The organism is Ensifer adhaerens (assembly GCF_020035535.1).
Classification (GTDB): domain Bacteria; phylum Pseudomonadota; class Alphaproteobacteria; order Rhizobiales; family Rhizobiaceae; genus Ensifer.
Genome location: NZ_CP083350.1, coordinates 632530 through 687500, shown reverse-complemented (window position 1 = coordinate 687500; position 54971 = coordinate 632530). Strand labels below are relative to the sequence as shown.

Annotated in this window: 52 protein-coding genes, 1 tRNA gene and 2 rRNA genes (2 of these 55 only partly in view); 33 read left to right on the top strand and 22 right to left on the bottom strand. The window is 61.3% G+C overall.

Annotated elements, in window-relative coordinates; translation table 11 throughout:
- From LAC81_RS23565 to LAC81_RS23520, 10 genes are all read left to right on the top strand, one after another.
- A 23S ribosomal RNA gene (locus LAC81_RS23565) occupies positions 1 to 935 on the top strand (it extends 1862 nt beyond the left edge of the window).
- Positions 936 to 1055: 120 nt separating this feature from the next.
- Positions 1056 to 1170: ribosomal RNA gene (gene rrf / locus LAC81_RS23560) — 5S ribosomal RNA — on the top strand.
- 270 nt (positions 1171 to 1440) lie between these two features.
- Positions 1441 to 1517 (top strand) — tRNA-Met (locus LAC81_RS23555).
- 494 nt (positions 1518 to 2011) lie between these two features.
- The gene (locus LAC81_RS23550; RefSeq protein ID WP_223729589.1) at positions 2012 to 2839 is read left to right on the top strand and encodes a phosphogluconate dehydrogenase C-terminal domain-containing protein; all 828 of its coding nucleotides are present in this window, start codon (positions 2012 to 2014) and stop codon (positions 2837 to 2839) included.
- A 122-nt stretch (positions 2840 to 2961) separates the two neighbouring features.
- A complete protein-coding gene (locus tag LAC81_RS23545; protein WP_113536981.1) occupies positions 2962 to 3903 on the top strand; it encodes a D-ribose ABC transporter substrate-binding protein in 942 nt (313 codons plus the stop codon).
- Positions 3904 to 3971: 68 nt separating this feature from the next.
- The gene (locus LAC81_RS23540; protein WP_223729588.1) at positions 3972 to 4616 is read left to right on the top strand and encodes a DUF2291 family protein; all 645 of its coding nucleotides are present in this window, start codon (positions 3972 to 3974) and stop codon (positions 4614 to 4616) included.
- Positions 4613 to 6154, top strand: a complete 1542-nt coding sequence (locus tag LAC81_RS23535; protein WP_223729587.1) for a sugar ABC transporter ATP-binding protein — start codon at positions 4613 to 4615, stop codon at positions 6152 to 6154. The genes LAC81_RS23540 and LAC81_RS23535 overlap by 4 nt, the downstream gene beginning before the upstream one ends.
- On the top strand, positions 6154 to 7218 hold the full coding sequence (locus LAC81_RS23530) for an ABC transporter permease (protein WP_223729586.1): 1065 nt from the start codon (positions 6154 to 6156) through the stop codon (positions 7216 to 7218). Before LAC81_RS23535 ends, LAC81_RS23530 begins: the two co-directional genes overlap by 1 nt.
- 2 nt (positions 7219 to 7220) lie before the next feature.
- Entirely contained in the window at positions 7221 to 8255 is a 1035-nt protein-coding gene (locus LAC81_RS23525; protein ID WP_223729585.1) for a Gfo/Idh/MocA family protein, read from the top strand.
- Positions 8252 to 10117: a hypothetical protein gene (locus LAC81_RS23520; RefSeq protein WP_223729584.1), complete on the top strand. Its 1866-nt coding sequence runs from the start codon at positions 8252 to 8254 to the stop codon at positions 10115 to 10117. Before LAC81_RS23525 ends, LAC81_RS23520 begins: the two co-directional genes overlap by 4 nt.
- A gap of 3 nt (positions 10118 to 10120) precedes the next feature.
- Here the strand turns inward: LAC81_RS23520 and LAC81_RS23515 are convergent, their stop codons facing one another.
- Entirely contained in the window at positions 10121 to 10837 is a 717-nt protein-coding gene (locus tag LAC81_RS23515) for a transcriptional regulator NanR (RefSeq protein ID WP_223729583.1), read from the bottom strand.
- A gap of 135 nt (positions 10838 to 10972) precedes the next feature.
- On the opposite strand from LAC81_RS23515, the gene oiaX reads away from it, so the two are divergent.
- From oiaX to LAC81_RS23500, 3 genes are all read left to right on the top strand, one after another.
- Complete coding sequence (gene oiaX, locus LAC81_RS23510) at positions 10973 to 12229, top strand: 3-oxo-isoapionate-4-phosphate decarboxylase OiaX (protein ID WP_223729582.1); 1257 nt, start codon at positions 10973 to 10975, stop codon at positions 12227 to 12229.
- A gap of 3 nt (positions 12230 to 12232) precedes the next feature.
- Positions 12233 to 13528: a four-carbon acid sugar kinase family protein gene (locus tag LAC81_RS23505; RefSeq protein ID WP_223729581.1), complete on the top strand. Its 1296-nt coding sequence runs from the start codon at positions 12233 to 12235 to the stop codon at positions 13526 to 13528.
- Positions 13529 to 13983: 455 nt separating this feature from the next.
- A complete protein-coding gene (locus tag LAC81_RS23500) occupies positions 13984 to 16341 on the top strand; it encodes an OmpA family protein (protein WP_223729580.1) in 2358 nt (785 codons plus the stop codon).
- Between the two features lie 122 nt (positions 16342 to 16463).
- Here the strand turns inward: LAC81_RS23500 and LAC81_RS23495 are convergent, their stop codons facing one another.
- Genes LAC81_RS23495 through LAC81_RS23485 form a run of 3 tightly spaced genes read right to left on the bottom strand, consistent with a single transcriptional unit; the run spans position 16464 to position 18479 of the window.
- A complete protein-coding gene (locus LAC81_RS23495; RefSeq protein WP_223729579.1) occupies positions 16464 to 17078 on the bottom strand; it encodes a YceI family protein in 615 nt (204 codons plus the stop codon).
- 35 nt (positions 17079 to 17113) lie between these two features.
- The gene (locus LAC81_RS23490; RefSeq protein WP_223729578.1) at positions 17114 to 17959 is read right to left on the bottom strand and encodes an arylamine N-acetyltransferase family protein; all 846 of its coding nucleotides are present in this window, start codon (positions 17957 to 17959) and stop codon (positions 17114 to 17116) included.
- A 58-nt stretch (positions 17960 to 18017) separates the two neighbouring features.
- Complete coding sequence (locus LAC81_RS23485; protein ID WP_223729577.1) at positions 18018 to 18479, bottom strand: cupin domain-containing protein; 462 nt, start codon at positions 18477 to 18479, stop codon at positions 18018 to 18020.
- Between the two features lie 281 nt (positions 18480 to 18760).
- Between LAC81_RS23485 and LAC81_RS23480 the strand changes: the two genes are divergently transcribed.
- Together LAC81_RS23480 and LAC81_RS23475 are read left to right on the top strand one after the other, a co-directional pair.
- Positions 18761 to 19234: a pyridoxamine 5'-phosphate oxidase family protein gene (locus tag LAC81_RS23480; protein WP_223729576.1), complete on the top strand. Its 474-nt coding sequence runs from the start codon at positions 18761 to 18763 to the stop codon at positions 19232 to 19234.
- Positions 19231 to 20583 (top strand): GAF domain-containing protein, encoded by a 1353-nt coding sequence (locus LAC81_RS23475; protein WP_223729575.1) that lies wholly within the window; start codon positions 19231 to 19233, stop codon positions 20581 to 20583. The genes LAC81_RS23480 and LAC81_RS23475 overlap by 4 nt, the downstream gene beginning before the upstream one ends.
- A gap of 68 nt (positions 20584 to 20651) precedes the next feature.
- Here the strand turns inward: LAC81_RS23475 and LAC81_RS23470 are convergent, their stop codons facing one another.
- The 5 genes from LAC81_RS23470 to LAC81_RS23450 form a co-directional block, all read right to left on the bottom strand.
- Positions 20652 to 20957 carry a hypothetical protein gene (locus tag LAC81_RS23470; protein WP_223729574.1) on the bottom strand — a complete coding sequence of 102 codons (306 nt, stop codon included), beginning with the start codon at positions 20955 to 20957 and terminating at the stop codon, positions 20652 to 20654.
- Between the two features lie 236 nt (positions 20958 to 21193).
- Complete coding sequence (locus tag LAC81_RS23465; protein ID WP_223729573.1) at positions 21194 to 21469, bottom strand: metal-sensing transcriptional repressor; 276 nt, start codon at positions 21467 to 21469, stop codon at positions 21194 to 21196.
- A 58-nt stretch (positions 21470 to 21527) separates the two neighbouring features.
- On the bottom strand, positions 21528 to 22541 hold the full coding sequence (locus LAC81_RS23460; RefSeq protein WP_223729572.1) for an amidohydrolase family protein: 1014 nt from the start codon (positions 22539 to 22541) through the stop codon (positions 21528 to 21530).
- Between the two features lie 29 nt (positions 22542 to 22570).
- The gene (locus LAC81_RS23455; RefSeq protein ID WP_223729571.1) at positions 22571 to 23263 is read right to left on the bottom strand and encodes a class II aldolase/adducin family protein; all 693 of its coding nucleotides are present in this window, start codon (positions 23261 to 23263) and stop codon (positions 22571 to 22573) included.
- A gap of 82 nt (positions 23264 to 23345) precedes the next feature.
- Positions 23346 to 24335: an ABC transporter substrate-binding protein gene (locus tag LAC81_RS23450; protein WP_223729570.1), complete on the bottom strand. Its 990-nt coding sequence runs from the start codon at positions 24333 to 24335 to the stop codon at positions 23346 to 23348.
- Positions 24336 to 24578: 243 nt separating this feature from the next.
- On the opposite strand from LAC81_RS23450, the gene LAC81_RS23445 reads away from it, so the two are divergent.
- On the top strand, positions 24579 to 26192 hold the full coding sequence (locus LAC81_RS23445) for an FAD-dependent monooxygenase (protein WP_223729569.1): 1614 nt from the start codon (positions 24579 to 24581) through the stop codon (positions 26190 to 26192).
- Between the two features lie 64 nt (positions 26193 to 26256).
- On the opposite strand, the gene LAC81_RS23440 is transcribed toward LAC81_RS23445, so the two are convergent.
- The 5 genes from LAC81_RS23440 to LAC81_RS23420 all read right to left on the bottom strand — a co-directional run bounded on the left by LAC81_RS23440 (position 26257) and on the right by LAC81_RS23420 (position 31323).
- Positions 26257 to 27771 carry an ethanolamine ammonia-lyase reactivating factor EutA gene (locus LAC81_RS23440; RefSeq protein WP_223729568.1) on the bottom strand — a complete coding sequence of 505 codons (1515 nt, stop codon included), beginning with the start codon at positions 27769 to 27771 and terminating at the stop codon, positions 26257 to 26259.
- Positions 27772 to 27774: 3 nt separating this feature from the next.
- Positions 27775 to 29013 carry a cupin domain-containing protein gene (locus LAC81_RS23435; RefSeq protein WP_223729567.1) on the bottom strand — a complete coding sequence of 413 codons (1239 nt, stop codon included), beginning with the start codon at positions 29011 to 29013 and terminating at the stop codon, positions 27775 to 27777.
- A 160-nt stretch (positions 29014 to 29173) separates the two neighbouring features.
- Entirely contained in the window at positions 29174 to 29905 is a 732-nt protein-coding gene (locus tag LAC81_RS23430) for an IclR family transcriptional regulator (protein ID WP_223729566.1), read from the bottom strand.
- 251 nt (positions 29906 to 30156) lie between these two features.
- Positions 30157 to 30930, bottom strand: a complete 774-nt coding sequence (locus LAC81_RS23425; RefSeq protein WP_223729565.1) for a class II aldolase/adducin family protein — start codon at positions 30928 to 30930, stop codon at positions 30157 to 30159.
- 75 nt (positions 30931 to 31005) lie between these two features.
- Positions 31006 to 31323, bottom strand: a complete 318-nt coding sequence (locus LAC81_RS23420; RefSeq protein ID WP_223729564.1) for a non-heme iron oxygenase ferredoxin subunit — start codon at positions 31321 to 31323, stop codon at positions 31006 to 31008.
- A gap of 226 nt (positions 31324 to 31549) precedes the next feature.
- On the opposite strand from LAC81_RS23420, the gene LAC81_RS23415 reads away from it, so the two are divergent.
- From LAC81_RS23415 to LAC81_RS23385, 7 genes are all read left to right on the top strand, one after another.
- Positions 31550 to 32836, top strand: coding sequence for an aromatic ring-hydroxylating dioxygenase subunit alpha (locus tag LAC81_RS23415; protein ID WP_223729563.1), 1287 nt, complete (start codon positions 31550 to 31552; stop codon positions 32834 to 32836).
- Positions 32837 to 32920: 84 nt separating this feature from the next.
- Complete coding sequence (locus LAC81_RS23410) at positions 32921 to 33442, top strand: hypothetical protein (protein WP_223729562.1); 522 nt, start codon at positions 32921 to 32923, stop codon at positions 33440 to 33442.
- Positions 33443 to 33522: 80 nt separating this feature from the next.
- A complete protein-coding gene (locus tag LAC81_RS23405; protein WP_223729561.1) occupies positions 33523 to 34353 on the top strand; it encodes an IclR family transcriptional regulator in 831 nt (276 codons plus the stop codon).
- 2 nt (positions 34354 to 34355) lie between these two features.
- Entirely contained in the window at positions 34356 to 35360 is a 1005-nt protein-coding gene (locus LAC81_RS23400; protein WP_223729560.1) for an FAD-binding oxidoreductase, read from the top strand.
- A gap of 29 nt (positions 35361 to 35389) precedes the next feature.
- Positions 35390 to 36340, top strand: coding sequence for a LysR family transcriptional regulator (locus LAC81_RS23395; protein WP_223729559.1), 951 nt, complete (start codon positions 35390 to 35392; stop codon positions 36338 to 36340).
- A 229-nt stretch (positions 36341 to 36569) separates the two neighbouring features.
- Positions 36570 to 37505: an ABC transporter substrate-binding protein gene (locus LAC81_RS23390; RefSeq protein WP_223729558.1), complete on the top strand. Its 936-nt coding sequence runs from the start codon at positions 36570 to 36572 to the stop codon at positions 37503 to 37505.
- A gap of 177 nt (positions 37506 to 37682) precedes the next feature.
- Positions 37683 to 37883, top strand: a complete 201-nt coding sequence (locus LAC81_RS23385; protein ID WP_113537012.1) for a hypothetical protein — start codon at positions 37683 to 37685, stop codon at positions 37881 to 37883.
- 154 nt (positions 37884 to 38037) lie between these two features.
- On the opposite strand, the gene LAC81_RS23380 is transcribed toward LAC81_RS23385, so the two are convergent.
- A complete protein-coding gene (locus LAC81_RS23380) occupies positions 38038 to 38634 on the bottom strand; it encodes a HupE/UreJ family protein (protein ID WP_223729557.1) in 597 nt (198 codons plus the stop codon).
- Between the two features lie 167 nt (positions 38635 to 38801).
- Here LAC81_RS23380 and LAC81_RS23375 point away from each other — a divergent pair, with 167 nt between their 5' ends.
- On the top strand, positions 38802 to 39737 hold the full coding sequence (locus LAC81_RS23375; protein WP_223729556.1) for a LysR family transcriptional regulator: 936 nt from the start codon (positions 38802 to 38804) through the stop codon (positions 39735 to 39737).
- A 24-nt stretch (positions 39738 to 39761) separates the two neighbouring features.
- Here the strand turns inward: LAC81_RS23375 and LAC81_RS23370 are convergent, their stop codons facing one another.
- The 3 genes from LAC81_RS23370 to LAC81_RS23360 all read right to left on the bottom strand — a co-directional run bounded on the left by LAC81_RS23370 (position 39762) and on the right by LAC81_RS23360 (position 42547).
- Positions 39762 to 40622, bottom strand: a complete 861-nt coding sequence (locus tag LAC81_RS23370) for an alpha/beta fold hydrolase (RefSeq protein WP_223729555.1) — start codon at positions 40620 to 40622, stop codon at positions 39762 to 39764.
- A gap of 114 nt (positions 40623 to 40736) precedes the next feature.
- Positions 40737 to 41414, bottom strand: coding sequence for an RraA family protein (locus LAC81_RS23365; RefSeq protein WP_223729554.1), 678 nt, complete (start codon positions 41412 to 41414; stop codon positions 40737 to 40739).
- Positions 41415 to 41437: 23 nt separating this feature from the next.
- Positions 41438 to 42547, bottom strand: coding sequence for a zinc-dependent alcohol dehydrogenase (locus LAC81_RS23360; RefSeq protein ID WP_113537016.1), 1110 nt, complete (start codon positions 42545 to 42547; stop codon positions 41438 to 41440).
- 157 nt (positions 42548 to 42704) lie between these two features.
- Between LAC81_RS23360 and LAC81_RS23355 the strand changes: the two genes are divergently transcribed.
- On the top strand, positions 42705 to 42998 hold the full coding sequence (locus LAC81_RS23355) for a hypothetical protein (RefSeq protein ID WP_113537017.1): 294 nt from the start codon (positions 42705 to 42707) through the stop codon (positions 42996 to 42998).
- Positions 42999 to 43021: 23 nt separating this feature from the next.
- Here LAC81_RS23355 and LAC81_RS23350 read toward each other — a convergent pair whose 3' ends face one another.
- From LAC81_RS23350 to LAC81_RS23335, 4 genes are all read right to left on the bottom strand, one after another.
- Positions 43022 to 44065, bottom strand: a complete 1044-nt coding sequence (locus LAC81_RS23350; RefSeq protein WP_223729553.1) for an amidohydrolase family protein — start codon at positions 44063 to 44065, stop codon at positions 43022 to 43024.
- Between the two features lie 44 nt (positions 44066 to 44109).
- The gene (locus tag LAC81_RS23345; RefSeq protein WP_223729552.1) at positions 44110 to 44976 is read right to left on the bottom strand and encodes a phosphate ABC transporter substrate-binding protein; all 867 of its coding nucleotides are present in this window, start codon (positions 44974 to 44976) and stop codon (positions 44110 to 44112) included.
- Between the two features lie 156 nt (positions 44977 to 45132).
- Positions 45133 to 45672 (bottom strand): chromate transporter, encoded by a 540-nt coding sequence (locus LAC81_RS23340; RefSeq protein WP_223729551.1) that lies wholly within the window; start codon positions 45670 to 45672, stop codon positions 45133 to 45135.
- Positions 45665 to 46309: a chromate transporter gene (locus tag LAC81_RS23335; protein WP_223729550.1), complete on the bottom strand. Its 645-nt coding sequence runs from the start codon at positions 46307 to 46309 to the stop codon at positions 45665 to 45667. The genes LAC81_RS23340 and LAC81_RS23335 overlap by 8 nt, the downstream gene beginning before the upstream one ends.
- Positions 46310 to 46815: 506 nt before the next feature.
- Here LAC81_RS23335 and LAC81_RS23330 point away from each other — a divergent pair.
- The 8 genes from LAC81_RS23330 to LAC81_RS23295 form a co-directional block, all read left to right on the top strand.
- Positions 46816 to 48327 carry a tripartite tricarboxylate transporter permease gene (locus LAC81_RS23330; RefSeq protein ID WP_223729549.1) on the top strand — a complete coding sequence of 504 codons (1512 nt, stop codon included), beginning with the start codon at positions 46816 to 46818 and terminating at the stop codon, positions 48325 to 48327.
- Positions 48324 to 48851, top strand: coding sequence for a tripartite tricarboxylate transporter TctB family protein (locus LAC81_RS23325; protein WP_113537022.1), 528 nt, complete (start codon positions 48324 to 48326; stop codon positions 48849 to 48851). The genes LAC81_RS23330 and LAC81_RS23325 overlap by 4 nt, the downstream gene beginning before the upstream one ends.
- A 157-nt stretch (positions 48852 to 49008) precedes the next feature.
- A complete protein-coding gene (locus tag LAC81_RS23320) occupies positions 49009 to 50013 on the top strand; it encodes a Bug family tripartite tricarboxylate transporter substrate binding protein (RefSeq protein WP_113537023.1) in 1005 nt (334 codons plus the stop codon).
- 40 nt (positions 50014 to 50053) lie between these two features.
- On the top strand, positions 50054 to 51058 hold the full coding sequence (locus tag LAC81_RS23315; protein WP_223729548.1) for a Bug family tripartite tricarboxylate transporter substrate binding protein: 1005 nt from the start codon (positions 50054 to 50056) through the stop codon (positions 51056 to 51058).
- 117 nt (positions 51059 to 51175) lie between these two features.
- On the top strand, positions 51176 to 52030 hold the full coding sequence (locus LAC81_RS23310; protein ID WP_223729547.1) for an NAD(P)-dependent oxidoreductase: 855 nt from the start codon (positions 51176 to 51178) through the stop codon (positions 52028 to 52030).
- A 118-nt stretch (positions 52031 to 52148) separates the two neighbouring features.
- On the top strand, positions 52149 to 53372 hold the full coding sequence (locus tag LAC81_RS23305; protein ID WP_223729546.1) for a hypothetical protein: 1224 nt from the start codon (positions 52149 to 52151) through the stop codon (positions 53370 to 53372).
- Positions 53373 to 53411: 39 nt separating this feature from the next.
- A complete protein-coding gene (locus LAC81_RS23300; RefSeq protein ID WP_223729545.1) occupies positions 53412 to 54917 on the top strand; it encodes an ethanolamine ammonia-lyase reactivating factor EutA in 1506 nt (501 codons plus the stop codon).
- 37 nt (positions 54918 to 54954) lie between these two features.
- Positions 54955 to 54971: the beginning of a LysR family transcriptional regulator gene (locus LAC81_RS23295; RefSeq protein WP_223729544.1), read on the top strand. The gene runs 937 nt beyond the window's last position; only the first 17 of its 954 coding nucleotides appear in the window; its start codon is at positions 54955 to 54957; its stop codon lies off the right edge, out of view.

Sequence of the window (54971 nt, the reverse complement as noted above, 5' to 3'; positions counted from 1 at the left end):
AGTTCCGACCTGCACGAATGGCGTAACGACTTCCCCGCTGTCTCCAGCATAGACTCAGTGAAATTGAATTCCCCGTGAAGATGCGGGGTTCCTGCGGTCAGACGGAAAGACCCCGTGCACCTTTACTATAGCTTTACACTGGCATTCGTGTCGGCATGTGTAGGATAGGTGGTAGGCTTTGAAGCAGGGACGCCAGTTCTTGTGGAGCCATCCTTGAAATACCACCCTTATCGTCATGGATGTCTAACCGCGGTCCGTCATCCGGATCCGGGACAGTGTATGGTGGGTAGTTTGACTGGGGCGGTCGCCTCCGAAAGAGTAACGGAGGCGCGCGATGGTGGGCTCAGACCGGTCGGAAATCGGTCGTCGAGTGCAATGGCATAAGCCCGCCTGACTGCGAGACTGACAAGTCGAGCAGAGACGAAAGTCGGTCATAGTGATCCGGTGGTCCCGCGTGGAAGGGCCATCGCTCAACGGATAAAAGGTACGCCGGGGATAACAGGCTGATGACCCCCAAGAGTCCATATCGACGGGGTTGTTTGGCACCTCGATGTCGGCTCATCGCATCCTGGGGCTGGAGCAGGTCCCAAGGGTTTGGCTGTTCGCCAATTAAAGCGGTACGTGAGCTGGGTTCAGAACGTCGTGAGACAGTTCGGTCCCTATCTGCCGTGGGTGTAGGAATATTGACAGGATCTGTCCCTAGTACGAGAGGACCGGGATGGACATATCTCTGGTGGACCTGTTGTCCTGCCAAGGGCATAGCAGGGTAGCTATATATGGAATGGATAACCGCTGAAGGCATCTAAGCGGGAAACCAACCTGAAAACGAGTATTCCCTTGAGAACCGTGGAAGACGACCACGTTGATAGGCTGGGTGTGGAAGTGCGGCAACGCATGAAGCTTACCAGTACTAATCGTTCGATTGGCTTGATCGTTCCCATTGCTTGTGTTCATCGATAGATGAAATGACGTGTTCAAAACAAAACGAAGCATCTCGCTTCACCAGCTTCTCAATCCGGTTTGAGCCCGCAAGCTCAAATCTTGCGCTTTGCCGACCTGGTGGTTCTGGCGGGGTGGCTGCACCCGTTCCCATTCCGAACACGGCCGTGAAACGCCCCAGCGCCGATGGTACTTCGTCTTAAGACGCGGGAGAGTAGGTCGCTGCCAGGTCTGCAAAACGCAAGATAAAACCCGGAAAACATCTTCTCGACACAAAACTCGGCCCAGCCGAAACACGGGCCGCCTCCAAGCGGCCCTTTTGTTTTGCTAGACCGAAAACACAAAGTGCGTCCCTTACTCGAGACAAATCCTCACGGATTTGCTCGGACGGCAGGGACAAACAACGGGATTTTGCCTCCGGCAAAACCCGGACCGGTTAAAAGCATAAACCGCAAAGCGGTTTACGCAGTCGCGACAAATCCTGAACGGATTTGCGCTGGACGCGGGGTGGAGCAGCCCGGTAGCTCGTCAGGCTCATAACCTGAAGGCCGCAGGTTCAAATCCTGCCCCCGCAACCAAAATTTACGAGACTTATCAAAGGGCTCCGAGGAAACTCGGAGCCCTTTTTGCGTTCAAAAGCTCCAACCGTTCCGTGAATTGCCGACTACCGCTCGTGAGCGGCGGATTTCCCCTCTTCCAAAAGCAACAAGCTTTTTGGTTCTCAGCGGGTTGTCAGTCCGAGCCCGCGATGAGTGACCGAGCCTAGCGCGCTCGCGCCCCAATCGTGACTGGGCGACGCCCGCGATGAGACGAATGCCCAGAAAGATCAATCCCAATCACGCCAGTTGGCGCAGGCCCCGGTCGCGGTCGCTCGCAAGCGCCATTTCTGGGCATTTACGCCTCCCGGCGCGTCGCGTCACCTCCAATGACCACTTACGGCAACATATTCTCAAGGGTAGTTATTGACATGTTATACCAGTTGAGAAATATATCTCCCTGCGCCGGATGAATGGCGCTGTGAAGTTTGCACCTGACCGAGGTGGTGAGGTGTGCGGCATTTAGGGAGGTCTCGATGACATCGATCGCGCTGTTTGGTGCCGGTGGTAAAATGGGCTATCGGCTCGCCAAGAACCTCAAGGGTTCGCGCTTCGATGTCCGGCATGTCGAAGTCAGTGAGGCCGGAAAAGCGCGGCTTGCGAATGAGCTCGGCATCGCCTGCGTTACCGCTGATGAAGGTCTGAAGGGCGCCGACGTCGTCATTCTTGCCGTTCCCGATACGGTGATCGGCAAGGTCGCGTCTGCAATCGCAGACAAGCTGCAGCCGGGTACCATGGTCGTTGCGCTCGATGCTGCAGCACCCTTTGCAGGCCATTTGCCGGCGCGCACCGACCTGACCTATTTCGTCACGCACCCCTGCCACCCGCCCATCTTCAATGATGAGACCGATCCGGCCGCCAAGCGCGACTTCTTCGGCGGCATCGCGGCAAAGCAGCATATCGTGTCCGCACTGATGCAGGGCCCAGAAAGCGCCTATGCCCTTGGAGAGGAGATTGCCAAGGTCATATGGGCGCCGGTCATGCGCTCGCACCGCGTCACGGTCGAACAGATGGCGCTGCTCGAGCCGGGCCTTTCCGAAACGGTCTGCGCTTCATTGCTCGTCGTGATTCGCGAAGCCATGGACGAATGCGTTCGCCGCGGTGTTCCGAAGGAGGCGGCCCGCGATTTCCTGCTCGGCCACATGAATGTGCTTGGCGCGGTCATCTTCGAGGAAACGCCCGGAGTGTTCTCCGACGCCTGCAACAAGGCAATCGAATTCGGCAAGCCGGTGCTCATGAAGGACGACTGGAGGCGGGTCTTCGAGCCGGAAGAAATTGCCGCGAGCATCCATCGCATCACCTGACGAAACGGCAAATTGCTTGCCGTTCGAGGGCGCGCTTTCGCCCGAAACAAGCAATCGCACGGGAGGGCCACTTTCAATGGAGAGGTGGCCGAGGAAGTCTTGTGCCTAACTGGGAGGAGAATATGAAAGTTACCCGCAGACTGATCACCGTCGGCTTCGCTGCCGTCCTGGCTGCAAGCGCCGCGATGCCGGCATTCGCGGCAGACCTCATCGCCATCATTACGCCGAGCCATGACAACCCTTTCTTCAAGGCGGAAGCGGTTGGTGCCGAGGCCAAGGCGAAAGAACTCGGCTATGAAACGCTGGTGCTGGTGCATGACGACGACGCGAACAAGCAGTCGCAGCTGATCGATACCGCAATCGGCCGCGGCGCGAAGGCGATCATTCTCGACAATGCCGGATCCGAGGCGTCAATTGCCGCGGTGAAAAAGGCGAAGGATGCAGGCGTTCCCTCCTTCCTCATAGACCGCGAGATCAACGCGACCGGCATTGCCGTCTCGCAGATCGTCTCGAACAACTACCAGGGTGCCCAGCTCGGCGCGGAAGAGTTTGTCCGCCTGATGGGTGAGAAGGGCAACTATGTCGAGTTGCTCGGCCGCGAAGCCGATCTTAACGCCGGCATCCGCTCCAAGGGCTACCACGACGTCATCGACGAGTTTCCGGAGATGAAGATGGTTGCCCAGCAGTCGGCCAACTGGAGCCAGACCGAGGGCTACTCCAAGATGGAGACGATCCTTCAGGCCAATCCCGACATCCAGGGCGTGATCGCCGGCAACGACACGATGGCCATGGGGGCGATCGCAGCGCTCCAGGCGGCCGGGCGCAAGGACGTCATCGTCGTCGGCTTCGATGGTTCGAACGACGTGCGCGACTCGATCAACACCGGCGGCATCAAGGCAACCGTCATGCAGCCGGCCTACGCGCAGGCCCAGCTTGCTGTGCAGCAGGCGCACGACTTCATCACCACCGGCAAGGCTCCGGCGGAAGAGAAGCAGCTGATGGACTGCGTGCTCATCACCGCTGACAATGCCGACAAGCTCGAGACCTTCGCGCTCTCCCAGTAATCTTCCCGCGACTGCGCAAGGCGGGCCGATCCCCGCCTTGCGTTCACTGTTCATGACGGAGAATGGGAATGCCCAGGTTTCAGGCTGCATGCGCACTCATGCTTGCCGGCGCGCTCGCGCTTGGCGGCTGCAAGCTCGTCAAAACGGAGGACGAGCAAAGGCAGACGGCGGCAGAGGCGTTCAATCCCGACAAGCTGGTTGCCGATGCCTGGGACACGAAGGTCGTGCCCTATCTCGAGCAACGCGCCGGTGTCTTCCAGGAGGTCTCGGCGCTTGCCGCACGTGACCTCAACGCTGCGGCGGAGAAGTATGGGCATAAGGAGAAGCAGGGCAACGCGCCCTGGACCTTTGCGGCAAAAATAGACGGTGTGATCGTCGGGGAAGAAACGAAATCGCGAGCAGCCTATGTCGACGTGGATGTCGATAGTGACGGCAAGGCGGATGTCCGCGTTTCAATCGGTCCCGCCATTCGCGGCACGGCGCTGCGCGACAGCCTCACATTCGTGAACTTCAACGAGTTCAAGAACCAGATCGAATGGGCGCAATACGGCAAATCGTTCAACACCCACGTGAACGGCATGCTGCTCGAAAAGCTGCCGCGTGACGGTCTGACAGGCAAGACGATCAAGGCGACCGGGGCCTATCCGCTGCCGGCCAAGGGCCAATTGCCACAATTCGTGCCGGCCACGATCACCGTCGGGGGTGGGGCATGAGCGATACGAATGAGGATGTCATTCTCGAACTCAAGGATGTCACCAAGGCCTATTCCGGCATCGTGGCCCTGAAGAAGGCCAATCTGAAGCTCCGTCGTGGAGCCGTTAACGTCCTCGTTGGCGAAAATGGCGCCGGCAAGTCCACGATGATGCGCATCATCGCCGGCGTGGAACGGCCGACACTCGGCGAAATCTGGCTGGACGGCGAACTCATTCATCTCAACAGCCCCGCCGATGCGGTCAAGCACGGCATCGGTATCGTCTTTCAGGAGTTGAACCTCTTCGGCAACCTTTCCGTTGCCGAGAATATCTTTGCGACCCGCGAGATCACCCGCGGTATCCGTGGCATCGATCACCGCGGCCAGGTCAAGAAAGCCAATGCGTTCCTCGACCGCCTGGAGGCAGGGATCTCCGCCGAGACGCTGGCGGAAGATCTGCCGATCGGCCAGCAGCAGCTCGTCGAGATTGCGCGAGCAGTATCGCTCGACACGCGCATCCTGATCATGGATGAGCCTACCTCGGCGCTCAGTGCGGCTGAGGTCGATGTCCTGTTCCGCGTGATCGCCGATCTGAAGGCGCGTGGTGTGGCGATCGTCTACATTTCGCATCGGCTGGAAGAGTTGATGCGTATCGGCGACTACATCACGGTGCTCAAGGATGGCCAGATCACCGGCCATGCCATGGTCAAGGATATCGATACGCGCTGGATCGTCCGCTCGATGATCGGCTCGGACGCCAAGGACTTTGCGAAGAAGGTCGATCACAAGCCAGGCGAAGAGATCTTCCGTACCGAGAACATCTGCCTGCCGAGGGCGCAGGGCGGCTTTGCCGTCGATCACGTCTCGATCGGTGTGCGCAAAGGAGAGATCCTCGGCATCTACGGGTTGATGGGGGCCGGCCGTTCGGAACTCTTCGAATGCGTCATGGGGCGGCACGAACACTATACCGGCAAGATCTACGTCGAAGGCAAGGAACTCAAGGGCGGGGATACCACCCGGCGCATCCGTGAGGGGCTGGCGCTCATCCCCGAGGACCGGCAGCGCGAGGGGCTGGTTCAGTCCATGTCGATCGCCGGCAACCTGACGATGGCGAGCCTGGGACAGTTCCTGAAGGCAGGTTTTCACATCGACCTTGCGCGTGAAGCAAAGGCGATCGCCGATGCCATCCGCAACCTCTCGATCAAGGCGAAGAACCCGGAATTCGACGTGACGTCGATGTCAGGTGGAAATCAGCAGAAGGTCGTGATCGGCAAGGCGCTCATGACCGGACCGAAAATCCTTCTCATGGATGAGCCGAGCCGGGGCATTGATGTCGGCGCAAAGGCCGATGTCTTCCTCACTATGCGCCGCCTGGCGGGCGAGGGGCTGGCAATCCTCTTTTCCACCTCCGATCTCGAAGAGGTGATGGCGCTTTCCGATCGCATTGCGGTGATGAGCAATGGCCGGCTGGTCACGGTTGTCGACCGCAAGGACGCGACCGAAGAAATGATCGTTTCGGCCTCCGCAGAGGGACATAAAACCAAAAGGATGCATGCGTGATGACGACAGCAACGCAAACTGCCGCCGCCGACAGCTTCTCCAGCGGCTCGGCGCTCCTCACGCTGATGAAGCTGAGGACATTCATTGCGCTCTTCGCGGTGATTATCTTCTTCTCGATAGCTGCGCCGAACTTCCTTTCGACCGCGAACATGATCCTGATGACGAAGCATGCGACGCAAAACGCGTTTCTCGCGATCGGCATGACCTTCGTCATCATCACCGGCGGCATCGACCTGTCCGTCGGTTCGATCGTCGGTCTCTGCGGCATGATCGCGGGCGGCCTGATCATGTACGGCGTGGCGCTGCCACTCGGCTACACGATGTATTTCAACGTCGTCGAGGTTGCCGTCATCGTTGCGGTCGTCGGTATCCTGATCGGCGCGGTCAACGGCCTGCTGATCACCCGATTGAATGTAGCGCCTTTCATTGCGACGCTCGGCACTCTGTATGTCGCGCGCGGCATGGCGCTGCTCTATTCCGACGGCCAGACCCTGCCCAATCTCACGGGGCGCGAGGACCTCGGCAATCAGGGCTTCAGCTATCTCGGCTCCGGCACGATCCTGGGATTGCCCGTGTCGGTCTGGATCCTGATCGCCGTGGCTGCGGGGGCTGCCTATTTCGCCCGCTTCGTGCCGCTCGGCCGGCATATCTTCGCTGTCGGCGGAAACGAGCGTGCCTCCCGCATGTCGGGCATCCGGGTCAATCGGGTCAAGATGTTCGTCTACATGTTCTCCGGCTTCTGCGCGGCGATCGTCGGACTGGTGATTTCGTCGGAACTCATGGCCTCGCATCCGGCGACCGGCACCAATCTCGAACTAAACGCCATTGCAGCCGCCGTTCTCGGTGGTACATCGATGTCCGGCGGTCGCGGCACGATCGGCGGCACGATCATCGGCGCATTCGTGATCGGCATTCTCTCGGACGGACTGGTGATGATGGGTGTGAGTTCATTCTGGCAGATGGTGATCAAGGGGCTGGTGATTATCGTGGCCGTCGTGGTGGACCAGGCTCAGCGCCGGCTGCAGCAGCGTGTCGCGCTCATGCAAATGGCAAAGGCGGGCTGAAAATGGCGAGGATCAAGGGCGCGCTGATCGGTTGCGGCTTCTTCGCCATCAACCAAATGCATGCTTGGCGCGAGCTGCCGGACGTCGAGATTGTGGCGATCTGCGATCGCGATCCCGAGCGGCTCAAGATCGTCGGCGACCAATTCGACGTCGCTCGCCGCTACGCGTCGGCGGATGAGATGTTCGCAGAAGGTGGGTTCGACTTCGTCGACATTGCCACGACCGTTGGCAGTCATCGTGCTCTCGTCGAACTCGCCGCGCGCCACAAAGTGCCGGCGATCTGCCAGAAGCCCTTCGCCCCGACGCTCGACGATGCCAAGGCGATGGTGGCAGTGGCGGAAGAGGCGGGGATCGCGTTGATGATCCACGAAAACTTCCGCTGGCAGACGCCCATCCTGGCCGTCAAGGAAGTCATCGACAGTGGCGAGATCGGTACCCCCTTCTGGGGGCGCGTGTCGTTCCGCTCCGGCTTCGACGTGTTTTCCGGCCAGCCCTATCTTGCGAAGGGCAAGCGCTTCATCATCGAAGATCTCGGCATCCATTCCCTCGACATCGCCCGCTTTCTGTTCGGCGACGCACTAACCCTGTCTGCCCGCTCGCGCCGGATCAATCCGGATATCGCCGGCGAGGATGTGGCGACGATGATGCTTGGCCACGACAACGGTGTCACCTCGATCGTCGACGTCAGCTATGCGACGAAACTTGCCGAGGAGCCGTTCCCGCAAACCTTGATCGAGGTCGACGGAACCAAGGGTACGCTGCGCCTTGGGCTCGGCTACAAGCTCGCCGTCCACGGTCCGGCCGGAACGGTCGAACGCGACGTCGCGCCGAACCTGCTGCCCTGGGCCTCGAATCCGTGGCACAACATTCAGGAAAGCGTTGCTCTCATCCAGAGACACTGGATCGAGCGACTAGTTTCCCGCCGCGCGCCTGATACGTCCGGGCGCGACAACCTGAAGACCTTCGCATTGGTGGAGGCTGCCTATCTCAGCGCCGAGCGCGAAGAGACCATCGTCGTCGGAGACCTGTTGCGATGAAGGATGAGCTGTTTCGGCTCTATGGCACCGCCGAACGCGCGCCGGAAAGCCGCACGCTGGTCGCCGGCAATCTGAGCATGTCTTTTCAGGACGGCAACCTGCGCAGCTTGCGGTTCGGCGGCCATGAGGTGCTGCGTGCAATCTCCTTCCTCGTGCGCGACAAGGATTGGGGCACCTGCAGGGCTCGGCTGCGCGACCTGAGGATCACGGAAGACGAACGAGGCTTCGCACTCACCCATGCCGCCCGCTTTACAGCCCCTTCCGGTGCCAATCTCGACTGCGATGTCGCGATCTCCGGCACGGCGACGAGCGTGCATTTCTCGGCTGATTGTGTGAGCGATGCGGATTTCGAAACCGCACGCGCCGGCTTCGTAGTCCTGCATCCGGCCATCGGTGTTGCCGGAGAACCAGTTGCAATTACGCACGATGACGGCTCGGTGGAAGAGGCACGCTGGCCCGATACGATCGAACCGTGGCAACCGTTCAAGAACATTGCTCAGATCACCCACCGTGTGGCGCCCGGTATCATGGTGACAACGAAGTTCATTGGCGATGTCTTCGAGATGGAGGATCAACGCAACTGGACCGATGCCTCCTACAAGACCTACGTGCGGCCCTTGGCTTTGCCCTGGCCCTATCTCGTGCCGAAGGGTGAGCGCTTCAGTCAGCGGATCTCCGTAGAGGTCCTTGCCGAGAGGAATGCGGAGCTTGCAGCCGACCGTTCGGATGCGATATCCGTTAGGCTCATCCCGACGAATGTCAGACTTCCCGCGATTGGCGTAGGGCTGCGACCCGAGTGTCTCCGGGAAGAGTTGGCTTCGCTCGATATCCTGAAGGCCATCGGCGCGGAACATCTGATCGCCCATTTCGATCCCGCTGCAGGGCATGGCATCGAGGCACTGAAGGGCTACGCGGCGATTGCGGCCAGGTCCGGCCTCAAGGTGACGCTGGAGCTTGCGGTGCCTTGCCTAAGGCCTCTCGACGAAGAGATGGCGCAATTTGCAGCGATGGTCGACCAGGCCAAGCTCCAGCTCGATACGCTTTTTGTCTGTCCGTCGGTCGATCGACAGTCGACACCGCCGGGGAGCAAGTGGCCGGAATGTCCCGCCCTTGGCGAGGTCTACGCTGCTGCGCGCGTCGCCTTTCCCGGTCTTCGGCTGGGTGGCGGAATGATGAGCTACTTCACCGAGCTCAATCGCAAGCGCGTGCCGCCGGATCAGATCGACTATATCAGCCACGCGACGAACCCGATCGTGCATGCTGCCGATGATCTTTCGGTCATGCAGACCTTCGAGGCGCTGCGTCATGTCGTCTACTCCACCCGCGCTATCTACGGCAACAAGCCGTATCGCATTGGTCCCTCGACGATCGCGATGCGTCAAAATCCTTACGGCAGCGCCACGAAGGACAATCCGACGTGGTCGCGTATCCCCATGGCGAATGTCGACCCCCGGCACAATGGCCAGTTTGGTGCTGCCTGGACGCTCGCCTATGCGGCAACGGTTGCGCCGGCGGCGCTGGACGTTCTCACCCTTTCGACCCTTGTCGGCCCCTTCGGGCTTTTGGCCGGCGAGGGGGAAGCCACGGTCAGCGGCGAGTTGCGACCGCTGGCGCATGTCCTCGCGCGACTTGCGTCCTTGTCCCACGAGCTCCTGTTTGCCGTCGAGACGTCCCGGCCAGATGCCGTCTTGGGACTGGCCTCGCAGAAGCGGCTTCTCCTGGCGAATATCACCTGCGATGAGCAGACGGTCATCTTGCCGGCAAGTCCAGGGAAGGTTTCAACGATCGCGGATGGTGGCGAGCTCGTAGTGCAGCAGCAGCTTACGCTGGCGCCTTACGCCTGTGTCGATGTCGCTCTTTGAGCGTTATCCCGGGCTCTTGAGAGCGTAGAGCGCGCGTGAGCGTTCGAGGTGCTTGACCATCGCCTGCTCGGCCAGATCGGCATCGCGGCTCTCGATGGCGCGGATGATTTCCTCGTGTTCGGACAGCGTGAAATTCTCGCGACCCGTCCAGATGAGCATTTCGGTATGGTAGGACTTCAGCCACCCCAGCATCGCACCGCTGACCGCAACAAAGATCGGGTTGCCGGAAATCCTGGCGATGCACTGATGAAACGCCATGTCCGCCTCGATGAAGGCATCCGCGTCGCCGAGGCTCTGTTTTTGCTTGTCCAGAAGGGCGCGAAGTTCGGCGATATGCGTCGAGGTCGCCTTGGCCGCCGCCTCGCGGATCATGCCGCGCTCGAAGAAGATGCGCGCGTTCTTCAGATGCTCCAGCGTGTCTGCGGAACCGGAGAGCATCAGTTTTGCCGGCAGGTCGACCTGCTTGATGATGGATTCGGCGGTAATGCGCAGCACCTTGGCGCGCTCGCCTTGCGAGATTTCGACGAGTCCCTTTCCGGCGAGCGCCTGCATCGCTTCGCGAATGGCCGGACGACCGACACCGTAGCGTTCCATGAGTTCGCGTTCGGACGGCATGTCGTCGCCCGCCTTGAGTTCGCCGGCTTCGATCATCTGCTTCAGCCGAGCGAAGACCTCGTCGGACAGTTTCTTGCGCACAATCGGTTCGGAAACGACGTTCATGAGTCACCTGATTTCGACAGGTTTGAATATGCATCAAGTTCCATCGCCGCAATAGCCCGTCAGCGGATGGCTTGCAATAACATAAATACTCATTATACCAGTTAGCAAGCTTTAACTTGGGCCTGAGAGAAAACCATGATCCGCCTGACCTATCGCATAGAGACGCCCGGCTCGGTGGAAGCGCTGGCGGCCAAGATTGCCAGCGACCAATCGACGGGAACCTTCGTCGCATTGCCGGGCGAGACAGAGGAATTGAAGGCGCGGGTGGCCGCCCGGGTGGTCGGCATCCACCCTCTGCCTTCGTCGGATCGCGCCTCCTTTCCCGACGAGGCCCACGGCGCCACGCATTTCAACCGGGCGGACGTCGACATTGATTTCCCTCTGGATGCCATCGGCACCGATCTGTCGGCATTGATGACGATCGCGATCGGCGGCGTCTTCTCAATCAAGGGCATGACCGGCATTCGCGTGGTCGGCATGCAGCTGCCAGAGGCGTTCGCTGCGGCGCATCCTGGTCCGCAATTCGGCGCGCGCGGCAGTTTCGCGCTGACGGGGGTGAGCGGGCGCCCGATCATCGGAACCATCGTCAAGCCCGCGCTGGGATTGCGGCCGAGCGAGACCGCCGAGATGGTCGGCGAGCTGATCGACGCGGGCGTCGATTTTATCAAGGACGACGAAAAGCTGATGAGCCCGGCCTATTCGCCGCTTAGGGAGCGCGTGGCCGAAATCATGCCGCGCATTCTCGATCACGAGCAGAAGACCGGCAAGAAGGTCATGTATGCCTTCGGCATCAGCCATGCCGATCCGGACGAGATGATGCGCAATCATGACATGGTGCTTCAAGCCGGCGGAAATTGTGCCGTGGTCAATATCAATTCGATCGGGTTCGGCGGTCTCGCCTTCCTGCGTAAACGCTCGGGCCTCGTGTTGCATGCCCATCGCAACGGTTGGGATATCCTCACGCGCCATGCCGGCCTTGGCTTCGAGTTTTCCGTCTGGCAGCAGTTCTGGCGCCTGCTGGGTGTGGACCAATTCCAGATCAACGGCATTCGCGTGAAATACTGGGAGCCGGACGAGAGTTTCGTACGCTCCTACAGGGCTGTCAGTACGCCATTGTTTTCTGAAAGGGACGTGGTGCTGCCTGTAATCGGCTCGGGCCAATGGGGTGGACAGGCACCGGATACGATTGCGGCCACGGGAGGCTCGACCGAGCTTCTCTATCTTTGTGGCGGTGGTATCGTCAGTCATCCCGGTGGACCGGGCGCCGGTGTCAAAGCGGTCAAGCAGGCATGGGAAGCCGCCGTCGCCGGAGTTCCACTGGAAACCTATGCGAAGGACCACCCGGAGCTTGCGCAATCCATTGAGAAGTTCTCAGATGGCAGGGCGGCCTGAGACATGACGCGACCGCTGATCAGTTACTACGGCGATGATTTTACCGGATCGACGGACGTCATGGAGGCGTTGTCCTCCAACGGTGTGGAGACCGTGCTGTTCCTGAAGGTGCCGGACGCGGCGCTATCGTCGCGTTTCCCGGGGGCGCGCGCGTTCGGTCTTGCCGGGACGGGCCGCAGCGAGACGCCGGAATGGATGGACGTGCATCTGCGCGACGCCTTCGAATGGCTGAGAACGCTCGACGCGGAGCTTTGCCATTACAAGGTTTGCTCGACCTTCGATTCCGCTCCGCATGTCGGCAATATTGGCCGCGCGATCGAGGTCGGCCGCAACGTCCTCGGCGCTGGTACCGTGCCGCTCATCGTGGGCGCTCCGCAGATACGCCGCTATACGGCGTTCGGTGAACTGTTTGCCGCATACCAGGGCGTGAACTATCGCATTGACCGTCACCCCGTGATGTCGTTCCATCCGGTCACGCCGATGGATGAGGCCAATCTGCTGCGGCATCTCTCCCGTCAGACGAAGCTGTCATCGGCACTCGTCGACGTCGTTTCGCTTTTCACAGACGCCCGGCCGGAGAAGGCCGATATCATGCTTCTCGACGTCCTCGATGAGGCAACCCAAACCGCCGCCGGTTCGCTGCTCTGGACCCAGCGCCGGGAGAACGGTCGCTTCGTTTGCGGCTCCTCGGGCGTCGAGTACGCGCTGCTTCCGGCCTGGCGAAGCGAAGGGATCGTTGGTGCCAAGCCCGTCTTTGCCGCAGCCGGCCCGGTCGACCGACTTGCTGTCGTCTCCGGCAGCGTTTCGCCGACGACCGAGCGGCAGATCCGGCACGCGATTGCAAACGGCTTCGAGGGCATCATGCTCGATCCCATTGAATTGTCGCGCGAAACGGAGGGGCCGGAGATTGCGATCGCAGTGGAGGCTGCACTCAAGGTGTTGAGGGAAGGAAGCAGCGTCATTCTGTACACGGCGCTCGGGCCGGCAGCCGACAGGGGGGGCGATCTGTCGAACAGTGCGCGCCATCGCCTCGGCCGGGCGCTCGGCCGCATTCAGGCGGCACTTGTTTCGCGCGCGGGGTTGTCGCGGGCCGTTGTCGCCGGCGGTGACACGTCGAGCCATGCCCTCGGCGAGATGGGAATTTCCGCCTTGACCCTGAAGATGCCCCTCCCGCAGACACCCGGATCGCCACTCTGCATCGCTCACGGCGGTCCCTCGGACGGCCTGGAGATAGCGCTCAAGGGCGGTCAGGTCGGCGGCGACGACTATTTCTCCATGATCCGCGCCGGTCGCGTCTAACGCACCTTGCGCGGTGCCTGAGCTTGCGCGGGAGCGCGCGCAACGACGAACTTAATGATCAGTTCGGCAATCGACCCTTCGCCTGTTCGTTTCAGTTCCTTCGTAATTTCGAGCCCTTCGAGCGTACCGAACGGAGCCGTCGATACGCGGTTTCGAAGCGGTCTAGACATGGACCGGAGCGAGCCGTTCGTGCGCCCGCCCGCGGACTCCGCATTTTCGCCTTTCGGATCGATACAAATGGCGCGCGACCTGCGGTCGGCAGTTTCTGAATAGGCCTGCAAGCGGAACCGATCGGTAGCTGCGGCGTTTGGACTAGCCTTTGACTGACACAAAAAAGTCGGAGCCGCGGGTCATGGCCCCCTTGTGGCGCGCGTGAAGGCGCACCGCTCGGCCGGCATGATGCCGGTGACAAGCGCAACTGGCGCGGGGGCCTCCCAATAAGAGGAATATAGAACATGTCGATACCTTCCAAACTTTTCGCAACGGTGGCCCTGCCAGTCTTTGCCGTATCATTCGTGGTTCAGCCGGCGCTGGCCGAGAGCCTGATGGCACCGTTCCAGGTCGCGCAGGAAGGGTCCGACCAGCAGTCGCCCGAGGATTTGCTGCTGCTCAAGAAGCACAAGAAGCAGAAGGCCGCCGAGGAAGGCCAGACAGAACAACAGCAACCGCAGGCCGAGGCGCCGCAGCGCCAGGCAGAAGAGCCGTCGCGCAAGAAGCGCAAGCAACAGGCTGAAGAGCAGCAGCCCGGTTCCGAGGAAAGCGCACCGCGGCAGGCTGAAGAACAACAGGCGCCCGAGCGTAAGAAGCGCAAGCAGCAGGCCGAACAACAGCAGCCTGGTGCAGAGGAGGGCGCGCCGCGACAGGCCGAAGAGCAACAGGCGCCTCAGCGCAAGAAGCACAAGCAGCAGGCTGAGGAACAGCAGCCCGCGGTAGATGAGGGGGCTCCGCGGCAGGCTGAGGAACAGCAGGCGCCCGAGCGCAAGAAGCGCAAGCAGCAGGCTGAGGAACAGCAGCCCGCGGTAGATGAGGCGGCTCCGCGGCAGGCTGAGGAACAACAGGCGCCCGAGCGCAAGAAGCGCAAGCAGCAAGCTCAGGAACAACAGCCCGCCGTAGAGGGAGAGACCCCGCAGCAGGCTGAGGGACAGCAGGCGCCCGCGTCCAAGAAGCGCAAGCAGCAGGCAGAAGGGCAGCAACCCACTCCGGAGGACAGCACCCCGCAGCAGACCGAGGAACAGCAGGTGACCACGCCCAAGAAGCGTAAACAGCAGGCGGAGGGTCAGCAGCCCGCCACAGAGGAGGGCACGCCGCAGAACGCCGAGCAGCAGCAGGTACCGGTACCCAAGAAGCGCAAGCAGCAAGCCGAGGGACAGCAGGAAGAGCAGAAAGCCCTGGAAAAGAATGCCGTACCGTCCGCCGAGCAGCCGACGCCACAGACAGGTGAGGGTGAGCAGCAGCCGGTTCCAGGCTCCGAACAGCCCGCAACGGCCGAGCAGCGCCAGGGTGAGGAACCTCAGGCCAAGCCTGCTCCGGTCGTCGTCGACAAGCGAACGAAGGAAGAAAAGCGCAAGATCGCCCAGGATCCGGCCGCGACCGACGAAACCGTCGTGCTTCCGGTCGATAACGGCGCGGCTGTGCTCGACAGTGACAAGGACGCCGACAAGTCCGGTGGCGACCAGGGGCGCGAGGCTCGGCGCAAGCAGCGCGAAGAATTGCGCGTCCAGGAAAAGAACGTGGCGCCGCCGACGGATGACGCCGCGGCCCAGGCCGAAATACCGGCCGACGTGCGGCAGGCGGTTCCGCAGAGGATCGAGGCCGGGATCAAGGAGGAAGGCCGACGCGTCGACGCGGCGCCAGCCTTCGCGGTTCCGGACACGACAAACATCGTCAACAACACCGTCATCAACAACACGGTGATCAACAACACGACGGTCAACAACACCACGAACAATGATGTGACCGACGTGCACGTGGTCGAGCGGCTCGACGATCGCGTCGTCCTTGGCGTCGGCGACCAGATCTTCGTGCGTGGCGATGATCGTCCGCGCCTGCGCCACGACGCGCAGGAGGCGTACTACGACGAGCTTCCGCGCGGTCGCGTTCGTGAGACGATCGTGCGTCCGGGCGGTTACCGGATCGTCACCGTCTATGACCGGTACGGCGACGTGTTGCAGCGTTCACGCGTCGACGGCGACGGCAACGAATATGTGCTGATGTACGCACCGGACTATCAAGACGAAAGGCGCCCGGCGATCGTCGACGTCGGCTATGACCTGCCGCCGATGCGCCTGACGATCCCGGTCGATGACTACATCGTCGACTACTCGCAGGAGCCGGATCGGGATTACTACGAGTTCCTGTCCGAACCGCCGGTCGAGCGCGTGGAGCGTGTCTATACCATCGATGAGGTCCGCAATTCGGCCCGTCTCCGTGACAAGGTTCGGCGCATCGATCTCGACACGATCCATTTCGAGACCGGCAGTGCCGAAGTGTCGATGTCGCAGGCAAAGACATTGCGGACGGTGGCCGACGCCATGCAGAAGGTACTCGGCAAGGATCCCGGTGAAACCTTCTTCATCGAGGGGCACACGGACGCTGTCGGTTCCGACCGCTCGAACCTGGTCCTCTCCGACGAGCGTGCCGAGTCCGTCGCGGTCCTCCTGACGGAAGTCTACGGCATTCCGGCGGAAAACCTGGTGACGCAAGGCTATGGCGAGCGCTTCCTGAAGATCAGCACGCAGGAGCCCGAAGAGGAGAACCGCCGCGTGACCATCCGCCGTGTGACGCCCCTGGTGCGCCCTGTCGCGCAGCGATAACGGAAATCTGCACCGCCATGCGTCGTTTCAGATGGATGGCGGTGCAGCGTGCTGGGTACTTCTTTCGTAAGGCGGACATGACTGCGGCCCATCGCGGTCAATGCGAACCTGCCGCACATTTTTCACCGGAACGAATAATCGGCCGGAACCATCTGGGTTTCGATGGCGAAGGTGACCTCGTCGCCGAGTTCGGGGATCGCGAAATCCAGCCCCCATTCACTGCGGCGGATACTGCCGGTTGCCGAGAAGCCGATCTTCGGGACACCCATCATCGGATGCTCGGCCATCGAGCCGTTGAAGGTGACGTCGAGTGTTGCCGGGTGCGTCTCGCCGCGGAAGGTGAGAAGACCTTCGACGGTGCCGGTCTTTTTGCCCGTGATACGGACCGCCCTGGAGACGAAGGTTATCGGCCGGGCGGCGAGGAACGTGTCCTCACCGCCGATCTCGGCATCGAAGTCCACTTTTTCCGGCCAGGGATAGTCGGTGCGGACCGATAGCGGATCGATCGTGACGGAGAGGGTGGAGGTATCCGGCCGGTCCGGCTTCCAGTCGAGCCGCGCGTCGACCCTGGTGAAGCGTGCAGTGTAGTGGGAAAGGCCGGAATGGCTGAACGACCAGTTGAAACTCGAATGCGAAGGGTCGGTCTTGTAGGCGCCGGCGGGCGCCGGGTCGCTGGCGGCGGCAAGAGCGACGGTGCCGGTGGCAAGAGCGAACGAGAAAGCAATAATGCGAAGCATGGATGTTTCCTTGATTGCGGAATGATGGCGCGGGCTCAAGCGGCCCTGTCGCGGCCGATCGCCTGGACACGCTCCCAGACGCGTCCGGGCCGGGGGACGTCGAGGTCGAACACGCGGTTGAATATGTCGGCGAGTTGGTCTGCGTTGGTGATGCGCTGTTCGCTGAGGCCTTCCGCCGACACGCGGCGCAGGCGGTCATTCTGCAGGGCGACATAGCCGTCCGCCGTGTGCCGCAGGACCGCAAGTGCATTGGTGAACGGCGAGCCCGGATCCTGCATCAGCCAGCCTTGCGTTGCGGCCATGGCCGCCTCGTCGCTATGGTCGGGCCGGAAATCGAAGCTCTTGGCGATGCCGTGTGCGTGGTTGTTGAAGCGCAGCCAACCACCATCCGCCGGTATGATCGAAAAATCGAAGCCGCGCTGGCTGAACGGCCCGAGGGCAAGCGGCACCGGCTCGACGATGGCGTCCGCCACGCCGACCTCAGCAAGACAGGGACGGTCGAGATCGACGCGCAGGGTGAGATGATTGCCGATGGCGATGTCGCCGAGCTTTTCCCGCTCGACGCCGCCGCAAAGGCGGGTCACGCGGAAGCCGAGGGCGGCCAGGGCCGCACCGAAGAGGCCATTCATCTCGTAGCACCAGCCGCCGCGCCGGCCCTCGACCATCTTGGCGAAAGCCGCGGTCGGGCTGATGGCGGAGGGCCATCCCATGAAGGCATCCAGTGCCTCCCAGGTGAAATTCATGAGATGGGCGCGATGCAGTTGCGACAGGCTGCGAATATCGAGGCAATCCGGATGCTCCACTCCGATCCGGACGAGGTAGGCCTCGAGCTGTGCTGCGGTCAGTGTCATTTCGTCTTCATTCGAAGGCACGTGTGTCATCCTTCGGTCTCCTTTCGATGGACCGTTGCTGCGTTTGCGGTGCGTGTTTCGGGTTGGTTCAGGCGACCTGACGGTCGTCGTCAGGCAGAAAGGTCAGGCCGAAACCCTTGGCGACAGAGGCGATCTGCTCCGGTGTTTCGGGCCTGGAGAGTTCGACGATGGAAAAGAAGTCTTCAAACCCGCCTGGCGTGACCACGACCATCAGGTGGCCTTCTGCTTTCCCGATATTGCGGAAGCGGTGTGGCACGCCACGCGGCAACGCGATGCAGCCGCCGTCGGTGAGTTCGACATAGTCGCCGGCGCACCAGAAGCCGAAGCGGCCGGCAAGGACGCGGATCAACTCGTCCTCCCGCTCGTGCACATGAAGCGGCGGGCCTTCGCCGGCTGGAACATGGGCCTCGAACATGCCGAGCGAACCGCCCGTATTGGTTGCCGTCATGCGGACGACGTGTTTGCCGAACGCCAGCGCCGGCGTCCCATGTCCCGGCGGAGTGACCGCCGCATAGGTGAACTTCTTCATTTCTCTCTCCAGGTTCGGATGCATCCTCGATGCTTTCGCTCATGCCGAAGGACGCAGAAATCCCGTCTCCGCCGCGACGTTCGGGGCGAAGTCGATATGTTTCGCCCGGATGGCGCAGGGGCCGTCCAAGAGCGCTGATTGGTGGATTTCCAGGCCGTCCAGCCGGTACGACCCCTCTATAGCGCACCGCAAAAACCGGCGTTCCTAAATGAATATGCAAGGCGTCCCTAATATCCTAAAAGTTTGCTAAGAAGGCCAAGGACACGCTACGGGGAACGACAGTGAAGCTCGACGACAGGCTCCTCGACTTTTTCAATCGGCCGCTGATGTGCATCATTGCTGTCGCCGACGAGACGGGCCGCCCCTCCGCGGGACGCGGCGTGGGCTTCCAGCTCCTCGAAGACCGCGAGACGATCGACGTCTTTTTTTCCGACTGGCAGTGGCCGCGTCTCGAGCCCTGCATCCGGCAGACCGGGCGCATCGCCGCCACCTTCGTCAGCCCCTCGGATTACGTGAGCTTCCAATTGAAGGGGGTGGCCTCGATGCGAGAAACGGAAACGGCCGACCTCGATCGCGCCAACCGTTTCATGACGGCAGCGACAGACGAACTCGAGTCTCTTGGTGTGCCCCGGGACCTCATCGCGCCGTGGTTGACGGCGCGCGAAACGAGGGTCGCCCGGCTGGCGATCAGCGAAATCTATGTCCAGACGCCTGGTCCGCTCGCCGGCATGCTGGCCGGGGCGAGGTCGCAATGAACCTGCGGCTTTCCGATCTTTGCGCCTGTTTCGAGGGCGTCATCCCATCCATCATCGCCACGGCTTCGGCCGATGGGATGCCGAACATCTCCTATCTCTCCCATGTGGTTCAGGTCGATGAGGAGCATGTCGCTCTCTCCAACCAGTTCTTCGCCAAGACGGCGGCCAATGTGCGTGCCAATCCAAAGGTCACGTTGATCCTCGTCGACGGCTTCACCGGAGACCAGTTCCTGCTCGACATCGGCTTCGTGCGATCCGTCGATGCCGGCGCACTGTTCGACAAAATCGCCCGCCAGCTGAAGGCGAGCAGCGCGCAAGTCGGCATGTCGGATGTCATGCGGCTCAGGAGTGCTGACGTCTTTCGCGTTCATGCGATTGAAAAGGTTCGCTCGCCGGTGGAGGCCGGGTCGACCATGGCAGGTCGCGCGCCGGTCAGCCTTCCCGCCCTTTCGGAGGCGATCAACGCCATCGAGCGGCAGGCGGAAGCCGACGAAATCATCGACAGCCTGCTCGGCGAGGTCCAGCGTGTTCTCGGATACGGCAACGCGCTCGTGCTCATCCACGACCACCATCGCGGTTGCCTGATCACCACCGGCAGCATCGGCTATGAGCGCTCGGGGCTCGGATCGGAAGTCGCCGGCGGCGAAGGATTGATCGGGGCTGCGGCAACGAGCGGACAGACGGTCAAGGTCAGCGACATGAGCCGCGTACGTCGCTTCGGCGAGGCGATGGGCCTGGAAACGGAAGGCGCCGAAGACGCCACACGCACGGTCGGCTTCCCGCAGTTGCCGAGGGCCATGAGCCAGATCGCCGTCCCCATGACCACCCGCGGCACCGTCGCGGGCGTGCTCTATGTTGAAAGCACGGAACGGCTGGCCTTCCGTCAGGAAGACGAGGCGGCTCTCGAAATCCTGGCGAAACAGGCCGCCAGTGCCCTGAGAGCCAGCGAGAGGGAGGCAGCTGCAGCGGAGCCGCGACAGGCCGTACCCGCACCTGAGCCCGCGGCCAACGCGCGAGCAATCCGGGTGGCCCATCACCGCTTTGATGACAGCGTATTCGTCGACGGCACCTACATCGTGAAGGGCGTTGCCGGAACGTTGTTGCGGCTGATGCTCGACTGGCATCTGAGTGACGGGCGAAGCGAATTCACGAACAGGGAAATGCGGCTTGCGGCCGGCGCCCGCATGCCGGAGATCAAGGACAATCTGGAAACCCGGCTCCTGCTGCTCCGTCGCCGGCTCGAAGAAAAGCACGCGCCCATTCGCCTCGTTCGCGTCGGCAGAGGCCGCGTCCGATTGGAGGCTGAGGGGTCACTTGTGCTCGAAGCGACCACGGGTGACGGGCCGTGATCCGGCATAGCAGCACCTTTCGTCCCGGAATATGATGGACCGGATCCCTTCGGTGGAGGCGTGAGCTGTTAAATCCCTGACCCGTCGAGCTCTTCTTCATCGTCGCCTTCCCACGGGGTGGGCATCGACATGCGAGTGAGATTGGCCGATGGCATCGGCATCCAGCACTTCAATTCCGGCTCGGCGTATTCGATGATGCGCCCTGGGGAGGAATCAGAAGCCCGCCAGCCTTCTGCACCGAACTGATCGCCATTCGACCAAAACGCGAGGTCGACTTCCGCCGCTCCCTGTTCGGACGGTCGGATCGTGACGAGGATCCGACTGCCGTTTTTCGGCGCACTTGCCATGTGGCGCCAGTTGTCTGGCTCGGCCATCATTTTTCCTCCTGCCTCGCTACAGGTTGCAAGTGTCGCCGCGCGATCGAAAACGGTCAACTCAAACTTTGCGCAACCCATTGTCCAGCGATTGCCGGTGGCGGTCTGCCGCCCCGCTATCTATCAGCTGCGGGTCGGTTCTCGGATTCTCAAGGGCTTGGACACGCCAGTCATACGCGGCGACGAACTCCGATCGTTACAAATTCGACGGCGCCGTTCCCCGATGCAACGGCCCCCTAAAGGTACTTGGCGATAGCCTTGAGTCCATCGAGCGCCAGGCGCTGGTCCCGGTCGATACCGCCGATCGTGTCTTCCAGGCAATGGTCGAGATGATCCTGAATCAGGGTGCGCTTGGCGTTGGTGATGGCCTTCTCAACGGCATGGAGTTGTTGCGTGATATCGAGGCACGGGCGACCGTCCTCGATCATGGCGATCACGCTTCTCAGATGGCCTTCGGCGCGTTTCAGCCGCTTCACGATCTCCGGGTGGGTCTCGTGTTTGTGTTCGTTCATGAAGGCTTCCTGTCCGTTGAAGCGTGATCCGTTTTTGCGGAGAACCGTGACTTGGCGCTTACGCTTTAAGCCCAAATAGGTTCTCTGCGTTGCGGAAACAGATCTTTTCCATGTCGGCGGCGGGGAGATCGAGCCCCTCCAGGATCTTGATCGTGTCGCGGATGTAGCCGGGACCCTTCTCCGGATCGAATGGAGAATCCGAAGCGAAGAGGATGCGGTCGCTGCCATAGAACTCCAGGCCGCAGAGCGTCGCAGCGCGGGAGCCGAATACGGCGGTGTCGGCATAGAAATCCTTGAAGTAGTCGAGCGGCCTCTTCTTCAGCCGTTGAAGCACCAAAGAGAGGTCTTCATCCGATGTCCGCTTGCCGAGCTGATCCCAGCCCGGGCCGACGCGGCCTTCGAAATAGGGCACCATCGCACCCATATGGTGGGCGAGGACCTTGAGATCGGGCAGGCGATCCATGAACCCGGAAAACACCAGGCGCGCCATGGCCGCGCTCGTTTCATAGGGCCACCCGAACGTCCACCAGATCTCGTACTTCGATTTGTCCTCGGTCGCATAGTCGGGCATGGACGCGGTGCGTGAGGGGTGCAATAGCACAGGCTTTCCATGCCGCGCAGCCGTCTCGAATATCGGGAAGAAACGTTCTTCGTCGAGCGGCGCGCCGTTGACGTTCGTGTGGATCTGCAGGCCGTTGGCGCCGAGGTCGGTAAAGGCGCGTTCGGCCTCTCTGGCGGCCGCTTCCGGTGCATTCATCGGCAGGGCGGCAACGAAACCGGCGAAGCGATCGGGGTGCGCGCTCACTAGGGCAGCCAAGCCGTCATTGCCGATGCGGGCCAGTTCTGTCGCCTGTTCCGGGCCACCCATCGCCTCCAGCGGCGGCATGCCAAGAGAGAGGATCTGCGTGTAATCCCGAAACTGGTCCATCACCCGGAACCGCGTTTCAAGATCATGGATACAGGGAACGCCCTGCATGCGCCGACCAATATCCTTGCCCGCGCCTTCCAGCTGCTGGATGCGGTCCCAGAGGGCTTTCGGAAAGAAATGGTTGAATGCGTCGATGTAATGCATGAGTTCCTCCGGACGACCGATGAAGCCGGTCAACTGCGTTTCAGGCGGCGCACGAGATAGGCGAACGTTGCCTTGAACATCTCGTCGCGAAACATGTGCTTGCGCTTGGCTTGGACGTCCTCCGGCTTGCCAAGCGCCTTTGCACCGCCGGCAGCTTCCACCCAGAGCTGCATCATGCAGGCGTTCTCCAGCGATAAGGCGAGGTAGACGGCTTGCTCAATGGTCGGTGCAGCGGTGACGAGGCCGTGGTTCTGCAGCAACATCGCGCCGTGGGTCCCCAGTGTCGTCGCTACCGCACGGCCACGATCTGCCGTCGTGATCAGTTCGGTCGTTTCGGAAAAGACGGGAAGTCCTTCCGCGAAGATCGCACCGGGATGGCCTATGGCCTGGAGCGGCTTGCCAAGTGCAGAAAAACTGACGGCATGCGGCGCGTGGGTATGAACAACGGCGTTAACGTCGGGGCGTGCGCGCAACACTTCGGAGTGGATGTAGACCTCGTTGTGTCGGCCATGTTCGCCCTCGATCTTTTCGCCATCGAGGCCGACGGTAATGATGTTGTCGAAGGCGATTTCCTCAAGGCCGATCTTGGACGCCTTCATGTAGAAGCGGTCCGGCGCGTCGGGGACGCGCAGGGAGATGTGACCGCGGGTCCAGTCTCCTTGTCCGGCCTGTTCCAGAATGCGCCCGGCCTCGATCATGCGCTGTTTCAGCTCGTCGTGCACGCTGGCCTCCGTTAGTTTCGGCGACTGGTGGCACTGCCAGGCCGGCCTGAATTCGTTGAGTTCGGTGGGGGTGAGGCAGCTGTCACACACGGTGCTTGTTACCGCGCTTTCGACCCTGCGAGAGGTCGACAAAGAGCTCGGAGAGTTCGACTTTCCTGCCGATCAGCCCCTGTTGCAGGGCGTAGCCGACGGCCGTCTCTATCGTCCTTATGTTTTGCTCGTTGAGGCCGTTGGCCCAGGGGTCGTCGCCCAGGATCGCCTGCTGCTCCTCCCAAGCCTCGCGATACCAGGCCAGCGGCACGATGCGCGGGTTTTCCATGCGCTCCATGGCAATGCGCTTGGCCTCGTTGAAGGCCTGGTAAAGGTTGATCGGTACCCAGGGATGACGCGCAACGATTTCGGGGCGGATGCCGAGCACGTGCATGATGGGAAAGATGCCGGTGCGTCTGAAGTACTCGACTTCCTCGCGCTTGTAGTCAGGAAACAAACGTCCAACGCGCGGATCCTTCTTCACGATCGGATCGATCAGATCGGGGTGGAGGAGGGCGTCGATTTCGCCGTCGACCAGCATCTGCTCGACGGATTTGTCATCCGGCAGCCGATGCAGCCTGAGGTCGGCAGGGGGCGTGAAGTCGACATCTTCATCGAGTTCGGCGTACCAGTCCATGGAGGTGTGCGGTACGCCGTACTCGCTCTCCAGCAGCCCGCGCTGCCACAGGGTCGCCGTCACGAGATAGTTCTTCACGCCAACCTTGCGACCGATCAGGTCTTTCGGTTCGCGGATGCCGCTTCCTGTGTTGGTGTAGATGAAGCCATGCCGGAAGCGGCGGTGCAGGAAGACCGGGATCGCTTCGAAGGGCAGGCCGCGGCCCTTGGCCGCGATGTAAGAGGAAAGCGAGACCTCGGCCACATCGAATTCACGGTTTCGCAGGAAGCGCCAATGTCGCGTGGTGGAGTCCATCTCCGTCAGGATGGTGAGTTCGATGCCGTCGGGCCTGACCGTACCTTCCTTGAGGGCGCGAACGATCTCGTAGTCGCCGCACGCGAGCGTCAGCTCCAGCTTTTTTGTCATGCTCTCCTCCTCTGCGGCCCCGTAATCGGACGGCGTCGACACCATGCTTCAGTCGCAATTTCTTGTCCAGAGTTTTTTGTGAAATCTCAAATTATGAGATTTTGTGAAATTTGACATTGACGAAAGAAATCGCCCTGCAATACTGAGAGGACGAGAAATAGGGCAGAATACGCGATCGAAATGCCGAGAATGATTGCCGAAAAGCCAGCTACCGCGTCCACCCATGTTTGATGGAATCCCATAATGTATGAAGCGGATGTCGTTGTTGTCGGAGCCGGTCCAGTGGGGCTGACGCTCGCAATCGATTTGGGACAAAGAGGGGTGCGCTGCATCCTGCTTGAGAAGAAGGAGAGTCCCGAATTCCTGCCGAAGATGGAGCGCTGCAACGCTCGCACCATGGAGATCTTCCGGCGTATGGGGCTGGCCAAGAAGATCCGGGCGGCGGGTCTCAACGCATCGGTGCCGATGGACGTCTATGTCGTCCTCTCGATGAGCGAGCCGCCATTGCTTCGGCTGCCCTATGCCTCTGTGTCGCTGGCGCAGGAGGAGATCGCGCGATCCAAGGACGCCGCGCTTCCGCTCGAGGCCTACCAGTTGATATCGCAATACACGCTGGAGCCGCTGCTCAAGTCGGTTGCTGAAGCGCTCCCGACGGTTTCGGTGCGCTATGGCTGCGAGTTCCTGTCGCTGGAGCAGGACGCGCATGGGGTAACGGCGAAGATCGTCGACGACAAAGGAGGTCTGGGCGAGATCCGGGCAAAGTTCCTGGTCGGTTGCGATGGCGGTGGGAGCCCGGTGCGCAAGCAGCTCGGGATCAAACTGCGTGGCGAGGGAAATCTCCTGCATCTGCGGCAGGCGCTTTATTCCAGCCAGACATTGTATGACCGCATCCCCATCGGCGATGGTCCTGGCAGGGGGCGGCACTTCCATGTGGCGGACGGGCAGGCGACGTTCCTGATCATGCAGGATTCGACCAGGCATTGGACGTTGCATGCCGTCGTCGAGCGCGACGAAGATATGGCGGAACAGTTCGAAAAGGCAGTCGGCGCGCCAGTCGACTACACCATGCTCTATGTCGGGCAATGGAAGCAGAATCTGCTTCTGGCCGATCAATACGGCATGGGCCGGGTTTTCCTTGCCGGTGACGCGGCTCACCTGGTGATCCCCACCGGCGGGCTCGGCATGAACACGGGCGTCGGCGACGCCGTCGATCTTGGCTGGAAGCTTGCGGCCGTGCTGGAAGGGTGGGGCGGCCCCAATCTTCTGCGATCCTATGAGATAGAGCGCAGGCAGATCGGCGACCGCAATGTCGGAGCATCCCGCTATGCGTCGCTCGGCCGCCGCAAGTGGCGCGCTCAGTATCGACCGGACATTCGCGACGCGACACCGCAGGGCCAGGCGACGCGCAACAACCTCAGGAGCGTCGCGGATGTCGAGCAGCGCAAGACCAATGAGATGATTGGAGCCGAACTCGGGTATCGCTATGTCGGGTCGCCCGTCATCACCGACGAACCGGGCGGGCCGGAGCATCTTTTTCGCGAATACCATCCGACGACTTGGCCAGGAGCCCGCCTTCCGCACATCTGGCTCGATAACGGCGTGGCCGTGCAGGACCTGATCGGGAATGCCTATACCTTGCTGCGGCTGGGTGGAACCGGCGCCGACAGCGGGGGGCTGGCGCAGGCGTTCGCTGCCCGTGGCGTACCTTTCGCGGCCGTTGACATTGCGGAGCCGAGAGCGCGCGATATCTATGGCTATGACCTGATCCTGGTCCGGCCGGATATGCACGTCGTCTGGCGTGGCCGGCAGGCGCCGGAAGATGCCGATGGGCTGGCGGCCATGGTGACCGGCCATTGAGGGAAAGGGGCCGCGCGCCCCGGGAGGGACCGCGGCCCGGACGCGCGATGGTAACGAGCGGGCGCTATTGCTTCTCGAAGGCTTCATGGCCGAGGCCCAGGCTCGGAAAGACCAGCGACTTGATCACCACCGGCACGGCACCGGACGTCTCCAGCATTGCGCCAATATCAATGAAATCGAATTCGTCGAGCTTGATGCCGTCGATCGAGATCACCCGTGCGACATTTGCCTCCTGTCGGCAGTGCATGCCGACCAGTCCGCCGATGTCGCCTTCGCCGACGAGAATGAGCGGGTGGCCCTTGGCAAGGATCGGCGCAAGGCCCATCAACACCCCTCGGCAGAAGCCATCGAGCCGTCCGTAGCTGGCGGAGCCTTCCCACTCGTAGCAGAGCCCAACCGGGCTTTCGCCTTCGACAAGGTCGAGCCTTGCGAGCGCGTCGCTCACGGCCTCGGCGATGGCGCCGGTATCGATTTCCTCGCCAAGGGCGAGCGATGGCTTGATCACGGGGACATTGCGGATTGGCAGCGACCCCAAAGGTTCGACGTAAATCGTGCTGCCGCTGACCTGCACGGTGTATTGCGACGCGCCGACCACGGTCGCGCGGATACCCTGCTGCGGGACTTCCAATGCCGGTGGCCAACCGGCAAGCTTCTTTCTCAGGGCCACCGCGAGCAATGGGCCGAGATCACCGAAACGCTGTTCTTCTCCTGCATATAGGAATTCCGAGACGCCGCCGGATATGGTCACGACATCCGGAAGCGGCCCCGCCGGTAGGGCCGGGAGGCGGAGCAGGGCCGTTGTTTGCGGCCGCATTGATCCACCCTGCATCGTCTCGAACAGGCAGTCGACCATGGTGTCGGCAATCTTGCCTGCGTCCGCCTCTGCAAGAACCGCTCCAAGGACGACAGCAACGCCGGCCTGGGCCGCAAAGTATTGGCCGGCTTCCTCGATGCGGGTCACGCGGCGGTCGTCGTCGAAGGCGATGACGCGTGCGCCGATGTCGATTGCGGTGATGTGTCGGATCGAACCGCCTTCGCACAATGCGAGCTTCGACGTGCCACCGCCGATATCGACGTTGAGTACGCGGGTACTTCCCTTTGCCGAGCGCGCAACGGCGCCCGAGCCGAAGGCGGCGAGCGTGGTCTCCAGGCCATCGCCTGCGCTGACGACCACGAATTTGCCGGTCTGGGCAGAGAAGATGTCACCGATCGCGCGCGCGTTGCTTCTGCGCACGGCGACACCGGTCAGGATAAGGGCGCCGGTATCGATGGCGTCAGGTGTCAGACCGGCCGCTTCATACTGCTGTGCAATGAAGGCGCCGAGCGCGTCGGCGTCGATTTCGTCGTTGCCTCGATAGGGCGTCAGCAGGACGTCCGATTGGTGCAGCAACGTGCGTTCGACCACCATGTAGCGGGTGTCGAGCCGCTCGAGCACGATGCGCGAGAAGGCGAGATGCGAGGTGGAGGAGCCGATATCGATGCCGACGCTTGTCAGCACGATTTCGTCCTCCAACTCCATGCTCCGGCCGATGTTCGAAAAGAATATGCGGCCGCCCTGTTCTTCCTTGTCGTCGGCCATGGGTCAGACCACGGTCGACAGCTTCTTCGAGGTGTCGGCCGGCTTTTCATACCATTCCGGCTTCATGCGCACCTCCACGTCGTTCTTCTTCAACAGCGCCTCGTATTCCGCACGGATATGGGGATCCTCCATCCAGTAGGGGATTGCGGTGCCGCCCTCATTGACGTCGATGGCCGTATAGTCGGTGTGCTTCTCGCCGGGTGCGCCAGGGTCGCGGCCAGGGTTGTGCGGGCCAAACCAGGCCGTGAGGCGGAAGGGTTCCTTCGATACGCTGAAATGTTGGTGATACCAGCGGGCGCCGCCGGGGGCGGCGGTAACCATGCCGTATGGGCCATAGTCCAGCCGGCGCACGCGATGGCCGTGGCCGTCCTTCCAGGGATTGACGCCGCATTCTTCCGGCCAGGAGTAGGTGTAGCCTTCGCCCTTGAGGCAAATGAGGATCGCTGCCGACGTATGTGCATGCGCCTTCGAGTAGCGACCATTTTCGTGTTGGCCGATCCAGTAATAGAAGGCGTTGTTGGTCATGAAGGGCTCGACGCGGCGATAGCCGACGGAACGGCGATTATCGAGGGGCAGGTCGCAATTGACTGCGTCGGGCAGAAAATTGGTGCGGCGCATGGCAAGGCCGCGCACCGGATCCGGCTCGATCTCCTCTCGGTATTTGTAGAAGTCGTCCGCGCCGGAGAAGCGATCGCGGAAGATGAAGGGGTTGTTGAAGACCGCCTCGACGTTCTGGATCTGGTTCAGCACATTCGGGGCCGTCGTGCCTCCAAGCAACAGCGCGGGGCTGTTGGTGGCGTTGACGATGCGGTGCATGGCGTTCATCGGGATGGAGAACATCGAGCCCTCCTGCCATTCGAAGACATGCTTCTTGCCTTCGCCTTCGATCCAGACCTCCGTCGAGCCACGTCCTTCGACGACCAGATAGATCTCCTCGTACATGTGCTTTTCGGCGTTCAGTGCGCCCGCTGCCGGGACTTCGACGAGATGGCAGCCCCACTTCGTTTCGGTGCCGTAGAGCTGGATATACGTGCCGCGACCGCCGGTCCGCTTCCAAGTCGTCAGCGGCAGGTTCTTCACATTGGACACACCGAGATCACGGAAGACGGGAATGCCTTCGCTTTCCATGAACTGATCATAGGGGGTGGGCTGCTTCTTGAACTCGCCAAAGCCAGCCTTTTTCGTTCCGGCCGGCTCATGCCAGTGCGTGCCGGTTCCGCCGCCAAGTGGGTCCTGATGCATCGTCGTCTCCTCTCAAATCCGGTTTCAGGAGGGGATTCGATGCATTGCGCCGCACGGCAGCGATCAACCCTCTCCGGTTGGAGAAGGACGCTAAACAGATGCCCATCGGTGCGGTAGCGCGATTTCGGAAAGGGCTTGTTTCTGAGGGGAAGAAACAGGATCAGCTGTAGGCGATGGTCTTGGAGATCACACCGGCGCAAAAGGTAACGCGTTCGGCGATGTCCTCGAGGGACCGCGCCTGGATTTGACCATCGGGCAGTGTCAGGCTGAGGCTGCCGATGATCTCGGACTGGGCATCGAAGACCGGGGCGGCGATGCCTGTCACACCGGGTGTGACGTCGCCTCGGGTGCTCACCCAGCCGCGTTGGCGCTGTTCGCGCAGCATCGCCTTCGCATCCTTCAGCGTCGTGCCAAACCCCGCTTCGGCGAACTCGCCCGGGGCCTGCCCGTGAAATTTTCGCAGTTGATGATCGGGCAGATAGGCGAGGATCGCGAGCGAAGCTGCCCCATGCAGCAGCGAACGTCGACGGCCCCGTTCATAGCTGGAATGGATCAGGTCGGTGCCGCTTTCCTGGTGCACGCACATCACCTCGAGGCGGTAACGGCGGCACAGGAGTGCAATGCCGCGAAACTGAGCCGCCAACTCCTCCATGACCGGCCGCGCTGCACGGATCAACACGTCGCCCGTGCGGATCTTGTAATCCAGCTCGACGATGCGCGGGCCGAGCATGAAGCCGACCGATGGAAGCGAGGTCAGCAGTCCGGCGTCCGTCAGGGTCTTCAGATAGCGGTAGAGCGTGGATCGGGTGTAGCCGAGCCTTTCATGCATTTCGTCTATGGTCACGGTCACCGCGTTCTCCTCGCCGTCGAACAGATCGAGGAGCCCGAGCATCTTTTCATGGCTATTCAAGCGAGGTGGCTCCCCGAAATGGCGAAAGGAGGCCTCACAAATGGACGAAAAGCGGGGCGATGTCGCAACGGCATGTCTCTCAGCTCGGGTTTGCAAGCGGCGAGAACCGCCGCCGCGCGGCCGCCGGCGCCGGGAAGGCGGGTGGGCCGAAGCAGCGGCCATTGTCTGTCAGCATGAAGCGGCCATCAAGCGGTTTCGACAGCCACCCCGCCAGGCCTCGCGCCTGGCGCCGATCAGGCTTCTGACGCCCAGGTCTCGGGGAAGACCCCTTCGCGGATGGCGCCGAGCGTGTAGTAGTTCCAGAGTTTCCGGATGTGGTGGCCGCGGCGGAAGCTGTGCGAGAAGGATTCGATCTCCGCTTCCGTCAGCGGCTTCGGCTTGCCAAGCGAGCAGGCGCGGTAGGCAGCCTCGGCATTCTCCACGAGATGGACGGAATCGATGAAGACCCCACGCACGGTTTCCGCCGTTACGATCTGCCCGTGTGCGCGGATCTGCATGGCGTGATGGTCGCCCAAAGTCCTCACGATCGCTCTGCCACGCTCGGCGTCGTCGACATGCGCGGGGTCAGGATGGACCGGAATGCCGCTCTTCCAGCGAATGGCGTGGTTCTTGAAAGCGAGCAATGGCACGTCTTCGACGAGAGTGAAGACGTTGGTGACGTCGTGGTGGAAATGGGCGATCGCATTTACATCGGGCCGGTGCCGATAAATCTCACAGTGCAGGAAAACTTCGGATGGTGGCCTGACGCCGGACGGGCCGACCACCACCTTGCCGTCAAGATCGCAGATCAGGAGGTCTTGTGGACCGACCTCGGCACGACTTTTGTTCTGGGGTTGAACAAGGAACGTTTCTCCTCCCGGAAGCCGGGCCGATACGTGGCCGCTATACTCGAGGATTTTCATGCTGTTGAGCAGTCGGGTGCTCATGGATACGTCCAGTCTGAGCGCTTCCTCCGAGTGCCCATCCTGCGCGCCCGTCCCGTGTTCCACTAGCTTCGGCTCTGTCATTCCATCCTCCATTTTTGATAAATCCTAAAATATGGGATTTTTGCATAATGACAAGCGGTCGCTGCGATCCCCGAGCTAGACCTCGATCAGCACGTGATCGTTCTCGATGACCACCTTGTAGGTTTTTACCGGGACCATGCACGGCGGTGCGACGACTTCGCCGGTGCGCAGGTCGAACGCGCCGTTGTGGAAGTCGCATTCGATCGTGTGGCCGTCGAGATAGCCTTCCGACAGCGAGCCAGGGCCGTGCGTGCACAGGTCGTCGGTCACATAGAACACGCCGTTGACGTTGAATACGGCGAGGACGAGATCACCCTCCTCGACGCGAATGGCGCTGTCCCAATCCACTTCGCTCGTCGAACACAACCGGATTGTGGTGCATGCCTCGGTCATTTTGCAGTTCCTCCTCTGAGATTCAGGCGGCGCTTGACGACGCCCCGTTGGGCGAGTACGTTCCTTAAAAAGAAACAGCGTTCCGTATAAAGGAACGATGTCAGGATAGACGATCATTCAAGAACGTCAACCCGAATTTCCAGCAGCCAGCCTCTGGCAGCAGCTGCGGATACGGGACGACAGGGAAAACGATGCTGCACGGGCAGCTTCGATCTGGAGGAGAGAAATGCTCAAGAAGGAACAGAACGATTTACTGACCCAGACGGGTCCGGGCACGCCGATGGGCGACATGTTCCGCTGCTACTGGATCCCGGCGCTGCTTGCCGAGGAATTGCCGGACAACGATTGCGCGCCAGTTCGGGTCAAGCTGCTTGGTGAGCGTCTGCTGGCATTTCGCGACAGCGAAGGGCGCTACGGCCTCATCGACGAGTTCTGTGCGCATCGCGGCGTCTCGCTCTGGTTCGGTCGCAACGAGCAAGGTGGCCTGCGTTGCCCCTATCATGGGTGGAAGTACGACCACACCGGACAGTGCACGGAAGTTCCTTCGGAGCCGAAGGAAAGCGGTTACTGCGGCAAGATCAAGCTGAAGAACTATCCGCTGATCAAGATCGGAGACATCCTGTGGACCTATATGGGGCCGGCCCACAAGCAGCCGCCTCATCCCGAATGGGAATTCTCGCTTGTTCCTTCGGAGCAGACCTTCACGTCGAAGCGGTGGCAGGAATGCAACTGGCTGCAGGCCATGGAAGGCGGCATCGACTCCAGCCACGTCTCGTGGCTGCACAGCGGCAGCCTCAACAGCGACCCGCTTTTCAAGGGCGCGCGCGGCAACAAGTACAATATGTCCGATTCCCGTCCCTTCTTCGAAGTGACCGATAGCGCCGGCGGCCTCTATATCGGCGCGCGGCGCAATGCGGAGGAGGGGCACTATTACTGGCGGGTCACGCCCTGGGTCATGCCGTCCTTCACCATGGTGCCGCCGCGCGGAAACCACCCGGTTCATGGACATTTCTGGATACCGATCGATGACGAGAACTGTTGGGCCTGGAGCTTCGACTATCGTCCGGAGCGCGCGCTGACGCAGGAAGAGCGGCAGGCAATGATCGACGGCAAGGGCATTCACGTGGCCTATGTTCCGGGCACCTATCGCCCTCTCGCCAACAAGGACAACGACTACCTGATGGACCGCGAGGCCCAACGCAAGGGTACCACCTATTCCGGCGTTGAAGGCATCGCCATGCAGGATGCCTCGTTGCAGGAAAGCATGGGGCCGATCGTCGATCGCTCGAAAGAAAACCTCGTGTCGACCGACAACGGCATCATCATGGCTCGCCATCGCCTGATGAAGGCGGCGCGGGCGCTGCGTGACAAGGCCATCACGCCTCCCGGCGTCGATCCGGCCCATCATCGTGTCCGCTCCGCGGCAATCGTCCTGCCGGTTGAAAAATCCTATGTCGATGTCGCCGAAGAGGCGCTCGTCGTCATCGAGGGCAAGGCACCGACAAGCGTCTGATCGAAAGGCGCCGCCGACACTTCTTCGTGGGGGTCGGCGGCGGCAACTCAGGGACATGCGTCTTCGGAACGGAGGAGAAGATCTATGCAGCTCGGAATGAGCGAGAGTGCGCGCTTCAGCACAGCGGAGGAAGCCTGCTTCCGTATCAGCTATCCCAATTCGCGGCCCCGCAAGTCGCGGATCATCGCGTTGGATTCGGCAAGTCTCAAGACACTCCGCGACCTTGCCGGCCTCACCTGGAACGGTGCACGCTTCCTCAGCTACGTGGCGCCCAAGCCGGCGAGCGATACGCTGCACATGCTGTCCGTCGACGCGGAGCTCGAGGACCTGGGGGGCAAACGTTCCAGCCTTGTCGAGGAGCTCGCTGATGCGGACGTGGTGGTGATGGTGACGACGGCCGGCAATGCCGCTGAGGCCGCCGAAGTGATCGGGAATGCCTGTTTCGTGCGCAACAAGCTGGCCACTGGCCTGGTGCTGAGCGCGCCCGACGTAGCCTATGAAGTGCTGTCGCGCACACTCTCCAACATGCGTCCATTCGCGGCCATGCTCGTGATTTCCAATGGTGACGAATATGTCGGCGAGATGCTGAGTGCCTTGAGGGTTTGAGATCGGTCGGGCGGCGTTGCCGGATACCAGCGTAATCGTGTTATGGACGAGCCACGAGCCTACAATCGGATGACCTGATCATGAACGCACCCAAGAAGCAGACTGCGCAGCAAGACAAGGGGCCCGCCACCCGAAATCGCCTTTCGTCGGTGGCGACCGCCATCCACCTCTTGAAGGCCTTTACCGAGAACGAAGCGGAAATCGGTGTGAGCGCGCTCGCGAAGAAGCTGAAAGTGGCGAAGAGCACGGTACACCGGCTTGCACAGACCCTGGTTTCCGAAGGGCTTCTCGAGCAGAACCCGCAGACGGAGCGTTATCGCCTGGGCGTTGGTCTTTTCGCACTCGGCACGCTCGTGCGTCGGCGCATGGATCTGCCGAACGAGGCACGCCCGTACCTGTTCGATCTCAGAAAACTGACCGGCGAGACGATCATTCTCGGCATCCCCTCGGATGGCGAAGTCATGCATATCTACGATCTCGAAAGCCCGCAGGCGCTGGCGATGAAATCGGATCTCGGTGCGCGCAAGCCCGCCCATTGCAGCGCGGTTGGCAGAGCGATCTACGCCTTCGCGAGCCCCGCTGTCGTAGACGAGGTTCTGAGCGGTCAGCTCAAACGGCGCACCCCGAAATCGGTCACGGATCCGGAGCGATTGCGCGCGATTTTCGCTGAGGTGCGCGAGCGTGGCTTTGCACTCGAAGACGAAGAAAACGAACCGGGTATCCGTGGGATCGCGGCACCCGTTCGCGATTCCACCGGTGCCGTCATCGGCGCGGTCGGCATCGCAGGCCCTCTGCAGCGCCTCTCGATCGAGGCCCTTGAAGGATTTTCGCAGCCGCTTCTTGCCGCGGTCGCGTCCATATCATCCCGCCTTGGTTACACGGCGGCCTACCAGCATGACCTAGGGAGTTGACGATGCCGACGATTGCAGTCCAGGGAAGCGAGACAAAGTGGCAGTGCGCAGACGATGATACGATCATGCGATCGGCCCTCAGGGCCGGGCTGGGCTTTCCCTACGAATGCAACGTCGGTTCCTGCGGCAATTGCCGTTTCGACCTCCTGGAAGGCGACATCGTCGAGATGCGCGCCGACGCACCGGGGCTGAGCGAGCGTGATCGGGAAAGAGGACGCCGGCTCGGCTGCCAGGCTCGCCCCTTGGGCGACTGCGTCGTCAAACTCAGGTTCATGCCGCAATATGCGAGCCATTTCCCGCCGGTTCGCCAGTTCGCCACACTTTCGGCCGTTCGCGTTATCACCCACGATATACGTGAATTCCGCTTCAAACTCGATCGGCCGGTCCATTTTCTGGCCGGCCAGTATGCTCTCCTCGACCTTCCGGGCGTGCAGGGCAACCGGGCCTACTCCATGGCAAACATCGATAACGACGCCGGCGAATGGCACTTCCAAGTGAGGCGCGTGCCGAATGGCTTGGCAACAGCCAAGCTCTTCGATGCCCTTCAAATTGGTGAGCGGATTGGCGTCGATGGTCCCTACGGAATGGCCTATTTTCGCGAGGAGGCAGAGCGGGACATCATCTGTCTTGCCGGCGGGTCGGGTCTCTCGCCGATGATTTCGGTCGCGCGTGCGGCCGCCGCTTCGCCGCGTTTTTCCGGGCGTTCCATCGATTTCGTCTATGGCGGGCGTACCGCACGCGACATCTGCGGTGAAGACATGCTGTCGGAGCTGCCGCGTTTCGGTACCGACATCCGCTATCATCCGGTCGTGTCGAACGGCGACGATGGTGCCTGGCCCGGCCATCGCGGCTTTGTCCACGAAGCCGCAGAACGGCTGTTTGGCGACAGGCTTCGCGATTGCGAGATCTATTTTGCCGGTCCCCCGTTGATGGGGCAGGCGATCCAGAAAATGCTAATTGACCTCGGCGTACCGTCGGCCCAGGTTCATTTTGATCAGTTCTACTGAGACGGCACAATCACATGCTGGGACATGCAATGAAGCTGCGCCAACTTGCCTATTTCGTGAAGGTCGTCGAAGTCGGGAACATCACGCGCGCGGCTGAACAACTGAACCTCGCGCAGACCGCACTCGGTATCCAGATCCGAAATCTGGAGGACAGCCTGCAAATCCAGCTCCTAGACCGGCATTCCCGCGGCGTGAGCGCGACGCCCGCCGGAATGCTGCTTTACGAGCGGGCAATCGAGATACTGCAGCGTATCGAGGAAACGCGGCGCGATCTGATCGCGCTTGGGGGCGAGAAGGTCCGTATCCGCTTCGGAGCGACGCCGAGCATCCTGAAGCTGATCGGCACCGAACTGCTTGTCGCCGCCAACGCACAGCTGCCCAACATCGCGCTTGAGGTGGTCGAAGAGCTGAGCTTCGTGCTGACGGATGCGTTGGAACGAGGCGAGCTCGACTATGTGCTTGCCTATGACATCGAGGACAATCCCGGTGTTCGCCGGGTCGCGTTGCTTGAAGAGGAGCTCCTTCATGTCGCCGCGCCAAGCGGCAAGGATGAGGAGGGCGATATCTCCTTCCGCCAGGCCGTCGCCGGTGACCTTGCCCTTGTCTCCAACCGGGACATCATCTGGAAGCGCGTGCAGGAAACGGCGTCAAGGCTCTCCGTCGACGTGAAGATCACCTATCAGGTGCAGTCCAACGAGGCGATCAAGGCTCTGGTGCTGCATGGGGTAGCGCAGAGCATCATGCCCTACGGGATTGTGGCCGAAGAGGTGAAGAAAGGCCTGATCACGGCCCGCCGCATCGCACGGCCGGCCGTGAAGCGCACGCTTTTCCTTGCCCATCCGAGCCATCGTGGCTTTGCCGACGAGAAGCCGTTCCTCGCATTCATTGACCGTATGGTCGATCGGCTGACGGTGTTGGTCGGACCCTATGCGCACACGATCGACAGGCTCTTGCCGGTCGAGCAAGCGGATTTCGTTTGAGCAAGCCTATAGGTTTTATCTTGGACATCGGGTCCCGTGCGTTCGATGATCGGCGCCATCGAAACGGGAGGACGGGAGAGGAAGCTGCGACGGACCGCTGGTAGTCTAACCCATGTGGGGGACTGCTTTCGGTTTGCAGCTCCGTCCTCGGGATGCCAGGGAGAAGATTCTGAGTTCGCTGCTACGTTTGTCGTTCGGTTGTTGGGATTACGACCGGATGCGCCCCCTCATGGACAAGACAATTGCTCCCGACGGTATAGATCTTGTCTTCCTGAACATGCCGGTCGAGGAAACCTTCTTCCGCATGCTGCGTCATCGGGAGTTCGACATCGCGGAGATGTCCCTATCGTCCTATGTGATGTCGTGTTTTTCCGAGCCACGGCCATTCGTGGCCATTCCGGTGTTCCCGTCGCGTTTCTTCCGGCATTCCTCGATTTACGTGAATGCGAATGCCGGCATCAGTGAACCGCGGGATCTTGTCGGAAAGCGGGTCGGAACGCCGGAATACCAGATGACCGCTCCCGTATGGATCAGAGGCATCCTGTCGGACGAATATGGCGTCAAGGTAGACGACGTGACCTATTTCGCCGGCGGTGAGGAACAACCGAACCGACCGGAAAAGCTTCCGCTCGACCTGCCGGAGCATATCCGCTTGAAGCGGCTCGGGCCGGATCAGACCCTCTCGACGATGTTGAGGGATGGTGACATCGATGCGCTCTACACCGCGCGCAAGCCCTCTTCCTATGGCGGACCATCGGGGCAGGTGCGGCGTCTGTTCGAGAACTTCGTCGAGGTCGAGCGGGCCTACTTCCGCAAGACGAACATATTCCCGATCATGCATACGATCGTCATACGCCGCGAACTCTATGAAGCCCATCGCTGGATCGCCCAATCGCTCTACAAGGCCTTTGGAGAAGCCCAGCGCCGCGTCTACCGCGACCTGCAGGAGACGGCAGCCCTGAAAGTCATGCTGCCCTGGCTCAGCGCCCATGTCGAGGAGGCGAGGCGGCTGATGGGGGACGACTACTGGAGCTATGGGTTCAAACAGAACCGGCAAACGCTCGACACCTTCCTTCGCTACTCCTACGAGCAGGGACTGTCGAAACGGCAGCTTTGCGCCGAAGATATCTTCGCGCCGGAGACCATGGAAAGCTTTGTCATCTGATGGCCGGCCTGGGCCGGCCACGATCGCCAGGATCGGTTTGAAAGCAATATCTTGGCCTCGGCAATAATTGCCCTCGCCCTGCCATGCGGTAGCCGCATGGCAGGGCTGTGTGCGTTGCTCTTTTCTTCGTTGCACTGCAGCATTATATGCTTTGCATATACAACGGAGAGATGAGAGATGACGACGATGGTCGCGCGCTACGCAAACACGAACTGGGTCAGCAGCATGTTTGGTGGTTTCAAGAACGGCATGAGCCTGTTCAACGCTGCGCAGGAATGCGCTGCTGCCACGCGCGAACGTCGCACTCCTTCCGCCAGCGCACTTCACACGCTCGGGATCGACGAGGCGGCATTCCGTCGGGCCGTCAAGCGCGCCTGATTGAAGTCTCTAACGTGATCCTTCCGCCATCCTGCTGCGGAAGAAGCGTGAACAGACAAACAAAAAAGCCGCCTCAACCAAGGCGGCTTTTTTGGTGCTAGCGGCGAAGCTTGGTTTGCAACACGCCGCGCCCTGCGGGGCGATCAAGATGCGATCAGATGTATCCCGCCAGAAGGCCGACGCCCGCCAGTGCCATGGCGCCGCCGCCGAAGCGCATGGCGGTTGTCGCACGGCCGCTCAAGCGGGTGATGATGCTGCCAATGCCGATGCCGGCGATATGCAGGAGGGCCGTCGCCGCCATGAAGCCGATCGCGTATTGCTGGCCGGAAGCATCAAGCGGCATTTCGGCGCCATGTGCGTAGCCGTGGAAAATTGCGAAGAGGCCGACAATGCCCATTGCCGCGTCAGTGGGTGCGTTCCACCGCAAGGCAACGACAAGCCCGAGCACGACGACGGATGCAGCGATGCCGGTTTCGACAAAGGGAACGGCGACGCCTTCCATGCCAAGAACGCCACCGACCGCCATCATCGCGACGAAGCTTGCAGGCACCAGCCAGAGTGCGCGCCCGCCAAGGATGGCGGCAAACATGCCGACGGCGACCATTGCGAGAACGTGATCAAGGCCGCCGACCGGGTGCATGAAGCCATGGCCAAGCCCGCCTGCCGGGCCAACCCCCGTGTGAGCATAGGCGACGGCTGGAAGAGATGCGGTGGCCAAGACCAGCAGACCGCTCCTGATTGCTGCTTTCATTTCTCGATTCCCTTGATGTTTCGAATGATTCTGCAGATCCCAGGCGCTCGCCAGCGGCGCAGTTTGTCGTAAGGGGTTACTCTGCTGACATTGAAAATCGGCCATCTCCAAGGGAAAGTAAATTTTAATCTCTTTACCTCCGCATTAAGTTTTTCTATTGTCCGCCTATGAAAAACATCACTTTTCGCCAGCTGAAGTCTGTGCGTGCGATCGAGAAGCACGGTAAGATCGTCGGCGCTGCGAAAGTGCTTGGTCTGACGGCGCCTGCCGTGACGCTGCAGCTCAAGCAGATCGAGGCCGAAGCCGGAATTTCTCTGTTCGATCGGATGGCGCACGGCATGTTTCCGACCGAGGCGGGCCACGCTGTACTGTCCGCTGCGCGCGACATTGAGGAGCGGCTTGCCCAACTCGGTGAAGAACTCGACGCTTTCAAGGGAGTAAAGCGCGGCCACATCGCCGTCGGTGCCGTCTCGACGGTCAAGTACTTTGCCGAGCCGATGATCAGCGCCTTTGCGGCCGCCTATCCGAACGTCAGCCTTGAACTGTTCATCGAGCGGCGGGCCGAAACGGTCGAGCGTCTTCGCAACCGTACGATCGATGTCGCGTTGCTCGGCCGGCCGCCCAGGGAGTTTTCGGTTCGTGCGGCGATCTTCGGCGAGCATTCTCTCGTCGCCGTGAGCGCGCGCCACCATCCGCTGGTCGGAAAGCATGCAATCTCAAAAGCGGAAATTGCGCGAGAGCATTTCTATCTTCGCAGTCCCGATTCCGGGACACGCATCTTCTTCGACCGTTTCATGAGCGAAATCCCCGGACGTGCGGATGGCCCTAACACCGAGATGGAGTCGATCGAAGACATCAAGCGGGCGATACTTTCCGACAATGGTGTGGCCTTTCTCGCCGCCCATAGCGTGGCGGCGGAGGTCCAGGCCGGAAAGCTTGCGATCCTCGATGTCATCGGCCTGCCCATTCGGCGGCAATGGTTTGCCGTCACCCGGACGGACCGAGCCATGACACCACTGATTGCCGCCTTTGAAAAATTCCTCTCAAGCGAGGGGGAAAAGTTCCTGCCGGATTTCTTCGGGTTGGAAGACGCATCCGCCTGACGGGGATGCGTCCCCGGGGGACGATCAGGCGGTGCCGGCGACCTTACGCAGGAACTCGATCACCCGTGCGTTCGTGGCTGTCGAGGTTTGGCCCGAAACCGGGACATCCCAATATTCGGAGCCGGGAATGCACTCCTGGAAGTAGCGAGCGGCGGACGTGGCATGGGAAGCGTCCGCGCCGGGGATGATGAGCGTGGGTATGTCGAGCCGCAACAGATCTTCCGGCTCGGCGCCGGGAGCGGTGTCGCGGTCGAGCAGCGTGCGCACCATGCCTGCGACGAGCACCTTGTAGTGATCGACGTTCTGGCGGACATAGCGAGCGGCGAAATCCTTGTCGTGCCGCAGGACCGAGACCCACGGCCCGCTACGCGGGTCCGCGCCGAAGGGCTTGTTGCTTTCGCCGGCGAGCGTCACGACGGCCTCAAGTCCGTTTTGGTGAACGAAGGCCAGGTGCTCGGCAAAGCGTTGGTGGCCTGCCATGCGGTAACGTGCGCCGCCCACCGGCCAGAACAGCACGTTGCCGAGAACCGTTTCCGGATGCTCGACGGCAAAGGCGGCGGCGACACTGCAGCCCATGCAGCCCCCCATCAGGAAGGCCCTGTCGAAGCCCAGATGTTGCAGCAGCCCCTTGCCCTGCCGCACGTAGTCCGACCAAGTCACCCGCTCCACGCGTCCTCCGGATTGCCCGGTCTCGCGCCTGTCGAAGGTGATGCAGGTAAAATGGTTCGGCAGTTGTTCCAGAAACTGGATCTCGGCATAGATGCCCTGCGTCCGCCATTTCTCCAGCGTCGCGTCAAATCCACCCGGTGAATACATCAACAGCGGCGGTCCCGAACCGAGCACCTCGTAGCGAGTTGCAATTCCATCGATCGTCGTCGTTGCCATGATCAAACCTCACATTCGTTATGCACGGCGTCATCGTCCAGCCGCGCGCATCCCTGGCCGGCGGATGCCGCGCCAGGTTTCCTGTTCGAAACGGACCTGCAGGTCGGCTCGATGCTAAACGCCTTCGCAACCGAGCTTGCGCAGGCAGTCGTCGACCCAAAGCTTCGGGTCGAGTTTGCCGGCGAGCGTGTTGGCGAGCGTCTTTGCCTCTGCTTCGTTCTTGGACTTCGCAAGGGCATGAATCCGGCCGGTGTCATCGTAGGGAACGCAGACCAGGCCATCCTCGTCGCCGAGGATCAGATCGCCGGGTTCGATGATCATCCCTCCGATCGAGATCGGTACGTTGATCTCTCCGGGGCCGTCCTTGTAGGGACCGCGATGCGTGATGCCGGCGGCAAAGACCGGGAAGCTGTTGCTCCTGATCCAGCCGTAGTCCCTGACGGCGCCGTTGATGACCACACCGTGGGTGCCAATGGCGCGCGCGTGGGAGAGCATCAGCTCGCCCACAAGCGCGTTGGTGAGGTCTCCGCCGGCATCGACGACGATCACGTCACCGGGACCCGCCATCAGCAGGGCCTTGTGGATCATCAGATTGTCACCCGGCCTTGTCTTGACCGTGAAGGCGGCACCCGCGAGCACACCGCCGGCATGGAGCGGCCGAAGATCCGGTCCGGCTGCAGCCATGCGAGACATGACGTCGCTGACATTTGCCACGGGAACATCACGAAACAACTCGATCGTTTCGGCGCTCACGCGCCGGCGACGTTCGACAATTCGGAAACCAAGCGTCATTTCCATTCCTCCCGAAGGGCCGGTCACATCCACGGCATCAGCGATGCGTGGATGACGTCGGGCACGCCCTGGCCGCCGACGGAGCGGATTGCGAGGTCAGCATCCTTGAGCCCGAAGGTATGGGTGGTGATCTTTTCCAGTGGGAACCGGTTGGAGGCGATTTGCTCGAGAGCAAGCTCACAGGCGAGGTAGCTGTGGCCGCGGGCGCTCTTGATGGTGATCGCCTTGGTGGTCACCTTTTCAAGCGGGAAGTTCGGGAACTCCTTCATCTCGCCCTGGACGAGGATGGTGCCGGCCTTGCGCTTCAATGCCTCCACGCCGAGGAGGATCGGGATGGTGCCGGCGCCGGCCGTGCAGTCCAGGGAGATATCGACACCCTTTCCGCCGGTGATCTCCATGATGCGGGCGAGAGGGTCCTCCTGCTGAACGTCGATGACATAATCGGCTCCAAGCGCCTTGGCGACCTCCAGCCGCGCAGCGTCCTTCGTCGTTCCCGTCACGATGATGAGCGATGCGCCTGCTTGTTTACAGACCACGGTCTGCGACAGGCCCTGCTGACCCGGCCCCTGGATGAGCACGGTGGAGTTATAGCCGACACCCGCGTCGAAGAGCGACCATTCGACGCCGTTGGCCATTGGAGTGACAAGACCGGCGAGTTCGGGCGTCACGCCCTTCGGTACGCGGTGAACCACTGCGTTCCACGGCAGGTAGACATATTGGGCGAATCCGCCCCACAGGTGCGGCGCGCGCTCGGCCGAGGTATAGCCGTAGCGGATGCCTTCGGGATTGTTGCGCCAGTCGGTGTTTTCGCAATGGCGATACTGACCCTGGTGGCACCATTGGCACTTGCCGCACATGACGTAGTGCTCGACGAAGACGAGGTCGCCTTCCTTGAAGCCCTTGCGGCGGGTGAATTCACGGCCAGCCTTGGCGATGTACCCGATGTTCTCGTGACCCATGATGGTGGGCGCATTGTTCGGCGGGCTTTTGAACAGCTTGACGTCGGTGCCGCAAATGCCGGCGACTTCCATCTTCAGAAGGGCAGCGTCTTCCGGGATGTCGGGCATGGGGAATTCGCGCATTTCCATCTTGCCCGGGCCGGTGCGGACCGCTGCGAGTACCTGTTGCGTCATCTCTTCATCCTTTCGAGTGCTGTCCGACGGCGAGCATGCCTGGCATGCCGTTTTCGCCCGGTTGGTTTTTCCGAATTGGTTTTTGACAGGCCGGATGCCGGCCCTCTAAGTATTGGGATGCCATCCGCCGCGAAGTCGGCAGGTCAGGATCGAAACCATGCTCAAATCGTCTGCAGCCCGTTCTGAAGCGCTCGCTGCCACCCGCCGGGTGAAGGCGTGGACGCGCGAACGCTTTTCGCTGGACGAGGACGTCGTGGTCGTGGTGTCCGAGGTTGCGTGTGGCCTTCCCGGATGCCCGCCGCTGGAGACCATCGTCGCCTTCTGGACCGCACCTGACCGACGCCATCAGTTCAAGGCTTTCAAACGTGTTGCAGACGTCACCGAAGACGACCTGCCGCCTTACTGGATGAAGGATGCGATCCTGTCTGACGGCGACATGTCCTGCTGCTGACGAAAACGACGCGGCGACCATGACTAAAGTCCGGCCCGGCCTGGGCGCCCGCGTTTGGTGAGCTGCGCATCGAGGCGCGGATAGACGCGCCGCGCGTTGCCTTCAAAGACCTTGTAGCGGCTTTCTTCGTCGAGCGTCGTCAGCTGGTCGATGTAGCGCTTGGTGTCGTCGTAGTGGTGGCCCGTCTCCGGATCGATGCCCTTGACCGCGCCGAGCATTTCGGACGCGAAGAGAATGTTGTCGATCGGGATGACCTTGGCCATCAGCTCGATGCCCGGATAGTGGTAGACGCATGTGTCGAAGAAGACGTTGTTGAGCAGGTGGTCCGTAAGGAGCGGCTTCTTCATTTCCTGCGCCAGACCGCGATAGCGCCCCCAATGGAACGGTACCGCCCCGCCGCCATGCGGGATCACGAACCGCAGCGTCGGGAAATCCTTGAACAGGTCACCCTGTATCAACTGCATGAAGGCCGTCGTGTCGCCGTTGATGTAATGCGCCCCCGTGTGGTGGAAACAAGGATTGCAGGACGACGTCACATGGATCATGGCGGGAACGTCGAGCTCGCAGAGCTTTTCGTAGAGCGGGTACCATTGGCGGTCGGTGAGCGGCGGGTCGGTCCAATAGCCACCGGATGGATCGGGGTTGAGGTTGACGCCGACGAACCCGAGTTCGGTGACGATACGCTCGAGTTCAGGGATACAGTTCTTCGGCGGCGCGCCGGGATGCTGTGGCAACTGTCCGACCGCTGCAAAGTTGTCCGGCAGGAGTTTGCAGATGCGGTGGATCAGGTCATTCGACATTTGCGACCACTGCATGCTGACGGCTTCCGTGCCGACATGATGGGCCATGCCGGCGGCGCGGGGTGAGAAAATCGTCAGGTCGCTGCCGCGTTCCTTCTGAAACGTCAATTGCGGCTCAACGGACTTCAGAAGCATCTCGTCGGTGATGCCGAGATCGGTGGTGAGCGGACGGCGCATCGGATCAGCGAGGCCGGCGAGCTGCCGGTCGCGGAACAGGTGCAGAGCCTGTGGCTCGGTGGTGTAGTGTCCGTGAATGTCGATGATCATGGCGATATCCTTGAATGCCATTTCTTGGGGCGCGGAGCCGAACTTCAGATCGCGGGGTAGAGCTCGCGGGCGTCATAGGTGCGCGGAGTGATGCCCTGCTCGGCGGAATAGGCAAAGGCGAGCTGCAGCGAATCCCTGTTTGCCTCAAGCCCGTAGGCCGGCGGCGGTGCCGCGCCATCGGCGACGGCCAGGTGGCGTGCCTCCTCGAACATTTCCATCAGCTCGCCGGCGAGCCAGGGATATTCCTCGAGGAGCGCCGTCTTGACGGTAACAGTGTGATTGATGGGCACGATACCGGTGCGAGCAATCCAGGCTTCAGCGGTGGCCTCCGCGTCCGGGATCACGGTGCGAATGCCTGCGGGATCGACGTCGCGCTCACCCATGATGGCTGCGAGCGCGCCCGAGAGCATCAAGGGACGAAGCGCCATTTCGCTGCGGTTACGTTCGGTGTTCGCAGGATCCTGGTACTCGCCGAGATGGGCGTCTTCCATGGTGACCCAGGTGATGCCGTCGAGATCGACGCCATACTCATGCTGGAGGAAGCCGCGCACCCAAACGCCGGAGGTCTGAGCATAGGCCCGTACGCCGACCCGGGTTCCCGCCAGATCCCGCGGACCTTCAATAGGCGATGTGGCGGGACAGACGAGATTGGTGTGGGGCAGACGGCTCCAGAGCGGGATCGCGAGGCCCGTGATCGGTTTTCCATAGTGATGCGCCAGCAGGTGCGTGACGATCGCCATTTCCGAAACGTCGAGGTCACCACCGCGAACCATCGTACGGAAAGCCTTGGGCAAGGGCTCGAAGTCTTCGAACACCAACTCCACTCGGTTCGAGCGAACGCGTCCGTCCTTCAGTGGCTTGACGTGATCGTGCTTTCCAAGCGCCGTTTTCAGCACCAGGGGGTGCGTCATCTTCCTTTCCTCCCGAAATAGAAGAGTGTTCCTTTATATGGAACAGCGTTCTTGTTTAAGTATCATACTGTGAATCGGAGTGCGGTCAATCGCGCCGCGCCAAAATTATCCGTTGCAGGAAGCGCTGGGGGTTGCTCAGCGAACGATGCGTGCGCCTCAGACTTGTCCGGCGAGGCTCAAGATGAAGTAGAGGGCACCGGCCGCAGCCAGCAGCGGGTAGGGGCCGAGCTTTGTCCGCAGCAGGACGATGCCGGCCGCAAGAGTGGTTGCCAACTCGACCGCCGAGAACTGCGCCGAGCGGCCGACGGCGAAGACACCCGCAAAGATCAATCCGACCGCCACCGGAGCCAGACCTTTTTCCGCTGCGATCGCCCAGGGGCGCCCTCGGTGTCGCTGCCAGTAGCTTCCGACGGCGCAAATGAGGATCGATGACGGCAGAAAGATCGCAAGCGTCGCGAGCACAGCGCCCAGAATGCCGCTCACTTCCCAGCCAATGAGTGAGACGATCATCGTCCCCGGCCCGGGTGCCGCTCGCGATATTGCGTAGAGATCAGTGAAGCGGGCAGCGCTCAGCATGTGCTGCGCATCGACCGTCTGATGCTGGAGGCTCGCGATGATGGTTTGGCCGCCGCCAAAGGAAACGAGGGACAGCGGAATGCACATCATGATGAGGTTGAGGAGCTTGCCGTCATCCATGATGCGACCTTCGCCGTTCAAGCCAGAAAGTGGCGGCGACACTGATGGGGATAGCGCCGGCGACGACCAGGACAAGGGGCCAGCGCAAGACGCCGACAGTCAGGAACACCGCAACCGCGATGCCGATCGGCAAAACGTGGGGCTTCAGCCGGCGCGCCGTCTTTATGCCCATGGTCAGGCTCGAGGCGATGCCGACGCAGGCAAGCCCGCGCAGAACTGCCTGTGCCTCCGGATAGCTGCGCAGCTGTTGATAGGTAAAGCTTAAGGCCAGGATCGCGAGGAAGGCGGGCATGATCATGCCGCACAGCGCCGCGGCCGCTCCCCGCACCCCGGAAAGCTTCAAGCCAATGTAGACGGCCAGGTTGACCGGATTGGCGCCGGGCATGATCTGCGCGATCGTCAGTGTCTGCAGGAACTCCTGGTCCGTCAGCCAGCGCCGGCGCTCAACGATTTCACGATGTGTCCAGCCCGTCATTCCGCCGCCAAACGACGAAGCGCCGAGCCGGAGGAAGGACGAGAGCAGGTCTAGAACCGGGACAGGTTGAACCGCGACTGGCGCGCATTCTCCTACGGGCTTGTCCATCTCTCCTCCGGAACGATGCAGGTCGGCCTGATACCTGTTGACGGGCGTGATCATGGCCTGAGAAAGCGCGAGCAATCTGCTGTCGGCGCTGGAGCAGATGCTAAGAGGCGAGCAGCCGCGAAGTCCACGCCATTTCGGCTTAGCCTCGAAGTAAGAAAAACTTAGCGCCACGCGCCGGCTTGCCGGGGTTGCGGTCGGTAAGAAAACGAGCCTGGGTTGGAAACGAACCTCCAACCATGTACGGCTTGCGGACGCATCCGCCGCAAACCAACCAATAAGTTGATGAAATACCTAGAGAAACGGGGAGAAACCGTGACGCTGTCCGATTGACGCCTCAAGGGCTGCCAAACGCTGCCCGCGCAAAAACTGCTGGACTAAGCATAATTTTTTGCTTTGGACAAAGATTGGGCCGGTGGCACTAATTGACAAAAGCGAACGGCAAGCAGCCGACGCAAAATGACGGCAATCACCCAGCTTGCGGGAGGAGATCGCAAGCGATTGCCCGACGGGACTCATCGCCTTGGCGATGTCATCCCGTCCTACGGGAGGTGGAACCAGAAATGATCGAGACTATGTTCGGGGCGCTCTACAATCTTGTGAGCACGCCCCACATCATGGGTCTCATGCTGATTGCGGTCGTCTTCGGCCTGCTCGTCGGCGTGACGCCCGGCATCGGTGGGAAGCTTTCCATCGCCATGGCTATTCCGTTCGTCTATGGCATGGACATGGTGGCCGGTGCCGTTTTCCTCTTGACGATGCATGCCGTCAACGGAACCAGCGGCCAGATCTCCAGTATCATGTTCGGCATTCCGGGCGACGGCGACGACGCTGCAACGACACTCGACGGGTATCCGCTTGCCAAGCAAGGGCAGGCGGCGCGGGCGCTCGGCGCCAGTATCACCGCGTCCGGCGTTGGCGGCATCATCGGTGCGGTTGTCTTTGCCGTGATGATCCCGGTGCTCGAACCGGTCATCTTGATGTTCAGCCCCGCGGAATTCTTCCTGATCGCCCTGCTCGGCATCAGCTTCATCGCCTTCCTGGCCAGCGGCAGCAAGATCGTGAAGGGCCTGATTGTCGGGTTCTACGGTCTGATGCTGTCCACCGTCGGCATGGATCCGATCACCGGCACCCCCCGTTACGCCGGCGACATGCTGTTCCTCTGGGACGGCGTCAGCCTTGTCACCGCCGTTCTCGCCATGTTTGCCGTGCCGGAAATGCTGGCGCTTGCCACCAAGGGCGGTGCGATCTCGGCAGTGCCCATGGACAAAGCGTTCTCATACCGTCAGCTGTTTTCAGGCGTCATGGAAGTGCCTCGCCATTGGTGGCTCGTCATCCGCACGTCGATCATCGGCGCGATTATCGGCATGATCCCGGGTCTTGGCGGCTCGACCGCGGCATGGCTTTGCTACGGTCACGCCGTCCAAAGCTCGAAAACGCCGGAGCGGTTCGGCAAGGGCGCGATCGAAGGCGTTATCGCCCCTGAAACCGCCAGCAATGGCAAAGAAGGCGGCTCGCTTCTTCCCACCCTTTTCTTCGGCATTCCCGGAAGTTCCGGCATGGCGGTTCTGCTCGGTGCCTTCCTCATTCTCGGCATCCAGCCGGGCGCGATGATGGTCACCAAGCACCTCGACCTGGTCTGGACGCTGATCTGGGCGCTGGTGGTCGGCAACCTGATCGCCGTCGGCATCCTGTTGTTCGCCTGCCGCTGGATTGCCGTGTTGACCTTCGTGAACGGCCGCATGCTCGCTCCGTTCATCCTGATCTTCGTCACGATCGGCTGTTTCGTCAGCGACGTGCAGTGGCAGAACCTGGTGCTCCTCGTTCTCTTCAGCGCGGTCGGCTACGGCTTCCAGCGTGCCGGCTGGCCACGTTCACCCTTCGTGATCGGTCTGGTTCTCGGCGGACAGGCGGAGGCCTCGCTCCATCAGGCTCTGCAGTTGTGGGGATACTCCTTCTTCCTGCGCCCGATGTCGCTCGTATTGATCAGCATGATCGTCGCCCTGATGGCCTACGCCTTCTATCGCAACTTCCGGCCAAGCAGCTCGCATTCGGGCGTGGAGGTCAACACATGAGACGCTTTACATTCAGCACCTGGCTCACCGTCGGCATGCTCGCTTTCTTCTGCGTGATGGTGGGGCTGTCGACGGAGTTCCCGGCAAAGGCCCGCTTCATGCCGCTGATCGTGGGCATTCCGGCAATCGGGCTCTGTCTCATCCAGCTGGCGATCGACCTTTTCCATTCGCCGAAGAGTGCCTTCCACGGTGCCCCGCGCGCAGGCGTTGCCCATGTGCCGGGCGCCGAGCCGGAACTGCCCGAGTTCGGTCCGCACACCGTGCGCCAGGAACTCACCATGTTGACCTACTTTGTAGCCTTCGTGGTGGGTATCGTGGTCCTCGGCTTCTATGTGAGCGTGCCGATCCTTCTGCTGACGTTCCTGCGATTGCAGGCCGAGGCGTCCTGGAAGATGACCATCTCACTTGCTGTCGGCGCGACGGCCTTTCTCTACCTGATGTTCGGCGCGCTGCTGCACATCCAGCTGTTCAGCGGCTTCTTCACGCCCTGGCTCCTGAGGTCGATCGGTATCGGCATGGCCTGAATGCCGCAGCGAAGTGGGCGCCCGCTCGGCGGGCGTCGGGAAAAGCGAAAACGGGAAACATGACGGCACAGGTTGGTTCGGCCAACGGTGAAAGGCGCCGCTTGCGCGGGAGGCCTGCTACTGGTTTGGCGAACGGTCGTGAATTCGGGAGGACGAAATGCACATCAATCGACGGGTTTCGGCAGTGGCCATTTCCGCGGGGGTTGTCGTTGCGGGAATGAACGTGGCAGGCGCGGAGGATGGTGCCGGCTTCTTCGACGGCAAGACGATCACCTATATCGTCGCGACATCGCCGGGCGGCGTCTACGACACCAATGGCAGACTGGTTGCCCAGTACATGCAGAAGCATTTGCCGGGCTCGACCTTCGTCGTCCAGAACATGCCAGGCGCCGGGCATCTGATCGGCACCAACTACATCTACGCATCAGAGCCCGACGGCCTGACGTTTGGTACCTTCAATACCGGCCTGATCTACGGCCAGCTCAGCGGTGATCCGAACATCAAGTTCGATCTGACGAAAATGTCCTGGATCGGCAAGGTTGCCTCCGATCCACGGGTGATCATCGTCACGAAGGAGTCCGGCATTGAAAGCTTCGAGCAGCTTCGTTCACTCGATCAGCCGATCAAGTTTGCCACCGCGGGCAAGGGTAGTGCCTCGATGATCGAGGCCACATTGTTCGTGAAGGCGCTGAAACTGCCGATCCAGGTCGTGTCGGGTTACAATGGCAACGAAGACCAGCTCGCAATGATGCGCGGTGAAGTCCAGGGTGTGATCGGCTCTCGCTCCGAGTTCCAGCAATTCGTGGAAGAAGGAAAGGGTCGCTTCGTCGCGCAGATCGGAGGCAGCGATACGGATGTTCCGCAGCTGTCGTCAATGATTGACGGTGACACGGCGCGACAGGTCGTGGCGCTGATTGAATCGCAAAGCGGGATTTCGCGGCTGACGGCAGGCCCGGCGGACATGCCGGTCGATCGTCTGAAGGCGCTGCGAGATGCCTATGTAGCCGCCACGTCTGACCCGGAATTCATCGAAAAGGCCCGTACTCTGGGCCTGCCCGTCGATCCGCTTGTCGGAAACGACGTCGGCGCTCTGGTCGAAAAGGCACTCGATCAGAAACCCGATGTCATCGAGGCACTGAAGGAAGCTTTGAGCGAGGGTTGAAGCTCGCTCTTAAACATAACTACAACAAGGAGGGAACCCAATGAATATGAACCGCATCCACAAGGCTGTCGTCGGCGTCGCGACCATGGCCGCCGTCATGGCAACTCCGGCACTGGCGCAGGAGGGCGCCGAGTTTTTCAACGGCAAGACGGTGAACTATATCGTCGCCACGGCCCCGGGTGGTGGTTACGACACCAACGCGCGCCTGGTCGCCCAGTTCATGCAGAAGAACCTGCCGGGCTCGACCTTCGTGGTTCAGAACATGCCGGGTGCCGGCCATCTGATCGGCACCAACTACGTCTATGCCTCCGAAGCGGACGGTCTCACCTTCGGCACGTTCAATACAGGCCTCATCTATGGCCAGCTGGCGGGCGATCCGGGCATCAAGTTCGACCTCGGCAAAATGTCCTGGATCGGCAAAGTCGCTTCGGATCCGCGCGTCATCGTCGTCACCACGGCTTCGGGCATTGAAAGCTACGAGCAGCTCAAGAACAGCAAGGAGCCGGTAAAGTTCGCGTCTGCCGGTGTTGGAAGCGCTTCGACGGTGGAAACGACCATGCTCGTCAAGGCGCTCGGTCTGCCGGTCGAGATCATCTCGGGCTACAACGGCAGCGACGACCAGCTCGCCATGCGCCGTGGCGAAGTACAGGGCATCATCGCCTCGCGTTCGTCCTTCCAGCAGTTTGTCGATGAAGGCAATGCGAAGATCATCGCCCAGATCGGCGGATCGGAAACGGACGTACCGCAACTGTCCTCTCTGGTCGACAACGCCGATGCGCAGAAGGTGATCGCGCTTGTGGCATCGCAGAGCAACATCTCGCGTCTGACGGCCGGCCCGGCCGGCATTCCTGAGGACCGCCTGAAGGCCCTGCGTGACGCCTATGCCAAGGCGGTCGCCGATCCGGAGTTCCTCGAAAAGGCCAAGCAACTCGGCCTGCCGGTCGACCCGAAGGTCGGTGACGACGTCGCAAATGTGGTCAAGGCCGCGCTCGACCAGTCTCCGGAGATCGTCAGCATTCTCCAGGATACGCTGAAGAAGGACTGATCCTGACCAAAAGAGCGGGCAGCCTCTTCGAGGTTGCCCGCTTTTCGGCCTGTTGGAGGCCACGTCGGCCGCAGGGAGGATTGCGTCCAGGCGGGCCATGACGTTTTCGAGGTGGAAATGAGAGTAGCAGTCATCGGGTCGGGCGAAATGGGGCTTGCCATGGGCGGCCACATGCTCCGAAAGGGCTTTGACGTTTCGGCCTTCGACGTCGAAGCGGAACGGCTGCGGCAGGCCGGCGAACTGGGGCTTCAGCCGAAGGAAAGCCTGGCCGATGCGGCCAGATCCGCGGAGATGTTCCTGCTTGTCGTTGCCAACGACCAGCAGGTGATCGACGTTTGCGATGGGCTTTCGGAGGCCGTCGGCGCCACCATCGTCGTTGCGGCGACCATCAGTCCGGAGACCATGCTTGGTCTGAAGCCGCGTATCGAAGAGCGCGGGCAGCGTCTCGTCGATGCGCCCGTGGTCTATGGTGCCTCCGGCGCACGCGATGGAACGCTGTTGTCGCTATGCGGCGGCGACCCGTCAGATGTGGATCGCGTACGCCCCGTGCTGTCCAGCTACAGTCGGGACGTCGTGCATGTCGGTCCGCTTGGTGCCGGGCAAGTTGCCAAGTCATGCAACAATTTGCTGCACTGGATTCATTGCGTGGCGAACTTTGAAGCTCTTTTGATTGCCAAACGTTATGGGATCGATGCGCAGCGCATGCGCGAAATCCTGCTGGCCTGTCCCGGCACCAACGGGACGCTTGCCCGGTGGGATACGACCCGCTTCACCTGGCAGGAGAAGGACATGGACGTGACCATGGATCTTGCACAAAAAGCCGGGCTGATGCTTCCGCTTTCGGCGCAGGTCGATCAACTGGTCAAGACGTTGAAGGCGTCGGACGTAAAGGCTCTGCTCTATGGACCGGAGGCGACCTATCTTGGCCGCACCGTGCGTCCGCTTTCCGCCGGCGAGGGCGGTCTGGGCTAGCGCCGGGACTCGTCCTCCCGGGAAAATGCCTTTTCCGAAAACACGCTACCGTCCCGGAATTCCAGACACCATAGTCCGGCTACACGCCGAGTTTTGAAGATCAACGAAAGACGATGAGATGAATAGCCAGAGCAAATCCCCGTTCAACGGCGAGCCAGCGGTGACACCCGACCCGGGCAACCGGAAGTTCCTCGTCGACCCATACAAGGACTGGTCTCGAGGCGAAGGCATCCCGATCCATCTCGATCTCGGCCACGATCTGCTTGCTCTCGAAACCGGCGAATGGGACCGTTACGAGGCGCGTGGGTGTTTTGCCCATACGCATGGGATGGGCGACTTCATGGCCAATTATGTCATCGAAGCCCTGCCGGGCCAGAAGACCCGCCCGGTGAAGCACCTTTACGAAGCGTTCTTCTATGTACTGTCGGGTTACGGCTCGACGACGGTGTGGCTGCCGGATGGGCAGAAGCGCACTTTCGAGTGGGGGCCGAAGGCGCTCTTTGCGATCCCGCTCAACTGCAAATACCAGTTCCACAACGGTTCCGGTCAGGAGACGGTCAGGCTCTCCTGCACCAACGATGCACCGCTGACGATCAACCTCTATCACAACCTCGACTTCGTCTTCGCCAACGACTTCGTCTTCGAAGATCGCCTTGGCGGTGAAAAACACTTCGAAGGCGATGGTTCGCTCTATTCCTACGGTCTGGACTCTGCGCGCAAGGTTCAGAACATCTGGGAAACGAACTTCGTCCACGATCTGACAAGCTTCAAGCTCTACGAGTTCGAGGGCCGCGGCAAGGGATCGCTCAACGTCAACTTCGTGCTCGCGGACGGCACCATGCATTCGCACGTCTCGCAGATGCCAGTGGGCCGTTACAAGAAGGCTCATCGACACGCCGCCGGCACCCACGTTCACGCCGTCGATGGCGAAGGCTATTCGCTGATGTGGTACGAGGGCGATTCCGAATTCAAGGAAATCCCCTGGCGGCATGGCTTCATGTATACCCCGCCGTTCTGGATGTACCACCAGCATTTCAATACCTGCGATCAGCCGGCGCGCTACGTCGCCTGCAGCCTCGGCAGCCGGCGGTATCCTTTCATCTCGCTGCGCCGCAAGAGCGCCGAAGGCGGTGGCGCCACGTCGGTGAAAGACGGCGGACGCCAGATCGAGTACGAGGATCAGGATCCGCGCGTTCACCGCAAATTCCTGGAGGAATTGCGGAAGACAGGCGTGCCCTCCGCCATGGGCGATCTGTTCGATGAAGAGGCGATCATGGCCCTCCCGGAGGAAAGCTTGACGGGCGTTATCCAGACGCCGATCCTTGCCGGGCCTGCGAGCTGAGCGGCCACACGCAAAGGGATAAACGGAGGCCAAGGATCATTGCACGACCTCGATTTCGAACATGAACACGAAGATATCTCGGAAACCGAGCGCCAGGAAATCGCCGATTGGCTCTGGAAGCAGGAAACCGTCGAACTCCTGACGGTCGGTATCGATATCGGCAGCTCGACCTCGCATCTGCTGTTTGCACGGGTCGTCCTGCGGCGTGACACGGAAGGACTCTCCAGCAGCTTTACGGTTATCGATCGGAAGGTCGTCTGGCGTTCGCCGATCCTGCTGACACCATTCTTGCCGGATGGCACGATCGATGCGCGTGAGTTGCGCCACTTCTTCCTGCATTGCTACGAGGACGCCGGCTATCGCCGCAGTCATATCGACACGGGCGCGGTTATTCTGACCGGCGAGGCAATCAAGAAGAAGAACGCACGCGCAATCGATGAAATCTTCGCAAGTGAATCCGGACGATTTGCGTGCGCAACGGCCGGCCACAAGCTCGAATCAATGCTGGCGGCACATGGTTCAGGCGCCACTACCTTATCGAAGAAACGAGGAGCTTGCGGCCTTCATGTCGATATAGGCGGCGGCACGACGAAGCTCGCGCTGATCGACGACGGCGAGATCATCAGCGTAGCTGCCTTTGCAGTCGGCGGCCGGCTCCTGGCGCACGACAAGGATGGGATCTGGTCGCGGATCGACGATTCCGCACGCGCGGTTGCCGAGGAACTGGGGCTCAGTGCGGACCCCGACACCATGGCGGACCCCGGCAACCGCGCAGCGATCGCTCGCCGCCTGGCAGCGCTGGTGGTGGATGAAGTACTGGGCACGCCACTTGACGATATGGGGAGGAGCTTCCTTCTCACGGAGCCGCTCGAACGGCGTGTCGAGCCGACCTACATTACTTTTTCTGGCGGCGTGTCGGAGTATATCTTCGGCTACGAAGACAAAGATCACGGCGACATAGCACGTTTGCTCGCTGGCGAGATCATCGCTCAGTTGACGCCGCGCATCGATATTCCGATCGTCGATGCGGGCCAGCGCATCCGCGCAACCGTCATTGGCGCTTCGCAATTCACCGTGCAGGTGAGCGGAAAGACACTCTACATGAACGGTGCGGACGTCCTCCCACGCCACAATATTCCAGTGGTTCACCTTGGGCGGGAGCTTCCCGAAGTCATAGACGCGGACGAGATCGCCGCGGCTTTCCGTCAGAGTGCAGATCGACAGGACCGTGACACCAGGGCGACCGTGGCCCTGGCCTTTTCCTGGACGGGATCGCCGGACTATTCGCGGCTCCTGGCTATGGCTAAGGCAATCAAGGCCGTCGCGGCTCCCGACGGAAAACGCGGAGAGCCTCTCGTCTTGATGATCGACGGTGATGTCGGGCAGACGATCGGCCGAATTCTTGATCGCGAACTCGGTATCCACACGCACCTGATTTCTGTCGATGGCGTTCGGCTGAAAGACCTCGATTTTGTCGATCTGGGTGAGTTCATGACCCCGCCAGGCGTAATTCCCGTTGTCATCAAATCACTCCTTTTCTCCTGAGTTGCCGGAAGGGCCGGCATGTGCCAATAGCTTGGCAATGGCCAGTTCTCCCGA

Excerpts from the sequence above, each read along its gene's own strand:
- LAC81_RS23470 (WP_223729574.1), bottom strand. The coding sequence starts at position 20,957 with ATGGCCGAGCCAGACAACTGGCGCCACATGGCAAGTGCGCCGAAAAAC.
- LAC81_RS23355 (WP_113537017.1), top strand. The coding sequence starts at position 42,705 with ATGCTCAAATCGTCTGCAGCCCGTTCTGAAGCGCTCGCTGCCACCCGC.
- LAC81_RS23400 (WP_223729560.1), top strand. The coding sequence starts at position 34,356 with ATGCCGACGATTGCAGTCCAGGGAAGCGAGACAAAGTGGCAGTGCGCA.
- LAC81_RS23435 (WP_223729567.1), bottom strand. The coding sequence starts at position 29,013 with ATGCATCAGGACCCACTTGGCGGCGGAACCGGCACGCACTGGCATGAG.
- LAC81_RS23340 (WP_223729551.1), bottom strand. The coding sequence starts at position 45,672 with ATGGATGACGGCAAGCTCCTCAACCTCATCATGATGTGCATTCCGCTG.
- LAC81_RS23405 (WP_223729561.1), top strand. The coding sequence starts at position 33,523 with ATGAACGCACCCAAGAAGCAGACTGCGCAGCAAGACAAGGGGCCCGCC.
- LAC81_RS23315 (WP_223729548.1), top strand. The coding sequence starts at position 50,054 with ATGAATATGAACCGCATCCACAAGGCTGTCGTCGGCGTCGCGACCATG.
- LAC81_RS23520 (WP_223729584.1), top strand. The coding sequence starts at position 8,252 with ATGAAGGATGAGCTGTTTCGGCTCTATGGCACCGCCGAACGCGCGCCG.
- LAC81_RS23460 (WP_223729572.1), bottom strand. The coding sequence starts at position 22,541 with ATGCATTACATCGACGCATTCAACCATTTCTTTCCGAAAGCCCTCTGG.
- LAC81_RS23385 (WP_113537012.1), top strand. The coding sequence starts at position 37,683 with ATGACGACGATGGTCGCGCGCTACGCAAACACGAACTGGGTCAGCAGC.
- LAC81_RS23545 (WP_113536981.1), top strand. The coding sequence starts at position 2,962 with ATGAAAGTTACCCGCAGACTGATCACCGTCGGCTTCGCTGCCGTCCTG.
- LAC81_RS23380 (WP_223729557.1), bottom strand. The coding sequence starts at position 38,634 with ATGAAAGCAGCAATCAGGAGCGGTCTGCTGGTCTTGGCCACCGCATCT.
- LAC81_RS23390 (WP_223729558.1), top strand. The coding sequence starts at position 36,570 with ATGGACAAGACAATTGCTCCCGACGGTATAGATCTTGTCTTCCTGAAC.
- LAC81_RS23445 (WP_223729569.1), top strand. The coding sequence starts at position 24,579 with ATGTATGAAGCGGATGTCGTTGTTGTCGGAGCCGGTCCAGTGGGGCTG.
- LAC81_RS23465 (WP_223729573.1), bottom strand. The coding sequence starts at position 21,469 with ATGAACGAACACAAACACGAGACCCACCCGGAGATCGTGAAGCGGCTG.
- LAC81_RS23535 (WP_223729587.1), top strand. The coding sequence starts at position 4,613 with ATGAGCGATACGAATGAGGATGTCATTCTCGAACTCAAGGATGTCACC.
- LAC81_RS23410 (WP_223729562.1), top strand. The coding sequence starts at position 32,921 with ATGCAGCTCGGAATGAGCGAGAGTGCGCGCTTCAGCACAGCGGAGGAA.
- LAC81_RS23525 (WP_223729585.1), top strand. The coding sequence starts at position 7,221 with ATGGCGAGGATCAAGGGCGCGCTGATCGGTTGCGGCTTCTTCGCCATC.
- LAC81_RS23495 (WP_223729579.1), bottom strand. The coding sequence starts at position 17,078 with ATGCTTCGCATTATTGCTTTCTCGTTCGCTCTTGCCACCGGCACCGTC.
- LAC81_RS23530 (WP_223729586.1), top strand. The coding sequence starts at position 6,154 with ATGACGACAGCAACGCAAACTGCCGCCGCCGACAGCTTCTCCAGCGGC.
- LAC81_RS23360 (WP_113537016.1), bottom strand. The coding sequence starts at position 42,547 with ATGACGCAACAGGTACTCGCAGCGGTCCGCACCGGCCCGGGCAAGATG.
- LAC81_RS23450 (WP_223729570.1), bottom strand. The coding sequence starts at position 24,335 with ATGACAAAAAAGCTGGAGCTGACGCTCGCGTGCGGCGACTACGAGATC.
- LAC81_RS23550 (WP_223729589.1), top strand. The coding sequence starts at position 2,012 with ATGACATCGATCGCGCTGTTTGGTGCCGGTGGTAAAATGGGCTATCGG.
- LAC81_RS23420 (WP_223729564.1), bottom strand. The coding sequence starts at position 31,323 with ATGACCGAGGCATGCACCACAATCCGGTTGTGTTCGACGAGCGAAGTG.
- LAC81_RS23325 (WP_113537022.1), top strand. The coding sequence starts at position 48,324 with ATGAGACGCTTTACATTCAGCACCTGGCTCACCGTCGGCATGCTCGCT.
- LAC81_RS23370 (WP_223729555.1), bottom strand. The coding sequence starts at position 40,622 with ATGGCAACGACGACGATCGATGGAATTGCAACTCGCTACGAGGTGCTC.
- LAC81_RS23505 (WP_223729581.1), top strand. The coding sequence starts at position 12,233 with ATGACGCGACCGCTGATCAGTTACTACGGCGATGATTTTACCGGATCG.
- LAC81_RS23415 (WP_223729563.1), top strand. The coding sequence starts at position 31,550 with ATGCTCAAGAAGGAACAGAACGATTTACTGACCCAGACGGGTCCGGGC.
- LAC81_RS23540 (WP_223729588.1), top strand. The coding sequence starts at position 3,972 with ATGCCCAGGTTTCAGGCTGCATGCGCACTCATGCTTGCCGGCGCGCTC.
- LAC81_RS23475 (WP_223729575.1), top strand. The coding sequence starts at position 19,231 with ATGAACCTGCGGCTTTCCGATCTTTGCGCCTGTTTCGAGGGCGTCATC.
- LAC81_RS23485 (WP_223729577.1), bottom strand. The coding sequence starts at position 18,479 with ATGAAGAAGTTCACCTATGCGGCGGTCACTCCGCCGGGACATGGGACG.
- LAC81_RS23365 (WP_223729554.1), bottom strand. The coding sequence starts at position 41,414 with ATGACGCTTGGTTTCCGAATTGTCGAACGTCGCCGGCGCGTGAGCGCC.
- LAC81_RS23425 (WP_223729565.1), bottom strand. The coding sequence starts at position 30,930 with ATGACAGAGCCGAAGCTAGTGGAACACGGGACGGGCGCGCAGGATGGG.
- LAC81_RS23395 (WP_223729559.1), top strand. The coding sequence starts at position 35,390 with ATGAAGCTGCGCCAACTTGCCTATTTCGTGAAGGTCGTCGAAGTCGGG.
- LAC81_RS23335 (WP_223729550.1), bottom strand. The coding sequence starts at position 46,309 with ATGATCACGCCCGTCAACAGGTATCAGGCCGACCTGCATCGTTCCGGA.
- LAC81_RS23430 (WP_223729566.1), bottom strand. The coding sequence starts at position 29,905 with ATGCTCGGGCTCCTCGATCTGTTCGACGGCGAGGAGAACGCGGTGACC.
- LAC81_RS23490 (WP_223729578.1), bottom strand. The coding sequence starts at position 17,959 with ATGACACACGTGCCTTCGAATGAAGACGAAATGACACTGACCGCAGCA.
- LAC81_RS23345 (WP_223729552.1), bottom strand. The coding sequence starts at position 44,976 with ATGACGCACCCCCTGGTGCTGAAAACGGCGCTTGGAAAGCACGATCAC.
- LAC81_RS23330 (WP_223729549.1), top strand. The coding sequence starts at position 46,816 with ATGATCGAGACTATGTTCGGGGCGCTCTACAATCTTGTGAGCACGCCC.
- oiaX (WP_223729582.1), top strand. The coding sequence starts at position 10,973 with ATGATCCGCCTGACCTATCGCATAGAGACGCCCGGCTCGGTGGAAGCG.
- LAC81_RS23515 (WP_223729583.1), bottom strand. The coding sequence starts at position 10,837 with ATGAACGTCGTTTCCGAACCGATTGTGCGCAAGAAACTGTCCGACGAG.
- LAC81_RS23440 (WP_223729568.1), bottom strand. The coding sequence starts at position 27,771 with ATGGCCGACGACAAGGAAGAACAGGGCGGCCGCATATTCTTTTCGAAC.
- LAC81_RS23350 (WP_223729553.1), bottom strand. The coding sequence starts at position 44,065 with ATGATCATCGACATTCACGGACACTACACCACCGAGCCACAGGCTCTG.
- LAC81_RS23305 (WP_223729546.1), top strand. The coding sequence starts at position 52,149 with ATGAATAGCCAGAGCAAATCCCCGTTCAACGGCGAGCCAGCGGTGACA.
- LAC81_RS23375 (WP_223729556.1), top strand. The coding sequence starts at position 38,802 with ATGAAAAACATCACTTTTCGCCAGCTGAAGTCTGTGCGTGCGATCGAG.
- LAC81_RS23500 (WP_223729580.1), top strand. The coding sequence starts at position 13,984 with ATGTCGATACCTTCCAAACTTTTCGCAACGGTGGCCCTGCCAGTCTTT.
- LAC81_RS23320 (WP_113537023.1), top strand. The coding sequence starts at position 49,009 with ATGCACATCAATCGACGGGTTTCGGCAGTGGCCATTTCCGCGGGGGTT.
- LAC81_RS23310 (WP_223729547.1), top strand. The coding sequence starts at position 51,176 with ATGAGAGTAGCAGTCATCGGGTCGGGCGAAATGGGGCTTGCCATGGGC.